57 protein-coding genes and 1 tRNA gene (2 of these 58 cut by a window edge) are annotated in these 54,127 nt (G+C 67.1%); 9 read left to right on the top strand and 49 right to left on the bottom strand.

Features of this window, described 5'->3' with window-relative positions:
* The 5 genes from lpdA to G481_RS0100545 form a co-directional block, all read right to left on the bottom strand.
* A protein-coding gene (lpdA, locus tag G481_RS0100565; RefSeq protein ID WP_028028267.1) for a dihydrolipoyl dehydrogenase crosses the window boundary here: on the bottom strand, positions 1 to 1,322 show its 5' portion. The gene continues 76 nt to the left of window position 1, outside the view; only the first 1,322 of its 1,398 coding nucleotides appear in the window; its start codon is at positions 1,320 to 1,322; its stop codon lies off the left edge, out of view.
* Between the two features lie 95 nt (positions 1,323 to 1,417).
* On the bottom strand, positions 1,418 to 1,993 hold the full coding sequence (locus G481_RS0100560; RefSeq protein ID WP_028028266.1) for a DUF924 family protein: 576 nt from the start codon (positions 1,991 to 1,993) through the stop codon (positions 1,418 to 1,420).
* A 54-nt stretch (positions 1,994 to 2,047) separates the two neighbouring features.
* Positions 2,048 to 3,271, bottom strand: a complete 1,224-nt coding sequence (locus tag G481_RS0100555) for an MFS transporter (protein WP_028028265.1) — start codon at positions 3,269 to 3,271, stop codon at positions 2,048 to 2,050.
* Between the two features lie 228 nt (positions 3,272 to 3,499).
* Positions 3,500 to 4,552: a tRNA preQ1(34) S-adenosylmethionine ribosyltransferase-isomerase QueA gene (gene queA / locus G481_RS0100550; protein WP_028028264.1), complete on the bottom strand. Its 1,053-nt coding sequence runs from the start codon at positions 4,550 to 4,552 to the stop codon at positions 3,500 to 3,502.
* Positions 4,549 to 7,941 (bottom strand): YhdP family protein, encoded by a 3,393-nt coding sequence (locus tag G481_RS0100545; protein ID WP_051294214.1) that lies wholly within the window; start codon positions 7,939 to 7,941, stop codon positions 4,549 to 4,551. The genes queA and G481_RS0100545 overlap by 4 nt, the downstream gene beginning before the upstream one ends.
* A 90-nt stretch (positions 7,942 to 8,031) precedes the next feature.
* Here G481_RS0100545 and bcp point away from each other — a divergent pair, with 90 nt between their 5' ends.
* On the top strand, positions 8,032 to 8,493 hold the full coding sequence (bcp, locus tag G481_RS0100540) for a thioredoxin-dependent thiol peroxidase (protein ID WP_028028262.1): 462 nt from the start codon (positions 8,032 to 8,034) through the stop codon (positions 8,491 to 8,493).
* Positions 8,494 to 8,709: 216 nt separating this feature from the next.
* Here the strand turns inward: bcp and G481_RS0100535 are convergent, their stop codons facing one another.
* The 10 genes from G481_RS0100535 to G481_RS0100490 form a co-directional block, all read right to left on the bottom strand.
* On the bottom strand, positions 8,710 to 9,552 hold the full coding sequence (locus tag G481_RS0100535; protein ID WP_028028261.1) for an ATP-binding protein: 843 nt from the start codon (positions 9,550 to 9,552) through the stop codon (positions 8,710 to 8,712).
* A gap of 5 nt (positions 9,553 to 9,557) precedes the next feature.
* Positions 9,558 to 10,385, bottom strand: a complete 828-nt coding sequence (gene tatC / locus G481_RS0100530; protein ID WP_028028260.1) for a twin-arginine translocase subunit TatC — start codon at positions 10,383 to 10,385, stop codon at positions 9,558 to 9,560.
* Positions 10,382 to 10,786, bottom strand: coding sequence for a Sec-independent protein translocase protein TatB (tatB, locus tag G481_RS22450; RefSeq protein WP_035024716.1), 405 nt, complete (start codon positions 10,784 to 10,786; stop codon positions 10,382 to 10,384). The genes tatC and tatB overlap by 4 nt, the downstream gene beginning before the upstream one ends.
* A gap of 25 nt (positions 10,787 to 10,811) precedes the next feature.
* Positions 10,812 to 11,021, bottom strand: coding sequence for a twin-arginine translocase TatA/TatE family subunit (locus tag G481_RS0100520; RefSeq protein WP_028028259.1), 210 nt, complete (start codon positions 11,019 to 11,021; stop codon positions 10,812 to 10,814).
* Positions 11,022 to 11,170: 149 nt separating this feature from the next.
* On the bottom strand, positions 11,171 to 12,397 hold the full coding sequence (locus tag G481_RS0100515) for a type III PLP-dependent enzyme domain-containing protein (protein WP_028028258.1): 1,227 nt from the start codon (positions 12,395 to 12,397) through the stop codon (positions 11,171 to 11,173).
* Entirely contained in the window at positions 12,378 to 12,620 is a 243-nt protein-coding gene (locus tag G481_RS0100510; protein WP_028028257.1) for a phosphopantetheine-binding protein, read from the bottom strand. Before G481_RS0100510 ends, G481_RS0100515 begins: the two co-directional genes overlap by 20 nt.
* 15 nt (positions 12,621 to 12,635) lie before the next feature.
* Positions 12,636 to 14,225, bottom strand: coding sequence for an AMP-binding protein (locus tag G481_RS0100505; protein ID WP_245594899.1), 1,590 nt, complete (start codon positions 14,223 to 14,225; stop codon positions 12,636 to 12,638).
* Positions 14,222 to 14,758, bottom strand: a complete 537-nt coding sequence (locus G481_RS22445) for a serine O-acetyltransferase (RefSeq protein WP_035024715.1) — start codon at positions 14,756 to 14,758, stop codon at positions 14,222 to 14,224. The genes G481_RS0100505 and G481_RS22445 overlap by 4 nt, the downstream gene beginning before the upstream one ends.
* Before the next feature lie 93 nt (positions 14,759 to 14,851).
* Positions 14,852 to 15,892 carry a glycosyltransferase 61 family protein gene (locus tag G481_RS0100495; RefSeq protein ID WP_028028255.1) on the bottom strand — a complete coding sequence of 347 codons (1,041 nt, stop codon included), beginning with the start codon at positions 15,890 to 15,892 and terminating at the stop codon, positions 14,852 to 14,854.
* A complete protein-coding gene (locus G481_RS0100490) occupies positions 15,889 to 17,103 on the bottom strand; it encodes an SGNH/GDSL hydrolase family protein (RefSeq protein WP_154664485.1) in 1,215 nt (404 codons plus the stop codon). Before G481_RS0100490 ends, G481_RS0100495 begins: the two co-directional genes overlap by 4 nt.
* A 286-nt stretch (positions 17,104 to 17,389) precedes the next feature.
* Between G481_RS0100490 and alr the strand changes: the two genes are divergently transcribed.
* The 3 genes from alr to G481_RS0100475 are packed head-to-tail and all read left to right on the top strand — an operon-like array spanning position 17,390 to position 19,976.
* A complete protein-coding gene (alr, locus tag G481_RS0100485; protein WP_028028253.1) occupies positions 17,390 to 18,442 on the top strand; it encodes an alanine racemase in 1,053 nt (350 codons plus the stop codon).
* Positions 18,439 to 19,233, top strand: coding sequence for an MlaE family ABC transporter permease (locus tag G481_RS0100480; protein WP_028028252.1), 795 nt, complete (start codon positions 18,439 to 18,441; stop codon positions 19,231 to 19,233). The genes alr and G481_RS0100480 overlap by 4 nt, the downstream gene beginning before the upstream one ends.
* Positions 19,230 to 19,976, top strand: a complete 747-nt coding sequence (locus G481_RS0100475) for an ABC transporter ATP-binding protein (protein ID WP_028028251.1) — start codon at positions 19,230 to 19,232, stop codon at positions 19,974 to 19,976. The genes G481_RS0100480 and G481_RS0100475 overlap by 4 nt, the downstream gene beginning before the upstream one ends.
* A gap of 111 nt (positions 19,977 to 20,087) precedes the next feature.
* Here G481_RS0100475 and G481_RS26560 read toward each other — a convergent pair whose 3' ends face one another.
* From G481_RS26560 to G481_RS0100405, 13 genes are all read right to left on the bottom strand, one after another.
* On the bottom strand, positions 20,088 to 21,563 hold the full coding sequence (locus G481_RS26560; protein ID WP_245594898.1) for an extensin-like domain-containing protein: 1,476 nt from the start codon (positions 21,561 to 21,563) through the stop codon (positions 20,088 to 20,090).
* Positions 21,564 to 21,623: 60 nt separating this feature from the next.
* Entirely contained in the window at positions 21,624 to 22,553 is a 930-nt protein-coding gene (locus tag G481_RS0100465) for a prephenate/arogenate dehydrogenase family protein (protein ID WP_028028250.1), read from the bottom strand.
* Entirely contained in the window at positions 22,550 to 23,638 is a 1,089-nt protein-coding gene (gene hisC / locus G481_RS0100460) for a histidinol-phosphate transaminase (protein ID WP_028028249.1), read from the bottom strand. The genes G481_RS0100465 and hisC overlap by 4 nt, the downstream gene beginning before the upstream one ends.
* A gap of 68 nt (positions 23,639 to 23,706) precedes the next feature.
* Positions 23,707 to 24,237: a TIGR00645 family protein gene (locus G481_RS0100455; protein ID WP_028028248.1), complete on the bottom strand. Its 531-nt coding sequence runs from the start codon at positions 24,235 to 24,237 to the stop codon at positions 23,707 to 23,709.
* 50 nt (positions 24,238 to 24,287) lie between these two features.
* Entirely contained in the window at positions 24,288 to 24,635 is a 348-nt protein-coding gene (locus tag G481_RS22435) for a hypothetical protein (protein WP_051294211.1), read from the bottom strand.
* 63 nt (positions 24,636 to 24,698) lie between these two features.
* Complete coding sequence (locus G481_RS0100445; protein WP_028028247.1) at positions 24,699 to 24,914, bottom strand: hypothetical protein; 216 nt, start codon at positions 24,912 to 24,914, stop codon at positions 24,699 to 24,701.
* A 248-nt stretch (positions 24,915 to 25,162) separates the two neighbouring features.
* Positions 25,163 to 25,783 (bottom strand): 30S ribosomal protein S4, encoded by a 621-nt coding sequence (gene rpsD, locus G481_RS0100440; protein WP_028028246.1) that lies wholly within the window; start codon positions 25,781 to 25,783, stop codon positions 25,163 to 25,165.
* Between the two features lie 348 nt (positions 25,784 to 26,131).
* The gene (locus G481_RS0100430) at positions 26,132 to 26,452 is read right to left on the bottom strand and encodes a DnaJ family domain-containing protein (RefSeq protein WP_028028245.1); all 321 of its coding nucleotides are present in this window, start codon (positions 26,450 to 26,452) and stop codon (positions 26,132 to 26,134) included.
* Positions 26,453 to 26,631: 179 nt separating this feature from the next.
* Complete coding sequence (locus G481_RS0100425; RefSeq protein ID WP_028028244.1) at positions 26,632 to 27,150, bottom strand: gamma carbonic anhydrase family protein; 519 nt, start codon at positions 27,148 to 27,150, stop codon at positions 26,632 to 26,634.
* Between the two features lie 10 nt (positions 27,151 to 27,160).
* Entirely contained in the window at positions 27,161 to 27,799 is a 639-nt protein-coding gene (gmk, locus tag G481_RS0100420; protein WP_028028243.1) for a guanylate kinase, read from the bottom strand.
* A 3-nt stretch (positions 27,800 to 27,802) separates the two neighbouring features.
* A complete protein-coding gene (locus tag G481_RS0100415; protein WP_035024711.1) occupies positions 27,803 to 28,711 on the bottom strand; it encodes a YicC/YloC family endoribonuclease in 909 nt (302 codons plus the stop codon).
* Positions 28,712 to 28,799: 88 nt separating this feature from the next.
* Positions 28,800 to 29,330: an RSP_2648 family PIN domain-containing protein gene (locus G481_RS0100410; RefSeq protein ID WP_035024841.1), complete on the bottom strand. Its 531-nt coding sequence runs from the start codon at positions 29,328 to 29,330 to the stop codon at positions 28,800 to 28,802.
* A gap of 21 nt (positions 29,331 to 29,351) precedes the next feature.
* Positions 29,352 to 31,001, bottom strand: coding sequence for a L,D-transpeptidase family protein (locus tag G481_RS0100405; RefSeq protein ID WP_084450602.1), 1,650 nt, complete (start codon positions 30,999 to 31,001; stop codon positions 29,352 to 29,354).
* A gap of 361 nt (positions 31,002 to 31,362) precedes the next feature.
* Between G481_RS0100405 and mepK the strand changes: the two genes are divergently transcribed.
* Positions 31,363 to 31,932: a peptidoglycan L,D-endopeptidase MepK gene (gene mepK, locus G481_RS0100400; protein WP_028028239.1), complete on the top strand. Its 570-nt coding sequence runs from the start codon at positions 31,363 to 31,365 to the stop codon at positions 31,930 to 31,932.
* Positions 31,933 to 32,090: 158 nt separating this feature from the next.
* On the opposite strand, the gene G481_RS0100395 is transcribed toward mepK, so the two are convergent.
* The 8 genes from G481_RS0100395 to rpsF form a co-directional block, all read right to left on the bottom strand.
* Positions 32,091 to 33,317, bottom strand: a complete 1,227-nt coding sequence (locus G481_RS0100395) for a UbiH/UbiF/VisC/COQ6 family ubiquinone biosynthesis hydroxylase (protein WP_028028238.1) — start codon at positions 33,315 to 33,317, stop codon at positions 32,091 to 32,093.
* A gap of 52 nt (positions 33,318 to 33,369) precedes the next feature.
* Positions 33,370 to 33,897 (bottom strand): holin family protein, encoded by a 528-nt coding sequence (locus G481_RS0100390; protein ID WP_028028237.1) that lies wholly within the window; start codon positions 33,895 to 33,897, stop codon positions 33,370 to 33,372.
* The gene (locus tag G481_RS0100385) at positions 33,888 to 34,499 is read right to left on the bottom strand and encodes a holin-associated N-acetylmuramidase (RefSeq protein ID WP_028028236.1); all 612 of its coding nucleotides are present in this window, start codon (positions 34,497 to 34,499) and stop codon (positions 33,888 to 33,890) included. The genes G481_RS0100390 and G481_RS0100385 overlap by 10 nt, the downstream gene beginning before the upstream one ends.
* A gap of 77 nt (positions 34,500 to 34,576) precedes the next feature.
* On the bottom strand, positions 34,577 to 35,020 hold the full coding sequence (ccmE, locus tag G481_RS0100380; protein WP_028028235.1) for a cytochrome c maturation protein CcmE: 444 nt from the start codon (positions 35,018 to 35,020) through the stop codon (positions 34,577 to 34,579).
* Between the two features lie 4 nt (positions 35,021 to 35,024).
* Positions 35,025 to 36,053 (bottom strand): N-acetyl-gamma-glutamyl-phosphate reductase, encoded by a 1,029-nt coding sequence (gene argC, locus G481_RS0100375; protein WP_028028234.1) that lies wholly within the window; start codon positions 36,051 to 36,053, stop codon positions 35,025 to 35,027.
* Positions 36,054 to 36,354: 301 nt separating this feature from the next.
* Complete coding sequence (rplI, locus tag G481_RS0100370) at positions 36,355 to 36,924, bottom strand: 50S ribosomal protein L9 (protein ID WP_028028233.1); 570 nt, start codon at positions 36,922 to 36,924, stop codon at positions 36,355 to 36,357.
* 12 nt (positions 36,925 to 36,936) lie between these two features.
* Entirely contained in the window at positions 36,937 to 37,164 is a 228-nt protein-coding gene (rpsR, locus tag G481_RS0100365; protein ID WP_028028232.1) for a 30S ribosomal protein S18, read from the bottom strand.
* 16 nt (positions 37,165 to 37,180) lie between these two features.
* Entirely contained in the window at positions 37,181 to 37,591 is a 411-nt protein-coding gene (gene rpsF, locus G481_RS0100360; protein ID WP_028028231.1) for a 30S ribosomal protein S6, read from the bottom strand.
* A 256-nt stretch (positions 37,592 to 37,847) separates the two neighbouring features.
* Between rpsF and G481_RS0100355 the strand changes: the two genes are divergently transcribed.
* On the top strand, positions 37,848 to 38,423 hold the full coding sequence (locus G481_RS0100355) for a YceI family protein (RefSeq protein ID WP_028028230.1): 576 nt from the start codon (positions 37,848 to 37,850) through the stop codon (positions 38,421 to 38,423).
* 309 nt (positions 38,424 to 38,732) lie between these two features.
* Here the strand turns inward: G481_RS0100355 and G481_RS0100350 are convergent, their stop codons facing one another.
* The 3 genes from G481_RS0100350 to G481_RS22430 form a co-directional block, all read right to left on the bottom strand.
* Positions 38,733 to 39,911 (bottom strand): cytochrome b/b6 domain-containing protein, encoded by a 1,179-nt coding sequence (locus G481_RS0100350; protein ID WP_028028229.1) that lies wholly within the window; start codon positions 39,909 to 39,911, stop codon positions 38,733 to 38,735.
* Between the two features lie 160 nt (positions 39,912 to 40,071).
* A complete protein-coding gene (locus G481_RS0100345) occupies positions 40,072 to 41,001 on the bottom strand; it encodes a class I fructose-bisphosphate aldolase (RefSeq protein ID WP_028028228.1) in 930 nt (309 codons plus the stop codon).
* Positions 41,002 to 41,142: 141 nt separating this feature from the next.
* Complete coding sequence (locus tag G481_RS22430) at positions 41,143 to 41,592, bottom strand: Hint domain-containing protein (RefSeq protein ID WP_035024707.1); 450 nt, start codon at positions 41,590 to 41,592, stop codon at positions 41,143 to 41,145.
* A gap of 211 nt (positions 41,593 to 41,803) precedes the next feature.
* Here G481_RS22430 and G481_RS0100335 point away from each other — a divergent pair.
* Both G481_RS0100335 and tig read left to right on the top strand, forming a co-directional pair.
* A tRNA-Leu gene (locus tag G481_RS0100335) sits at positions 41,804 to 41,888 on the top strand.
* Positions 41,889 to 41,907: 19 nt separating this feature from the next.
* Complete coding sequence (gene tig / locus G481_RS0100330; RefSeq protein WP_028028227.1) at positions 41,908 to 43,242, top strand: trigger factor; 1,335 nt, start codon at positions 41,908 to 41,910, stop codon at positions 43,240 to 43,242.
* Between the two features lie 51 nt (positions 43,243 to 43,293).
* Here the strand turns inward: tig and G481_RS22425 are convergent, their stop codons facing one another.
* From G481_RS22425 to recA, 5 genes are all read right to left on the bottom strand, one after another.
* A complete protein-coding gene (locus G481_RS22425) occupies positions 43,294 to 44,712 on the bottom strand; it encodes a calcium-binding protein (protein ID WP_028028226.1) in 1,419 nt (472 codons plus the stop codon).
* 93 nt (positions 44,713 to 44,805) lie between these two features.
* A complete protein-coding gene (fabD, locus tag G481_RS0100320) occupies positions 44,806 to 45,732 on the bottom strand; it encodes an ACP S-malonyltransferase (RefSeq protein WP_028028225.1) in 927 nt (308 codons plus the stop codon).
* A gap of 4 nt (positions 45,733 to 45,736) precedes the next feature.
* Positions 45,737 to 46,027 (bottom strand): DUF1330 domain-containing protein, encoded by a 291-nt coding sequence (locus tag G481_RS0100315; RefSeq protein WP_028028224.1) that lies wholly within the window; start codon positions 46,025 to 46,027, stop codon positions 45,737 to 45,739.
* A gap of 2 nt (positions 46,028 to 46,029) precedes the next feature.
* A complete protein-coding gene (gene alaS / locus G481_RS0100310) occupies positions 46,030 to 48,684 on the bottom strand; it encodes an alanine--tRNA ligase (protein WP_028028223.1) in 2,655 nt (884 codons plus the stop codon).
* A 90-nt stretch (positions 48,685 to 48,774) separates the two neighbouring features.
* The gene (recA, locus tag G481_RS0100305) at positions 48,775 to 49,839 is read right to left on the bottom strand and encodes a recombinase RecA (RefSeq protein ID WP_028028222.1); all 1,065 of its coding nucleotides are present in this window, start codon (positions 49,837 to 49,839) and stop codon (positions 48,775 to 48,777) included.
* Between the two features lie 198 nt (positions 49,840 to 50,037).
* On the opposite strand from recA, the gene G481_RS0100300 reads away from it, so the two are divergent.
* Positions 50,038 to 50,634, top strand: coding sequence for a sulfotransferase family protein (locus G481_RS0100300; protein ID WP_028028221.1), 597 nt, complete (start codon positions 50,038 to 50,040; stop codon positions 50,632 to 50,634).
* A gap of 206 nt (positions 50,635 to 50,840) precedes the next feature.
* Here the strand turns inward: G481_RS0100300 and G481_RS0100295 are convergent, their stop codons facing one another.
* The 5 genes in view from G481_RS0100295 to G481_RS0100275 are tightly spaced (at most 18 nt apart) and all read right to left on the bottom strand, a layout consistent with a single transcriptional unit that may run on beyond the window.
* Positions 50,841 to 51,665: a sugar phosphate isomerase/epimerase family protein gene (locus G481_RS0100295; protein WP_028028220.1), complete on the bottom strand. Its 825-nt coding sequence runs from the start codon at positions 51,663 to 51,665 to the stop codon at positions 50,841 to 50,843.
* A gap of 13 nt (positions 51,666 to 51,678) precedes the next feature.
* Positions 51,679 to 52,353 carry an HAD family hydrolase gene (locus G481_RS0100290; protein WP_028028219.1) on the bottom strand — a complete coding sequence of 225 codons (675 nt, stop codon included), beginning with the start codon at positions 52,351 to 52,353 and terminating at the stop codon, positions 51,679 to 51,681.
* A complete protein-coding gene (locus G481_RS0100285) occupies positions 52,350 to 53,102 on the bottom strand; it encodes a glycerophosphodiester phosphodiesterase family protein (RefSeq protein WP_028028218.1) in 753 nt (250 codons plus the stop codon). The genes G481_RS0100290 and G481_RS0100285 overlap by 4 nt, the downstream gene beginning before the upstream one ends.
* Before the next feature lie 18 nt (positions 53,103 to 53,120).
* Positions 53,121 to 53,984, bottom strand: a complete 864-nt coding sequence (locus G481_RS0100280; RefSeq protein WP_028028217.1) for an ABC transporter permease — start codon at positions 53,982 to 53,984, stop codon at positions 53,121 to 53,123.
* A gap of 10 nt (positions 53,985 to 53,994) precedes the next feature.
* Positions 53,995 to 54,127, bottom strand: the 3' portion of a protein-coding gene (locus G481_RS0100275; RefSeq protein WP_028028216.1) for an ABC transporter permease. 797 nt of this gene lie beyond the right edge of the window; 133 of the gene's 930 nt are visible here — the last part of the coding sequence; its start codon lies off the right edge, out of view — the gene reads right to left on this strand; its stop codon occupies positions 53,995 to 53,997.

Here is a 54,127-nt window from a genome sequence, read left to right as displayed (position 1 = left end):
ACGGTTTCCATCAGTTCGGCCTCGGTGGTTTCCAGCGTGCGTCCGACCACATAGCCCTGGATCAGTTCCGTCACCTCGGCCCCGACCATATGCGCGCCCAGCAGCTCGCCGGTTTTCGCGTCGAACACCGTCTTGACCAGGCCCTCCGGCTCGCCAAGCGCGATGGCCTTGCCGTTGCCGACAAAGGGGAAGCGGCCCACCTTGACCGAATAGCCCGCCGCCTTGGCCTTTTCCTCGGTCAGGCCAACGCTGGCCACCTGCGGATGGCAATAGGTGCAGCCGGCAATCGAGTTCGGCTTGATCGGATGCGGATGCTGCCCGGCGATCAGTTCGGCCACCATCACGCCCTCATGGCTGGCCTTGTGCGCCAGCCACGGCGCCCCGGCAATATCGCCGATGGCATAAAGCCCCTTGACCCCGGTGCGGCAATAGTCGTCCGTCACCACATGGGTGCGATCGATCTTGACGCCCAGATCCTCGAGGCCCAGCTTTTCGACATTGCCGACGATCCCGACGGCGGAAATCACCGTATCGAACTCGGCCGTCTGGGTCTTGCCGGCGCTTTCCAGATGCGCGGTCACGCCCACACCCGGCTTGCGGTCCAGCTTCTTGACGGTCGTCTTTTCAAGGATCTTCATCCCCTGCTTGACGAACTGCTTTTTCGCAAAGGCGCTGATCTCGGCGTCTTCCACCGGCAGCACGCGGTCCATCACCTCGCAGACGGTGACATCAGCGCCCAGCGTGTTGAAGAAGCTGGCGAATTCGATGCCGATGGCCCCCGACCCGATCACCAGAAGCTTCTTCGGCATCCGCCTCGGTTGCAGCGCATGGCGATAGGTCCAGACCAGATCGCCATCGGCCTCCAGCCCCGGCAATTCGCGCGCCCGGGCGCCGGTGGCCAGAACGATGGCAGGGGCGGTCAGATCCTCGACCCCCTTGTCGGTCTTGACAGACACGACCCCTTGCGCGGGCAGCTTGGCCTCGCCCATCACCACGGTGACCTTGTTCTTCTTCATCAGATGGCCGATGCCGCCCGACAGCTGCTTGGCCACCCCGCGCGAGCGGGCGACGACCGCATCCAGATCATAGCCGATCCCGTCCGCCTTCAGGCCGAAATCCTTGGCGCGCTGCATCAGGTGAAACACCTCGGCGCTGCGCAGAAGGGCCTTGGTCGGGATGCAGCCCCAGTTCAGGCAGATGCCCCCCAGATGCTCGCGTTCGACAATGGCGACGTTCAGGCCAAGCTGCGCGCCCCGGATCGCGGCCACATAGCCGCCCGGACCCGCACCGATGACGATCATGTCGAACTTTCTGGCGGCCATTTTCCCCTCCCTCAAGAAAGTGGTTTACCGTTAAACTATTTTTGGCGCCCGGGCAATTCCCTTGCCGTCTGGCCGCCATGCCCCCTGCGCATGGCCTAGCCGGCCTTGAGCGTCTCGACAATCGCCGCATAGCCGCCATTGTCCAGAAACTCCCGCTCCTCGGGCGTCGTTTCCCGGCCAAAGGCATCGTTCCGATAGGGAAAGCGGCCAAACCGGCGAATGATCTCGGCATGGGCGCGGGCGTGCAGCTGGTTCGAGGCGCCGGTTTCCGGCATTCGTTCATCCATTAAACGAATGCACTCTTCCTGCACCGCAAGAGCTTCGGAATGCATGAAGGGCAGATAGAAGAACTGCCGTTCCGGTTCAGGCACATCCATGTCCCAGCCTGCGGCAATCGCCTTGCGCGCGGCAGCAAGCGCCATCGCATCGGTGGAAAACGCCTTGGCGCTGCCGCGCCACATGTTGCGCGGGAACTGATCGGTGACGACCAGAAACGCCAGTGATCCGGCCGGCCCCTCGACCCAGTGGTCCAGCCCGCCATCGGCCGCAGCCTGCCACAGATCGCCAAAGCGGTCGCGAATCTCGGCGTCCAGATCCTCGCCCCCGGCATACCAGCCCTCGGGCCCCAGATCGCCAAGCCAATAGTCCAGCACCTCGACCGGATCGCTCATGCGCAAACCCTCCCGTTTCGGGCACCCTGACAGCTTTGCGCCAGCCGTGCAATGTCAGCTGTCGGACCGCTCCATCACCGCCTCGACAGCGATGGCCGAGGCGGTTGGCGCGATCGGGTGATAGCCGGGCGCACCGGGCGGCGTGTCGCGCCGGGTCATGCGCCACAGGACGTAAACCGCCAGCCCCCCCAGCAGCCCGGCGATGAAGACAAAAAAGCCCGAAGGCCCCAGCCGTTCCATCATCCAGCCGGTTGCCAGCGGCCCGGCCACGGCCCCAAGACCATTGAGGAACAAAAGACCCGCCGAAGCCCCCGCCATTTCCTCATTGGGCAGGAAATCGTTGGTATGGGCGATCAGCAGCGCATAGAGCGGGTTGACGATCCCGCCCAGCACAAAGGCCAGCGCGACCAGCAGGCCAAAGGCCGGAGGCGCCACGCTGGCCAACGCCATCACCCCCGCCCCCGCCAGCGCGAGCAGCAAGATCAGCCGCCGTCGGTCCATCCGGTCGGATATCCAGCCGACGGGGAATTGCAACACCAGCCCGCCCGCATACATCGCCCCCACAAAGACCGAGATCTGCGGCACCGTCAGCCCGACCGACATGCCCCAGACCCCGGCCATGCCCATCATCGCCGCATAGACCCCGCCGGTCAGCAGCATTCCCGCACAGCCAAGGGGCGAGATCTGGAACAGCCGCGCAAACCCCATGCGCTGCGTCGTGTCAAACACCGGCGCCGGGGTCGCCGACAGAAGGATCGGCAAGAACGCCAGGCTGACCAGCACCGAGGGCAGGATGAACGGCACGAACCCCGACGGGTCCCCCACATTCAGCAGGATCTGGCTGGCGATGATGCCGATCATCTGGACGATCATATAGGCCGACAGCGCCTGCCCGCGCGTCTCGTTGCTGGAGGCATTGTTAAGCCAGCTTTCCGCCGTGACATAAACGCCCGAAAAGCAGAACCCGATCAGCACGCGCATCACGCTCCAGGCCCAGACATCGGTCACGACCGGATACAGCACCAGCACCGCCGAGATCAGCGAGCCAAGCGCGGCAAACACCCGCACATGCCCGACGCGGCGGATCATCAGTGGCGCAAGGCGCGATCCGCCCAGAAAGCCCAGGAAATACCCGGCCATGACGAACGACATCTGAAAGGTCGAAAACCCCTCCAGCGCGCCGCGGATCCCCAGAAGCGAGCCCTGAATGCCGTTCCCGACCATCAGCAACATCACCCCCGCCAGCAGCGGCCAGGATGTTCCAAGAACCTTCAGCATGACCGCCTCCCTTGAATCGCCGCTGCCTTACCGCCCCAGCGTAACAGACAAAAGCGTCGCCGACCTCACGTCTGCGCCAGCAATCAGCGCGCAACTTCAATCATCCATTTCGCGGCATGGCGCCGATCCCCGCCGCGCGCCTGACTGACAGGCCTGCCCCCCTGAAACGCCGCCCCATCATCTTGCCCCAAATACCCCGGGGGTGCGGGGGCTGCCCCCGCTTTGCGCTCATCCCTGCGGCAACAGCAAGGACGCATCGCCATAGGAAAAGAACCGATAGCCCTGCGCCACCGCATGATCATAGATCCGGTCGATCCGGTCCTTGCCCATCAGCGCCGAGACCAGCATGAGCAGCGTCGATTTCGGCAGGTGAAAGTTGGTCATCAGCCCATCCGCAATGCGGAAGCGATAGCCGGGATAGATGAAGATATCCGTCTCGCCCCGCCAGGGCGCGATGCCGCTGTCACCCGCCGCACTTTCGATCAGCCGCAGCGCGGTGGTGCCGACCGGGATGATCCGCCCGCCCGCCGCGCGGGTTGCGTTGATTTCGGCAGCCGCAGCCTCGGTCACTTCGCCCCATTCGGCATGCATCCGGTGGGTGGTCACATCCTCGACCTTGACCGGCAGAAAGGTCCCCGCGCCCACATGCAGCGTGACTTCGGTAAAGCCCACGCCCATCGCGGCCAGCGCGGCCAGCAGGGGTTCGTCGAAATGCAGGCTGGCGGTCGGGGCGGCAACGGCACCGGAATGGCGGGCAAAGACCGGCTGATAGTCCTGATCATCCTGGGCATCGGGCGCGCGCAGGGCAGCGATATACGGCGGCAGCGGCATGGTGCCGGCCTCGGCCAGGGCGGCATCGAAATCGGCGCCGGTCAGGTCGAACGCCAGGACGACATCCTCGGCCCCGCGTTCCGTCACCACGGCCGACAGCCGGTCGGAAAACTCGATGCGCTCGCCCGCCTTCAGCTTGCGCAAGGGACGGGCCATGGCGCGCCAGCCACCGCTGGCCATGGGTTCCATCAAGGTGATCTCGACCTTGGCCTCGACCGGCCCCTGCGCACTGTCGCGCCGGCGCCGGCCGGTCAGGCGGGCGGGAATCACCTTGGTGTTGTTCAGCACCAGCCGATCGCCGGGCCGCAGGAACCCTGGCAGATCGCGCACATGCGCATCGGTGATCCCATCGCCCCGCGCCACCAGCAGCCGCGCCGCGCTGCGCGGTTTCGCCGGGCGGGTGGCAATCAGGTCTTCGGGCAGATGATAGTCGAAATCGTCAAGTTTCATTCGGAAATCCGGGCCGCCGGGCGGCGCAGCAGGTCACGGAAGAAGCCGGGCGCCAGCACCGACAGCGGGTTCACGGTCACTTGCGGATCGTTGGCACTGCCGCGGATCCGGTAGGTCACGCCGACCAGCCCTTCGCCAGGGCGCGTCAGCAGCGATCCGATACCGTTGATCAGGTAGAAAGGCGAGATCACCCCGCGCAAATCCAGCTGATCGCGGTCCATCGCATAGACCCCTTCGAGCGAGACCCCGAACGAGGCGCCGACGGCGCGCCCCTGGCTCAGCTCGATCGCCGCGGGGGTGATGCGGAAATTGCCCTTGGCCTCGGCAAAGACAAGGCCCGAGGTGGCCAGCTGGTCGATCAGGCCGACAATCGACACCGCGTTCAGCAGCTCGGCCAGCGCGGGCATGTCGCGCACCCGAAAGCCGGTCATCGCAATGGTGCCGGTATAGTTGCCCGGCGCCCCGGTCGGGGTCATCGCCAGATCCAGCGCCCCGCCCGAGGCCTTGGAAAACAGCCCCGCCGCCGCCAGCGCCGCCCCGCCATCGGCCGCGCGCACCCGGATCGCAGTGCCCTTGGGCCCTGGTGCCAGCTGGCCCGAGATCGGCGCCTTGCCGTTCAGCCGCCCGGCAAAGGGACCATCAAGCCCCTGCGCGGTGGACCGCAATTCGGCCCGAACGTCGGTCAACGCCATGCTGCCCGATATCAGCACCCGGTCCAGCGCCACCTCGACGGGCGCGCCCTTGGCGCCGGTCCCCCCCGGCACGCTGCTGTCAGCCCCCGAGGTCAGCCGCCGCAGATCGGCGCTGCCCCCGGTCACGCGGGCAAGCGGGGCGCGGGCTTTACCCTGCCCGATCAGCTCGGCCCTGGCATCCAGCCAGCTGCCCAGACGCAGCTGCGACAGCGCCAGCTTGTCCAGCCCGCCATCGGCCGTCAGTTGCAGATCGCCCTCGGCCGCCAGTCCCGGCCCTTGCAGCACCACCTTGGTCAGCCGCACTGGCGCGCGCAACGTGCCCTGCAGCTCCAGCGTGCCGCGCGCGGCGGTGCCCATCGACCAGCCCAGTTCCGCGATCCGCACCCCGACCCCAGCCAGATCCGAGCGCAGGTTCAGCACCGGCGCCTCACCGCGTGGCAGATCGACCGAGAAATCGGCCTTGCCCAATCCGCTCAGCACATCGCCAAGCCCGGCCAGAAACTCGGCCGCCAGCCCCTTGTCCAGCGTCACCTTGCCCTGAACCCGGCTGGTGCCGTTGGTGCCCGGCCCCAGGGGCAAGGTCCATTCGGCATCATAGGCCGCCTGCCCCAGCATCCCGGGGCCCCGGATCACCACCGCCGAAGGATCGGCCGTCAGCGACAGCCGCCCGGCGGTCAGCACCCGGCCGGGCACCAGCTTGTCCGAGCGCAGATCCTCCAGCGTGCCTTCCACCGAAAAGACCACATCCCCCGGCATCAGCCTGGGCGCTAGCGGCAGGCGCAGTTCCGTTGTCAGCCGCGCCCGTCCCTCGCCCAGATCCGGGGAAAGCCCGGCCTTGGTCAGAAAGCCGAACGGCGGCTGGTCCAGCAGCGACAGGGCAGCCGTGACGCTGCTGTCGGTCTGCAAGGTGATCTCGGCCGGTGCAGGCTTGACCGTGATGTCGGGCACCCGGAAGACCGAGCGCGACACATTGATCTCGCCCCCCAGCGGCGGGGTGACGTGGCCATCCTCGACCACCGTGGTGTAGGTCTGCCCCTCGATGGTGGCATAGCCGCGACCCCGCTGGATCGGCGGCAGGGTGGGCATGAACCGGACATCGGCATCCTCGAATTCATAGCCCAGCGACAGGCGCGGCTCCTGGCCCGGACGCAGGCGCAGCCCGGCCTTGACGTCGAACAGCAGGCCCTGCTGCACATTGGCCATCAGCCAGCTGCGGGTGTTCGGCACCAGCCCGACCGGCCACAGGGCCAGCAGCCGGTCATGCCGGATCGCATCAAGGTCCAGGTCAACCGCCACCGTCCAGCCCTGTGGCCCTGCGGCCACCCCGCCGCGCGCCAGCAGGTGGCGCCCGTCCTCGACCAGCGACAGCTGCCCCAGCTCGATCGAAAAGGGATCAAGCTTGAGGCGCATGTCGATGGCGCCTTCGGAAAACCGCACCGGCTCGGCAAAGACGCCTTCGGGGTTGAAGACCACATCGCCCACCCGGATCTGCGCGACAAAGGCCTCGGGCGCGGTGGGCGCCGGGCCGACCACATCGGCATGGGCGCTGGCGCTCATGCGCAGGGCGGGGCTGTCCACCGTCAGGCGGCTGGCGGTAAAGCGGGCGCGCGCCGGATCATAGCCAAAGGCAATCTCGGCCGAGCGGATCGGCAAGGGCCGCGCCCCCGGCACCGGGCTTAGCGCGCCCTGCCCGATGGAGAGCGACCCCTCGAGCGCCGAAATCGCCCCGTCGCCGCCCAGTTCTGCCCGCAGATCGCCCGAGATCGGCGCATCCAGCACCCCCAGCCAGCCCAGCAGCGGGGTCTGGGCGGCAATGTCGGCGGCCGCCACCCCATCGACCCGCGCCGACAGCCGCGCCCCCTGCCCGCCATGGCGAATGCCAAAGCGCAGCTGCGCCGTGGCCGGCGCCGCCCCGCCCCCCACAAGGCCCATGCCGACATCCAGCACGGTTTCCTCGGCGGTCTGCACCAGCGCGATGCGGCCATCGCCCACGGTCCAGACCCGGCCCGCCCGCCGGTCATCGAGCGAAAAGGTCACCGCCTCGGCCTCGATCCGCTCCAGCGTCTCAAGGGCCGGCAGGGCAAGGAAGGCGTCGATCCTTTGCAGCACCTCGGCCAGACTGCCCGGCGCCTCGCCCCCTTCGGCAAGTGCCAGATCGAACCGCCCGTCCGGCGCCCGGCGCAAGGCGATCTGCGGCCCGCTCAGCCGCACGGCCACCGGCTCGACCCGCCCGCGCATCAGGGCGGCGGCATCGAAACGCGCCTGCGCCTCGGGCAGCATCAGGAACCCGCCGCCAGCGGGTCGGCTGATGCGCAGATCCTCCATCCGCAACTCGGGCAGGCGCGAGGGGCTGAGCACCACCTCCAGCCCGCCGATGGATACCAGGGCCTGCCCTTCAAGCGCCCGGTTCAGCCGTGCCTCGGTTTCGGCCACCGCCCAGACCGGCAAGACGATGGGGCGGCCGGAAAACACCGCAGCCCCCAGCCCCATGAGGCTGACAACCGCGACAAAGGCAAAAGCGGCCCAGATCACCGCCCGCAGCAGCCGCCGTTGCCAGGGCATCCGCAGGCGCGGGCGCCGCCGGAACCGCAGGCGCGGGGCAAGCAGCGCACGCCGGCCAGCCACCGGCGCCTCGGCGGCTGGCGGCACGCCCGCCTCTTGCTCGCCCTGCGCCCCCTTGCCGTCCGCTGCGTTCATGCCGATCCGTCACCTTTCTTTGCCGTCCGGCTTTATATTCCCCGATCAGAGGCTAAAACACAAAAGATCGTCAAACCTCAGGAGAGCGCGATGCTGAACGCCGGTGACATGGCCCCCGACTTCACCCTGCCCCGCGATGGCGGCGGCACCATCACCCTGTCCGCCCTGCGGCCCGGAAAGGTCGTCGTCTATTTCTACCCCAAGGATGACACGCCCGGCTGCACCACCGAGGCGCTGGACTTCACCGCGAAACGCGCCGACTTCGAGGCAGCCGGCGTCACCGTGATCGGCGTGTCCAAGGACAGCGCGGCCAGCCACGACAAGTTCTGCCGCAAGCACGGGCTGGGGATCGTCCTTGCCTCGGACGAGGCCGGATCGACCTGCGAGGATTTCGGCGTCTGGGGCGAGAAATCCATGTATGGCAAGAAGTTCCTTGGCATCACCCGCGCGACCTTTCTGATCGACGCCGAAGGGCGCATCGCCAAGGTCTGGCCCAAGGTCAAGGTCGCAGGCCATGCCAACGAGGTGCTGGAGGCCGCCCGCGCGTTGTGATCACGCCTTGCCCCCGGTGACTGCTGTTGCAGGGGTATTTGGGGCAAGATGATGCAGCACGGGTGCGCCACCACAGGCCGCGCGCCTGTGGTGGGCGTTGCATGGGTATTTGGAAAAAGGCAAAGGGGGCAAGCGCGGCGCCTGCCCCCTTTCGCCTTGATACAAATATCCCCGCCGGAGGCATCCGCCAGACGCCAGAGGCGCAAGGCCGGGGGATCAGCCCACCGCCACCCCGTGACGGCCTGCCAGATCGCAGAAGAACTGCCAGGCCACGCGGCCCGAGCGGCTGCCGCGCGTGGCCTGCCATTCGATGGCTTCGGCCCGCAAGACCTCGGGCGCGATGCTCAGGCCATGGGCGGCGCAATAGCCCTCGATCATTTCCAGATAGGCATCCTGATCGCAGGGATGAAAGCCCAGCCACAGCCCGAAACGGTCCGACAGCGAGACCTTTTCCTCGACCGCCTCGGACGGGTTGATCGCGCTGGAGCGTTCGTTCTCGATCATGTCGCGCGGCATCAGGTGGCGTCGGTTCGAGGTGGCATAGAACAGCACATTGGCCGGGCGCCCCTCGATCCCGCCATCCAGCACGGCCTTGAGCGCCTTGTAATGCTGATCGTCATGGCTGAACGACAGATCGTCGCAAAACAGCACGAAGCGGGTGTCGGGCGCCGCGCGCAGCAAGGACAGCAGACGGCCGATGCTGGCCAGATCCTCGCGACCGATCTCGACGAGTTTGAGATCCGGGCCTTCGGCGCGCACCGCCGCGTGGACGGCCTTGACCAGCGAGGATTTGCCCATCCCGCGCGCGCCCCACAAGAGGGCGTTGTTCGCGGCAAAGCCGCGCGCGAACTGGCGGGTGTTGTCCAGCAGCGTATCGCGCGCCCGGTTGACGCCGACCAGAAGGCCGATATCCACCCGCGACACCCGCGGCACGGGTTCGAGCCGGTCGGGGGATGCGTGCCACAAAAAGGCATCGGCGGCGGCGAAATCAGGGGCGGGGACGGGCGCGGGCGCAAGGCGTTCCAGCGCCTCGGCGATGCGCACAAGCGGATCGGTCACGGTGTTCAGTCCTCGTCTTCGTCCACCCACAGACCTTCGGCCCGCAGCTGTGCTTCGCGCTTTTTCTCGATGCGGCGGATCAGCCAGATCGAAATCTCGTAAAGCGGGTAGATGGCGCCGAACAGGATGAGCTGGCTCATCATGTCAGGGGGGGTCACAAGCGCTGCGACCAGCAGGATCACCACGATGGCATATTTGCGCACCGAGCCCAGCCCGCGCGAGGAGACCAGCCCCGCCTTGCCCAGCAAGGTCAGCAGAACCGGCAGCTGGAAACACAGGCCGAAGGCCATGATGAACTTGGTGGTCAGGGCCAGATATTCCTCGACCGAGCCCTGAAAGCCGATGGCCGCCAGTTCATTCGTGCCATCCGCCCCGGTCAGCCCGCCTTGCTGGAAGTTCAGGAAGAAGGCGAAGGCGATCGGCAGCACGACATAATAGGCAAAGGCCGCGCCCAGAAAGAACATCACGGGCGAGGCGATCAGGAAGGGCAGCAGCGCGCCCTTTTCCGACTTGTAGAGCCCCGGCGCCACGAACCGCCACAGCTGATAGCCGATCACCGGGAAGGACAGCGCAAAGCCGCCCAGCACCGAGATGCGGATCGCGACGAAAAAGCCCTCTTGCAGCTTGATCAGCACAAGGCCGCAATCCTGCCCGCGTTCGGCAAGCGCATGGCAGATCGGCTGGGTCAGGAAGTTGAAGATCGGGTTCCAGACGGTGAAACAGGCGATCATCGCGACCAGAAAGGCCGCGACCGACCAGATCAGCCGGTTGCGCAGTTCCGCCAGATGCTCGATCAGCGGGGCGGCGGTATCGTCGATCTGATCGGCGCTCATGATTGGGCCTTGGGCTCTTCCGGGGTGGCAGGCGCGGGGGCCGCGTCAGGGGGGGCGGCCGCGGCTGCCGGGGCGGCTGTCGCGGCCGAGACGGCGGCCTTGGCGGCAGAGCTGACCGGGCGGCGCGGATCCCATTTCTCGAACTTGTCGGCAGCGTCCTTGAGGGCGTTGATCCCGGCCGAGGCCTGCGAGGTCGAGGATTTCAGATCGTTCGCCACATCCTTGATGCCCGAGTCGTTGGCGGCCTGATCCATGGCGCGCTGAAATTCGCGCGCCATGCCCCGCGCGCGGGCGGTGAAACGGCCAAGGGTCTTGAACATCACGGGCAGATCCTTCGGACCCACCACGATCAGCGCGACAACCCCGATGACCAGCAGTTCGGACCAGCCGATGTCCAGCATCCTGACGTCTCCGGTTCAGCCAGCGTCAGGCCTTGTCTTTTTCAGCGGTGGGCGTGACGTCCTTGGCGGCGTCGGCCTTGTTCAGCTCGGCGGTTTCCTCGCTCACGCCTTTCTTGAAGGCGGTGATGCCCTTGCCGACCTCGCCCATCAGCGCGCTGACCTTGCCGCGCCCGAACAGCACCAGCACGATGACGGCGATGAGCAGAAGCCCCGGCAGCCCGATATTGTTCAGCATGGGATAGCTCCTTGCGTGTCCCCTTGGGGGAGAATGTCCTGCAAGATGACTTACGCGCTGTCGGCGCCGACCGAAAGCCCTCAGACGCCCGGCGCGCAGATACCTGACAGCTATGTGTCAGTTGCCCTGCCCGTCAGGCGGTGCGGTTTTCAGGCGCCGGGCGTCACATCCTGCATCTGCCCGCCTTCGACCAGCACCTCGCGCGGGTGGGGGTGGCTGATGAAGCCTTGCGGGCTGGCGGTCGGCCCATAGGCGCCAGAGGGATAGATCGCGATCAGATCGCCCGGCGCCAGCGGTGGCAGGTCGACCCCCGCCGCCAGCCGGTCGATCGAGGTGCACAGCGGGCCATGCAGGTCGACCTTTTCCGCCCCCTCGCCGCCGCCGACGCGGTGCATCAGATAGTTGCGGCGCAGGACCATGCCGAATTGCCCGGTCGCGGCCAGATGCGCGTTCATCCCGCCATCGCACAGCACCACCCGCGCCCCGCGCGAGGGTTTGACCCGCAGCACGCGGGTCAGGAACACGCCCGCCTCGCCCACCAGATGGCGGCCCAGTTCCAGCACCAGATCGGTGCGGGCAAAGGCAGGCTCGGCCCGCAACGCGTCCAGATCGGGGGCGATGGCGGCGGCGATGGCCGCAGTGTCCAGCGGCTGATCCCCGGCATGATGGGGGATCCCAAGGCCCGATCCGAACACCAGCCGCTCGGGCGCCAACCCGATCAGCGTGCAGAACTGCCGGAACTGGGCCAGGAAGATGCGCCAGTTTTCCAAGATCGCCTCGGGCTTCAGCGACTGGGTGCCAGAATAGATGTGCAGCCCTGCCAGATGCAGATGGGGCAGCGCGGCGATCTGTGGCAAGACCGCCTCTGCCTCTTCGACGTCGATGCCAAAGGGGCTGGGCCGGCCGGCCATGTGATCGCCAAAGCCCTTGGGCACCCGGTCGGGCGACAGGTGCACGAGCACGCGCGCGACCTGACCCGCGGCGCTTGCCAGATCGTTCAGCGCCAAAGCCTCGTCAAGGCTTTCCAGCACGATATCGCCCACGCCCACCGCCAGCGCCTCGGCCAGTTCCGCCGGACGCTTGGCCGGGCCGGTGAAGCTGAGATCCCCGGCAGGCCAGCCGGCCGCCAGCGCGCGGCGCACCTCGCCGATGGACGACACATCCAGCAGCGGCACCCGCCCGCGCAGCCAGCCCAGCAGCGCCGGGTTGGGATTGGCCTTGACCGCATAGCTCAGCCGGAACCAGCGGCCGAAATCTTGCGCCAGCCGGTCGGCCCGCTGCTCGATCCGGTCGGTCAGATAGACATAGGCCGGGGTTCCGAAGCGTTCGGCCGCGGCCGCCAGCAGCGGATCGGCGTCAGACCAGGGTGGCAGCATAGGCGGCGATCCGGTCCAGCGTGTCGAAATTGTCCAGCGTCACATCGGACGGGCGCACATCGCCGCCGGTCTGTTCCTCAAGAAAGGCGATCAGCGCCATCATGGCCACCGAATCCAGCACACCTGCGGAAAACAGCTCTTCGTCATCGGCAACCGGGTCGTCGATGGCCAGATCGCTTTTCAGAAAGGCGCGCAGCGTGTCGGTGGTGACTTGGGCAGGCATCAAGAACTCCGGGTGTCAGGTCAGAACGGGGATGCGGCCATCGCGGCAGGCGGCGATGATCGCGGGGCGGTCCAGCTTGCCGCTGGCGGTGCGCGGCATGGCGCCGGGCCAGATGTGGAAGGCATGGGGGACCATATAGGGCGCCATCACCTTGCGGCAGGCCGCGCGCAGGGCGGCCAGATCGGCGGCGCCCACGGGCACCAGCGCCAGATGCACCGCCTGCCCCATCTCGGGGTGGTCGGTCGCAAAGGCGACGGCTTCGGTCACAAGGCCGGTGCGGGCGGCGGCATCCTCGACCTCGGTGGGGCTCAGACGAAAGCCCATGGTCTTGATCATGTCGTCGCGGCGCCCGACGAACCACAGATCGCCATCGTCATCGACGCGCACCAGATCGCCCGACCACACCACCGGCTGATCCCCGATCAGAGGCGCCAGCGCAGGGCACGGGCGGATGCGCTCGGCCGTCGCCTCGGGCCGTTCCCAATAGCCCAGCGAGACCAGCGGGCCGGCATGGACCAGTTCGCCCTGTTCGCCCGGACCGGCCAGCCCGCCATCGGCGCGGATCACATGGATCTGCGCATGGGGCACGGCGCGGCCGATGGATCCCTTCTTGGCGGCGAATTTTTCGGGCGACAGATAGGTGGACCGAAACGCCTCGGTCAGACCATACATCAGGAAAATCCGGGCGCCCGGAAAGACCTGCGGCATCAGGTCCAGGATGTCGGGGGTGATCTTGCCGCCGGTATTCGTCACCCGGCGCAGCGCGGGCAGCGCCACCGGCGCATCGGCCAGATAGCGCACCACCATCGACCACAGCGGCGGCACCCCGGCGATGCCGGTCACGGCGTGTTCCGCCGCCATGCGCACCACCTCGGCCGGCAGGGTGACGGGCTGATGCACCACGCTGCCGCCAACCAGCAGCATGGTGGTCAGCTGGTTCAGCCCGGCATCGAAACTGTAGGGCAGCACCGACAGCAGCCGGTCGCTGGCCGTCAGGCCCAGGTAGTCTGTGACCGAGATCGCACCGATGCGGATGTTGCGATGGGTCAGCATCACCCCCTTGGGTGTGCCGGTCGAGCCCGAGGTATAGATGATCGCGCACAGCGCGCCGGGGTCAGGGGTTGCGGGTGCAAACCCCTCGGGCGCCGGGCTATCGGCCCAGAGGGCGAAGCCCGGGGGCGCGCTGGTCCCTCGCACCAGCACATGCGCCAGCGCGGGCGGCAGATCGCGCGCGGCCAGCCCCTTGGCGACCGGGGCCGGCACGATGGCCGCCACCGCCCGGCAATCGCCGGCGACGAACAGCAGCTGATCCACCGTCCACTGGTGGTTGACGTTGACGACCACCGCCCCCAGCCGCCAGACGGCGAACATCGCCGCCACCTCGTCGATGCCTTTGCGCAGATGGACGATCACGCGGTCCCCGGCCTGCACGCCAAGCCCGCGCAGCTGGGCGGCCAGACCGTCGGCCGCCGCCGCGAGGTCGCCATAGGTGGCCTGCCGGTTCGCGTCGATCAGGCAGATGCGGTCGGCCGCCGCAGGCAGATTGGCCCAGAGCAGATCCCACATCGGCGCCTCGGCCCCCGGAATGTGGCCCGTGTCCTTCATGTGTCAGCCGCCTTCTTCTTCGCGGCCCCAAGCGCAGGCAGGCGGGGGTAGATCTTGGCCGGAGAGCCGACGGCCACCGAATCGGGCGGGACATTGGTGGTCACGGCCGTGTTGGCCGCGATGCGCACCCGATCACCGATGCGGATCCGGCCCAGCACGGTGGAATTCACGCCGATGAACACATCGTCCCCGATCACCGGGGCGCCAGGGCCCATGTTGGTGCCGATGGTCACATTGTGCATCACCCCCACCCGGTCGCCGATGATCGCATCGGGATGGATCGAGAGCGAGCCTTCGGCATGGATGATGTGGAAATCCTTGCCGATCTGCACCTGCGGCGGGATCCACACCTTGGTGACGTTCAGGATCAGCGTCTTGAGCAGCCCGTAGAACAGGTTCGCCACCCGCCGCGCCAGCGGGTTGCGGCGCTGGATCGCCCAGCGGCCATACCGATAGATCGCCAGCGAGACAAAGGCCGGCTCGGTCAACGAGCGACCATGACGTTCGTAATCGCCGCGCAGTTCCTCGAACATCCGCTTGTTCCTATACGTCGGCCGGCCACGGGGCCGGTGAATGCTGTGGCCGACCATGCCCATGGATGCGGGCATCCAGATGGCAAAAACATGTCATGGCAGCAATTCCATCGTGCGTTCAACCTCTTCCGGGTCGATGTGAAAGCCGTTGACCCCGCCGGTGCCGATCACAAGGGCAAAACGCAGATCCAGCCGGTCGGTCATCAGCTTCATCGCGGCCGTCACCCGGTCGGGCGGGAACAGCGCCAGCATGGTGCCGCCGGGGGGCATGACGGTCAGGGCATGGGTCAGCTGGCTGCCCTCGACCCCGATCAAGAGCCGCGCCCCGGCGCAGGCCGCGATCAGCTCATCGACGCTGTGATCCTCGGCCTGCAGCGGCGTGATGCCATGGCGGCGGGCCAGATGATCGGCCAGCGCGGCCTCGTTGGCCAGAAGCCGCGGATCGCCCGTGCCGCCGCGCAACAGGAACACGCCGGGATGCGGGGCTACCCGGCGCCCGGACAGCAGCCGCACCCGCCGATCCGCCGCCCGCGCCATCTTGCCGGCATTGTTCGGCAGGTCCTGGAACAGGATCAGCTCGTCGAAATGCACATCGCCCGCGATGCGCTGCGGCGCCATGGCAAGGCGCGCCTCGTAATCCGCCCGGTGGCCAGCGCTGCCGGTGCGCGTTGTCACCGGCTGGCCGGCAGCCTCGGCCAGGCGGTAGGTTTCGGTATCGTCCATCAGCCAGTTGCCGAAATAGCGCAGGCCGATCCAGCTGTCATAGACCGCGCCCGACACCGCCTGCGCGGGCCGCCCCGCCAGCGGCAGGCGCCGGCTGCGCGGCCGCAGGTGAAATTCCGCGCCGCCCTTGTAAAGCACCCCGTCCACCAGATCGACATCACGGAACCGGGCGGCCACGGTTGCCCCGACCGCGCGCGGCGCGTCGCTGGTCAGCGCCTCGATGGTGCCGGCCAGATCGCCAAAGACCGTATCGGCAATCCGGTCCAGCTGCCCCGGCAGGGCGATTGCCGGGGGAAAGGCCCGCACCTCGGCGGGCGCGGGGTGCCAGACCTCGTCGGCCAGCGACCAGAAATCGGCGGCCTGCCCGGCCAGGCGGCGCAAGCGATTGGTCAGGGGGCGAAACAGGTTCATGGGGCCTCCAGCCGGCCATCGGCGATCATCGCAGCGACAGTCCGGATCAGGGCATCCCCCATCAGGACATGATCCGCCAACGAGGGATGCCAGTCACAGGCCAGCCTGTCCAGCCTGGGCAACGAGACCAGCCAGACCGGCGCCCCTTCGGCCGCCAGTTTCGCGGCAACCTCCTCCAGCCGGCCATGCAGCGGCTTTCCGGCATCGTGATAGGCGACGATCAGGATGGGATGGCCCGGCGCGCGGGCCAGCAGATCGCGGATCATCCGCTCCAGCGTCACTGTGAAATCGGCCATCAGCGCGGGCAGATCGGGCCAGGCCTCGCCCGCCGTCAGCTCGGGGGAGACATCGTTGTCCCCCAGCGCGATCAGCGTCAGCCAGGGCGCGGGCAGATCGGCCGGCGCCGGGTCCGAGGGCAGCAGCCGGTCGCGCAGCGTGGCCATCGCCCGGCCCGGCGCCGCCCCGCCATAGTTGCGCACCAGTCCGATGCCCGAGCGTGACACCAGCGACAGCCCGGCCCCGAACTGCCGCGCCAGCCGCATCGGCCAGGTTTGCGTGGCATCGGTGGTCAGGAATATCGTCTCGCCAGGGCAGGTTCGGCCCTTGTGCGCGATGCCGTAACCCAGACTGTCGGAATCGCCATAGACGTCGATCCTGCGGGCGGGCGGTGGTGGCGGGTCCAGAGCCGCGCCGCCTGCCGGAACGGCCAGCCCGGCGATGCGGGCGGGGGCCCAGGCCTCGGACAACCGCTCCAGCCGCAAATCGTGCGGGCCATCGCCAAAGCCGCTCAGGCGCACAACCGCCTGCCCCGGCCGGGTGATCTGCGCGGCCTCGGTGCCATCGACCGTCAGGCGATAGCGGTTCAGAGGATCGTCAAAGGCCAGCAGCACCCCGTCGCCTGCAAACCGCGCGTCCAGCACAAGGCCGGGCCATTCATGGTCCAGCCCGGCGCCTGCCGCGCGCCAGCGTCCGGCCGCAGTCCATGACAGCGGCTGGCTGCCCGGCGCGAAATCGACGCCATGGCTTAGCGCGCCTGCAAGACCCGGCTGCACGATCTGCAACGCAGGCGGCATGACCATGGGCGCGGGCCTTCCCCGCCCCAGATGCTTTGGCAAAAGGGCGGCCCCTGCCCCGGCCATCACCAGCACGGCCAGCACCAACAGCCAGCCTGCGCCGCCAAGGCGCCGTTCCACAGGGGGTCTTGCCGCCATCTCACCCTCATCTGCCACGCCCGACCGGCGCCGCTTGCGCGATTTGATCGCCCAACTGTGTTCAGCACAAGGCGCAGTTCGGATGCTTCGGGGGCGTTTTGGCCATGCAAGGCGGGAAATCCCGCCATGCGGGCGGCCCCTGACGGGTCGGCCCTGCGGGGCCAGTGAACCGCCAGGGCCACTTGGGCGCAGGTTCCCTGCCAGCGCGCAGGGGAATGCGGCCACCAAGCGCGTGCCGGCCCCTGTTTCCCCTTGACGCCGCGCGCCTGCCTGTCAAAACCCTGCCATGGCTACCGGAACCCTTACCATCGACCTCGATGCGATCTGCGCCAACTGGCGTGCGATGGATCGCGCATCTGCCGCCTCGGTCCAGACCGCCGCCGTGGTCAAGGCCGATGCCTATGGACTTGGCGCCGCGCGCGTCGCCAAGGCGCTGGCCCAGGCCGGCGCCCGCCGCTTTTTCGTGGCCGCCGCCGAAGAAGGCGCGATGCTGCGCCAGATCCTTGGCCCCGGCCCTGAAATCAACGTGCTGTCCGGCCATATGGCGGGCGACACCGACATGATCGGCGATCTTGATCTGGTGCCCATGCTGAATTCGCTGGACCAGATCACCCGCCATCTGGAAGCCTTGCCCGGCAAGCCCTTCGGCATCCAGCTGGACACCGGCATGAACCGCCTCGGGATGGAGCCTGACGACTGGGCCGCCGTGGCGGGGATCGTGCTGGACGCGCGCCCGCAACTTCTGATGAGCCATCTGGCCTGCGCCGACATGCCCGAGGCCGATCTGAACCTTCAGCAGCTGGAAACCTTTCGCGCGCTGACCGACGGGCTGGGGATCCCCCGCTCGCTGTCGGCGACGGGCGGGATCTTGCTGGGCCCCGACTATCATTTCGACCTGACGCGGCCGGGCATCGGCATGTATGGCGGCCTGCCCTATGCCCAGGCGCGGCCCGCCGTCACCCTGTCGCTGCCGGTGATCCAGACCCGCATCGTCGAGGCCGGCGAATATGTCGGCTATGCGATGGGCTGGCAGGCCAGCGCGCCGACCCATGTCGCGACCGTCGCCGCCGGCTATGCCGACGGGCTGTTCCGCGCCTTTGGCGGCAAGGCCATGCTGTGGGCCGGCGATCAGGCCGTGCCGGTACTGGGGCGGATCTCGATGGATCTGATCACCGCCGACATCAGCGCCCTGGCCGAGGTGCCCGCCGCGCTGGACATCCTTGGCCCGCATCAGGGGGTTGACGATCTGGCCGCCGTTGCCGGCACCATCGGTTATGAGGTGCTGACCAACCTTGGCCCCCGCTATGCCCGCCGCTATGTGACCGGGGGCAAGGCATGAGCCTTGCGGCCTTGCCGGTGACGGGGCTGGCCCGGCTGGGCCGGGCGGTCATCGCGGCGCTGGCAGAGCTCGGCCGGGTCACGATCTTTGCGGCCAGCATCGTCTCGCATATCCTGCGACCGCCGTTCTACCTGCGCGAGCTGCTGCAACAGCTGCTCAGCATCGGCTGGCTGTCGTTGCCGGTGGTAGGCATGACGGCGCTGTTCACCGGGGGCGCGCTGGCGCTGCAAATCTATTCCGGCGGCGCGCGGTTCCAGGCAGAATTCGCGGTGCCCTCGATCGTCGCCATCGGCATGGTGCGCGAACTTGGCCCGGTGCTGGGCGGGCTGATGGTGGCGGCGCGCGTCGCCAGCTCCATCGCGGCCGAACTTGGCACCATGAAGGTCACCGAACAGATCGACGCGCTTGTCACGCTGTCGACCAACCCGCTGAAATACCTGGCCGTTCCCCGCGTGGTCGCCGCCACCCTGGCCGTGCCCGCCCTGGTCGGGATCGGCGATGTGATCGGCATCATGGGGGGCTGGCTGGTCGGCGTGAACCGGCTGGATTTCAACTCGGGCACCTATCTGCACAACACCTGGCAATATCTGGAAACCTCGGACGTGGTGTCGGGGTTGTTCAAGGGCGCGGCCTTTGGCTTCATCGTGGCGCTGATGGGGTGCTATTACGGGATGACCTCGGGGCGCGGCGCGCAAGGCGTGGGCCGGGCGACCAAGGGGGCGGTGGTCGCAGCCTCGGTCCTGATCCTTGCTGCCAACTATGTGCTGACCGAAGTGTTCTTTTCCGCATGATCCGGCTTGAAGATGTCCACAAGGCCTTTGGGGCCAACCGCGTGCTGAAGGGCGTCACGCTGGAGGTGCCGCGCGGCCAGTCGCTGGTGGTGATCGGCGGGTCGGGCACTGGCAAATCGGTGCTGCTCAAATGCGTTCTGGGCCTTGTGACCCCGGACAGCGGGCTGATCGAGGTGGATGGCACCGATGTGACGCTGGGCGACCGCGATGCTTTCCTGGCCCGGTTCGGCATGCTGTTCCAGGGCGGCGCGCTGTTCGATTCGATGCGGGTGTGGGAAAACGTCGCCTTTCGCCTGATGCGCGGCCCCCATCAACGGCCCAAGGCCGAGGCCCGCGCCATCGCTGTCGACAAGCTGCGCCGCGTAGGTCTGGGCGATCGGGTCGCGGACCTTTACCCGGCCGAGCTGTCGGGCGGGATGCAAAAGCGCGTCAGCCTGGCCCGCGCCATCGCGGCCGACCCCGAGATCATCTTTTTCGACGAGCCGACGGCGGGCCTTGATCCGATCATGTCGGGCGTCATCAACGCGCTGATCCGCGATCTGGTGACGGAAATGGGCGCAACGGCGATCACCATCACCCACGACATGACCTCGGTCCGGGCGATTGCCGACAGCGTGGCCATGCTGCATGGCGGGGTGGTGCGCTGGCACGGGCCGGTCAGCGCGCTGGACAGCAGCGGCGATCCCTATGTCGATCAGTTCATCCACGGCCGCGCCGAAGGGCCTATCGAGACGGTGCGGTAGCGGGGGGCCAGCCCCCCGTCGCCATTGGTTCTTGAACCAATGGCTCCCCCCGCCAAAGGGGCTGTCTGCCCCTTTGGAAACCCCGAGGATATTTTCGGACAGATGAAGCCGTCAGCGGCAATAGGGGCCGTTGCGATAGCTGGCAGTGTCGAAATGCAGGTGGTCTTCGTGCATCCCGTCTGATCCGGGGCCAAGGGTGGTGCCAAAGATGCCGCAGGCCGCCTTGTGCGCCGCCTTGATCGGCTTGCCGTTGCGGCCCCTGTAGTCGCGCAGGATCGACAGTTTCTGGCCATTCGCAAGGATGATCGCCGAGATGTCGATCGCCTTGCCCTTGGAATGTTCCGAAAGCCGCGCGCCCTTCTTGTGGTTGCGGGTGCGGCAGACATAGTGCCCGGCGATCTGCAGCCCCGTCACGCCCCCGCCCGTGGCCCCGAAAGATGGCTTGAGCGCCCGGTCCACCCAGGCATGCAGCGCGCGCGCCGTATCGCAATCGACGATCGAGGGTTGCGACAGCGCGACCCCGGCGACGCTGGTGATGCGCACCGGATTGGCCACACCGCAGCCCCCCGCGCGCCCGATGATCGGCGAGAGGGTTTCGCCCCGGATGGTCGGGATGCCGCAAACCGAGCTGCGCTTGCCCACCACGGGGCCCGTGCCAGGCGCAGGACGGATGATGGCGGCGACGGGTTCAAGGGTCTCTGGCTGCACATTCGGACGGGCCTTGCGCAGCAGCCCGGGCGGGCGCGGCTCGGGCCGCAGGGCGGCCACGAAACGGGCGGCCAGATCGGGCGCGGGTCGGGCGGGGGCCACCAGCGGCCGCGCCATGGGACGCAGGTCCGGGCCCGCCCCTGCCTGCCAGCCGTCGCCCGCCTCGGCGGCCTGCCGCGCGGGTGGGGGCGCCAGACGTTCAAAGGCCTCGGCCGGCTGGTCGGGCACGGCGGCCGGGGCGGCCGTCTTGCGCGGATGCGGGCGCAGCGATGGTGCGGCGGCCTCTTGCCATTCGGGCGCCGGAACCTGTTCGGGCGCAGGCGTCACGACGGCGGGTGCGGCCGGGGTCAAGGGCGATGGCGCCGCGATCTGCCCGGGCTGCGGCGCGGCGGGTGTCCGCAGCGCAGGCGGCGGGGCCGAAGACAAGGCCAGCTGGCCCGGACGGGGCAGCACGATCTGCGCAGGCGCCAGCGCGGGCGGCGGGGCCACGGCGCGCAAGGCGGGCGGCGGGGCCGAGGGCAGAACCAGCTGGCCGGCCTTGGGCATGTCACTTGGCGCCGGCACCGACACGGGGACCGATCCGGGCGCGGCGGCTTGCGGGGCGCTTGCCGCGGGCAAAGCCGCGACTGTCGCCTCGGATGTCGTGGTCAGATCCGGCGCCGGGCCGGTCCGTGGTGCCGCGATAGCTGGCGCAGAAGCAGGGGCATCCACCCCAGCCGGCATGGGCGGAGCGAGGGCGGCATGGGCCGGACGCGCCTCGGGCGAGGGGCTTGTCACGGGGGCGGCCAGCACAGGCCGCGCCATGGGCTGCGGGGCCTCGATCACCGGGCGGGCCTGCGGGCGACGCGAGCGGTCCGGCGCCTCGGCATGAACGGGCATGGCCAGAACCGCCAGCCACAGAACCCCCGCACCCCCGAACCTGCACCCGTGACGCACCTGTCAGCCCTTTCGCAGCGAATCCCCTGCCCGGCCGAAATCCGGGGCCGCAGTATCCTGCCCCGCCTCGATGATGCCACGCCGGATTGCGCGCGTGCGGGTGAAATAGGCGTGAAGCTGCTCACCATCGCCCATGCGGATCGCGCGTTGCAGCATGAACAGTTCCTCGGTGAAGCGGCCGAGGATGTCCAGCACGGCATCCTTGTTGGTCAGGAACACATCGCGCCACATGGTCGGATCGCTGGCGGCAATGCGGGTAAAGTCGCGAAAACCCGCTGCCGAATACTTGATGATTTCCGATTGCGAGACGCGGCGCATGTGGTCGGCCACGCCCACCATCGTATAGGCGATCAGATGCGGCGCATGGCTGACGACGGCAACCACCAGATCATGGTGCGCGACCTCCATCTCGTCGGTCCGGGCGCCAAGCCCCGTCAGCAGGGCGCGCAGCCGGTCCAGCGCGGCGCGATCAGTGCCGGCCAGCGGCGTAAGCAGCCACCAGCGGTTCTGGAACAGCGTCGCAAAGCCCGAACGGGGGCCAGAATATTCCGTCCCGGCCATCGGATGGCCGGGGATGAAATGGACGCCTTCGGGCAGATGGGGCGCCACCGCCTCGACCACCGCGCCCTTGACAGAGCCGACATCCGTCACCGTGCAACCGGGCGCCAGATGCGGCGCGATCTGGGCCGCGATCTCGCCCATGGCGCCGACGGGCACCGCCAGAACGACCAGATCGGCGCCCGCCACGGCCTCAGCCGCCGTGGCATGAACGCTGTCGCAAAAGCCAAGCTCGGCCGCGATCTGCCGCGTCTCATCGGATTTGGCATGGCCGGCGATATGACCGGCCAGACCGGCCGCCTTCATCGCATGAGCCATGGACGAGGCGATCAGCCCCAGCCCGATCAGCGCGACCCGATCATAGACCGGGCTCACTCGCGCGCCCCCTTGAACTGACCGATGGCATGGGCGACGCGGCGGCAGCTGGCCTCGTCGCCGACGGTGATGCGCAGGCAATGCGGCAGACCATAGCCCGCCACCTGCCGCACGATCAGCCCGCGTTCCTTGAGGAATTCGTCACAGGCCAGTGCCTCGGTCTCGTTCTGAAAGCGCGCAAGGATGAAGTTCGCCGTGGATGTATCTGACGGAACACCGAATTCTGCCAGAGCCTCGGCCAGCCAGGCGCGCATCCGGGTGTTTTCCGACCGGCATTTGTTGACCCATTCCTGATCGCGCACCGCAGCCTCGGCGGTGTCCAGCGCGGCGGTGGACAGGTTGAACGGGCCGCGCACGCGGTTCAGCACATCAATCACATGCTGCGGGCCATAGCCCCAGCCGATCCGCAGCCCGCCAAGGCCGAAGATCTTCGAAAAGGTGCGGGTCATCACCACGTTGTCGCGGCTGTCGACCAGCACCGCGCCGCCATCATAGCCGGCGACATATTCGGCATAGGCCCCGTCCAGCACCAGCAGCACCTGCGGCGGCAGCCCGGCGGCCAGCCGCGCGATTTCGCCCTGACCGATCATGGTGCCGGTCGGGTTGTTCGGATTGGCCAGGAACACCAGCCGCGTGCGGTCCGTGCAGGCGGCCAGGATGGCATCCACATCGGTCGTGCGCTCGCGCTCGGGCACCGAAACGGGGGTGGCCCCGACCGCGCGCGCCGAAATGGCATACATCAGAAAGCCATGTTCGGTGTGGATCACCTCATCCCCCGGCCCGGCATAGGCCTGGCACAGGAAGGTGATGATCTCGTCCGAGCCGGCCCCGCAGATGATGCGATCAGCCGCCAGCCCGTAGACATCGGCAATCGCCTGGCGCAGCCCCGCATGATCGGTCGAGGGATAGCGGTGCAGCGTATGCACCGAGCGCTGGAACACCTCCTTGGCCTTGTCCGAGGCTCCGAACGGGTTTTCGTTCGACGACAGTTTCACCACATTGGACACACCCGTCACATGGGACTGCCCGCCCTGATAGAGCGCAATGTCCAGAATGCCCGGTTGCGGCCTGATGGTCGGATGCATGGCTGTGGAACTCCCTTGCGGTGCAGGGGGGTTCTAGCCGTGCCGCCGCCCTCTGACCAGAGCCAAAGTCAGTGCTTTGTGGTGCGCGAGGTCAGCCAGTCCATCGCCGCCAGCAGAACGCCCGACAGCACGAAGGTCAGATGGATGAGGACCATCCATTTCAGCTTGTCCGGGTCGGTGGCGGCCGCGCCCTTGCCGATCTCCATGAACACTTTCAGCAGGTGGATCCCCGAGATGGCCACGATCGAGGCGATCAGTTTCAGCTTGAGCCCGGAAAAGTCCACCTTGCCCATCCAGCTGGGCCGGTCGCGCTGATTGCCCAGGTCCAGCTTGGAGACGAAATTCTCATAGCCCGAGAACAGCACGATCAGCAGAAGATTCGCCGCCAGCGACAGGTCGATCAGCGTCAGGATCGCCAGAATCGCCTGATCGGCGGTCATGGTGAATGTCTTGGCGGCGTAATAGCCCAGTTCCTTGACGAAGACGATGGTCAGCATCCCCAGGCTGACCACCAGCCCCAGATACATCGGTGCCATCAGCCAGCGGCTGGCGAACAGTCCTTGCTCGAAACGTCCCTCGATACTGGTCTTCTCGGCCATCTGGCATCTCCCCGGTTGCATTCTGCGGCTGCGAGATAGGCGCGCGCAGGTCAAAAGGAAAGATGCTGCTGTCTGTCCTGATTGGCGGTCAGCAGAACCTCGTCCACGAACACGCCCCGCCAGGTGCCGCGCCCCACGACGGTCAGCCGGTCGCCGGGGGACAGACGGCTACGCTTTTCCTCGGACATGCCGCAGATGTGGCCAAACATGCCCAAGCCTTCCAGACGGACCTTATAGCCGCATTCCATCGTGCGATAGCTTGCCACCTCGCGAACCGTGACCTCCATCTCGGTCCAGGTGCCCGCGACCATGGCAATCACCATCGGCACACCCGAGGAGACAGATTCGCCGCCGAGACCTGCGCCCACCAGCAGGCCGCAAAGCAGATGCAGGCGCACGGATGTCGGGCTCCGTGTCTCACCTTTCGCGATGTCTTGAGCCCGAATCCCCACCAGCACACATCACGCAGAAAGCGGTGCCAGCACAGCGGCTGCGATCCATGACCACATAAAACTGCGGTCAAACCAGTCGCTCGATGACAAGAATCTGAAACCGGACATGTCACCGGCGGTCTGCAAGATACCGACAAGCATCCAGATGATGATTGGCAGCATGATCAGCCGCTGTTTCACAGGGGCCCGGTAGGTCGGGCGCGGCACCAATTTGTCGTCCGACACTTGTCCCCTCACACCCGGCGTTGCCTCGCAGGCTACCCACCGCCTGCCCGCCCTGCAACAGCCGCCCCTTTCAGCTTGCCAAGTATCGCGGGGGCGCCGGTTGGGGCGCCATTGGTTCAAGACCCAGACGGCGCACTGCAAGCCCGTGGGGGGGCCGGGCCCCCTGCCCCGGCGCCCCATGGCGCCGCGCCAAAGTAAAAGGGCCCGCCAAAGCGAGCCCTTTCCAAAAGCACAAGACCTGCGAAGGATCAGTTCTTCGCGTAGTATTCGACGACCAGGTTCGGTTCCATCTGCACCGGATAGGGCACGTCGCCCAGGGCCGGAGTGCGCACGAAGGTCGCGGTCATCTTCGAATGGTCGACTTCCAGATAGTCCGGAACGTCACGCTCGGTCAGCGCCACGGCTTCCAACACGATTGCCAGTTGCTTGGACCGGTCGCGAACGGCGATGACATCGCCTTCCTTGACGCGGTAGGACGCAATGTTCACGCGCTGACCGTTGACGGTCACGTGGCCATGGTTGACGAACTGACGGGCAGCAAAGACGGTCGGGACGAATTTCGCGCGGTAGACCACGGCATCCAGACGACGCTCCAGCAGGCCGATCAGGTTTTCACCCGTGTCGCCCTTGACGCGTTCGGCTTCGCCATAGATCTTGCGGAACTGCTTTTCGGTCAGGTCGCCATAGTAGCCTTTCAGCTTCTGCTTGGCGCGCAGCTGGGTGCCGAAGTCCGACAGCTTGTTCTTGCGGCGCTGGCCGTGCTGGCCGGGGCCGTATTCCCGCTTGTTCAGGGGCGACTTGGCGCGGCCCCAGATGTTTTCGCCCATGCGGCGGTCGATCTTGTACTTGGCAGCGGTCCGTTTGGTCACGCTGATCTCCTTCGAGCGTTTGAAGGGCGTTGTCCTTTGCCGCGGGAGAAGCCCCTTGGCCGACAGGTTTCCCCTTGCGGGGTCCACCAACACCAATGAAAACCCCGGGCGAACCCGGGGATGGCGGCTGATAGCGCCGGGCGGCTGGCAAGTCAAGCGGCCGAGGCCTGATCGTCCGTCAGCAGCGCGGGGGCGCGGATGGCGCTGCCCCCTGCCTTCGCGCTTTCACCTTGCCGAAAATACCCCATGGGGAGGCGCCGGCATGTCGCGCCACGGGTTCAAGACCCAACCGGCGCCGAGGGGTGTGCCCCCCGCCAGCGGCCAGCCGCAGGCCCGCGCGATCCGGCCCTAGCTGCGCTGAAAGCGGCGTCGCGCCTCGGCCTCGATCTCGAGGCGCAATTGCAGATCGGCCAGCCGGGCCATTTCGCGCTTGCGGGCCTCGGGGTCGGTGGTCTGCTGCAAGATAGCCTGCTGCGCCTGAACCTGGCGGCGCAGGTCCACCTCGCGCGGGACGGCGCCGGCCTCGGCCATGATGCGAAAGCCGATCGCCTCGGTGCTGCCGGCAGCTTCGGACAGATCCAGCGGCTTGCCCGCGCCCTTGAGGTTTTCGAGTTGCCCTTCGGCCTGGGCCTTGCGGATCTGGCGTTCTGCGAGTTGCGAGAATTTCATGCCGGCCTCGCGTCAGTGTGCACGAGTGGCAGAGTGCCACGGATCGCCTGGCAAGAGAAGTCCCGGCCGGGCGCAGGCGGCGGGGTCGAAAGGGGGCCTTCTGCCCCCCTTGGCCCTGAAGGGCCAATTCCCCCCGAGGATATTTTCGGACAGATGAAAGGGATGGGGCGCGCGCCGGGTCAGAGCGGTTTCAGACCGGCCCGGAAGCGGCGCGCATTGGCCTGATAACCCTCGGCCGATCTGATCAGCCTTGCCTGCGCTTCGGCATCGAGCACGCGGACGACCTTGCCGGGGGCGCCCATCACCAGCGCGCCATCGGGGATCTCTTTCCCTTCGGTGATCAGGGCACCCGCGCCGATCAGGCAGCCCTTGCCGATCCTGGCGCCATTGAGGATCGTCGCCCCCATGCCCACCAGCGAGCCATCGCCGATGGTGCAGCCGTGCAGCATGGCCTTGTGGCCGATCGTGCAATTGGTGCCGATGGTCAGCGGATAGCCCATGTCGGTGTGGAACACGCAGTTTTCCTGCACGTTCGAGCCGCGGCCGATGCGGATTTCCTCGTTGTCGCCGCGCAGGACCGCGCCGAACCAGATGCTGGCAGCTTCCTCCAGCACGATCTTGCCCATGACATGGGCGCCGGGGGCGACCCAGGCCTCGGGGTGGATCTGCGGCGCGTGGCCGTCGAGTGCGTAGATCATCGGGGGCTCCTTAGGTGCGCTGCCGGAATTCGACATCGAGATCGCGCACGAAGCCGACCAGATCCGGCTGGCGCGCGCGGCGCAGGCGTTCGGCGCGGATGATGGTGATCAGCTCTTCGGCCGCCGCGTCGATGTCGCGGTTGACCAGGACGTAATCGTATTCCGCCCAATGGCTGATTTCGGCCTGGCTTTTCGCCATACGGCCGGCGATCACCTCGTCGCTGTCCTGCGCGCGGCCACGCAGGCGCTGTTCCAGCTCGGCAATCGAGGGCGGCAGGATGAAGACCGACACGACCTCGGACCCAAGGGCCGAATTGCGGATCTGCTGGCCGCCCTGCCAATCAACGTCAAACAGCGTGTCACGCCCTTCGCGCATCGCCTGTTCGACGGGGGCGCGGGGGCTGCCGTAGAAATTGCCGAACACCTCGGCATGTTCCAGCATATGCCCGCTGTCCACCAGCGCGCGAAAGCTGTCGTGGCTGTGAAAGTGGTAATGCACCCCGTGTTCTTCGCCGCTGCGCGGTTTGCGCGTGGTGGCCGAGACGGAAAACCGGATCGTCGGATCCCAGTCCATCAGGCGACGGGCGAGGGTGGATTTGCCAGCGCCCGAGGGCGAGGAAAGGATCAGCAGAAGGCCGCGCCGGGCCATGGCTCACTCCAGATTCTGGACCTGTTCGCGCATCTGGTCGATCAGGTGTTTGAGGTCGAGCCCGATCCGGGTCAGCGCGATGTCGCCGGCCTTCGAGCACAGGGTATTGGCCTCTCGGTTGAATTCCTGGGCCAGGAAATCGAACTTGCGCCCGACCGGCCCGCCCTGGGCCAGCAGCGCGCGGGCGGCGGCGATATGGGCATCCAGCCGGTCAAGTTCTTCGGTGACATCGGCCTTGACCGCCAGCAGCGCGAGTTCCTGCGCAATGCGGGCGGGATCGGCATCGACGGCCTCGGTGACACGGGCCAGCGCCTCGCGCAGCGATTCGGCCGCCTTGGGCCGGCGGGCCTCGGCAACGGCGCGGGCGTCGGTGGCAAAGCCGGCGATGCGGTCGATCTGGTCGGTCAGCACGGTGGCCAACGCCTTGCCCTCGGCGCGGCGCATTGTCTCGAATGCGGTCATCGCGGCGGCGAAATCGGCCATCAGCGCAGCCAGCAGGGCCGAGCTGTCGGTGTCATCCGTGCTGGCCGTCTCGCTGACGCCGCGAATGGCCAGCACATCGGCGGCGGTCGGGCGCGCGAGCATGACGCCGGCAAGACCGGCTGCGGTTTCCACCTCGGCCAGAGCGGCCAGCGCGGTCGCCAGCATCACCGGGTTCAGCCGCAGCCCCTCGCCCCCCGAGGCGCGCGTCAGGCGCAGGCCGACGGTCACATTGCCCCGGGTCAGGCGGCGGGTCAGCTCGGCCCGGACCGCCGCCTCGAGCCCCTCGACACCATCGGGCAGGCGCAGGCGCAGATCGAGGCCCTTGCCATTGACGGACCGCACCTCCCACACCCAGGAACAATGGCCAAGCGCACCATCGCCCTGCCCGCGCGTCGTGGCGAATGCGGTCATCGAAACGGGGGCGGGCATGGGCATCTCCGGCAGGTTCGCAAGGGTTGTAACGGCTGACCGCCGCAGGGGAAAGGCCGCTGTTGCAACCGGGTCGGGCAGGACGGACCTAGGCCAACAGCCGCGCCAGACGGTTCAGCCTTGCGCGTTTCAGCAGCGGTTTCAGCGGCTGCGGCTGGCCCGAAAGGGCCTCGGCCTTGGCGCGAACCGTCTCGAGCACCGCCGTCATCGCCTGCGGGGCGCGCGAGGCGAAGTCCCACAGCAGGCCATCGGGGTCGCGCCGGTCCAGACCTTCGGCCGCCAGCGTGCCGCGCGGGAAATCCGCCGCGTTCACCGTGACGATCGCATCGGCGCCGCAGGCGATGGCCGCCGCCAGAACATGCAGGTCGTTTTCATCCGGCAGATAGAGGCGCTGTTCGACATGGGGCGCCTCGGGCACTTCGGCGCCCGGAAAGGCCGCGCGCAACAGCGCGATCTCGCCCCGCGCCACATCTTCGGCCCCCGGTCCCAGCTTGCGCACGGCGCGCGCCCATTCCTCGAGGATGCGCGCGGTCCAGACCGGGCGAAAGAACCCCGCCTGCGCCGCGCCGATCAGCACCTCGCGCTGAACGGTCGGGAACAGCACGCAGGCATCGAGCATCAGACGCGGCGGCGCGGTCACTCAGCCATCCACCCCTGCCTTGACCAGCGCGTCATGGATCTCGGCATCGCGCCCGTAGATATCGGGGCGGAACTGCAACCGGCCACGCGCATCGGTAAAGGCGGTGCGGTAATCCAGATGCACCGGCACCGGCTGCTTGAGGAAAATCCGCTCTTGCCGCCCGGTATCCAGCACCTTGTGGAAGGCCGATTTCGGATCGGCCTCTTGCCGGGCCAGCAGGGCATAGGCAAAGTCGAAGGGATCGTTCAGCCGCACGCAGCCCGAGGAATAGGCCCGGGTATCACGCGCGAACAGGTGCTTGTCGGGCGTGTCGTGCAGATAGATCGAATACGGGTTCGGGAACATGAACTTCACCCGCCCCAGCGCATTCGACGCCCCCGGCGGCTGGCGCAGGTTGAAGGGAAAGTTCTTCGCCGAATAGGCCGCGAAGTTGACCGACCCACGCGGCACCACGCGGCCGCGCGAATCCACCACCTGAAGATGGGCCAGCGCCCCCGGATTGGCCTGCAGCTTGGGCAGGTAATCGCGACGGATGATCCCCGGCGGCACCGTCCAGTCGGGGTTCAACTCCATATAGGTCATCAGGTGGCTGAACTCGGGCGTGCGCTTGTCGGGGATGGTCGAGCCGACGACCGCGCGGGTCGAAAAGGTCACCTTGCCATCGTCGATGATCTTGGCGGTGAAATCGGTCAGGTTGACCCAGATATGGCGCGTGCCGCGGTCGATGTTCGACCACCGCTCGCGCTCCATCGCCACGGTGACGGCGGCCAGGCGGTCCTGGGGATCGGTATTGATCGCGCTGATCGTGCCTTCACCGGCCACGCCATCGGCGGTCAGGCCATGATCGAACTGAAAGGCGCGCACGGCCGACTGGATCTCGGGGCCATAGGCCATGGTGGCACTGCGGCCCAGATACCCCATCGCGGCCAGCCGATCGCGCAGCGCAACGACAGCCGCGCCGGTCGCGCCGGGTTTCAGCGCCTTGGCCGGCACCTTGTCGCCCCAGCCGCCCGCCGCGATCTGGTCCATCAGCCGGTGGCGCGCCTTGGCAAGGCGGGCATATTCTGGGTTCTGCGGCGGCAGGCCATGCAAAAAGCCCGCCGGATCGGCGACGAATCCCTGAAGAATGCTCTCGGGCGTGCGGCGCGGCACCTCGCGCACGATCCCGGCGTCGACCTTTTTCGGATCGACCACCCCGGTTTGCAGATCGCGCGCGAAATCCAGCAGCGCGCGGGTCAGCCGCACCTCCAGCCGTCCGCGATCCCCCTCCGAGCGCAGCCCGCGAAAGGCGCGGCGCAGCTCGGCCGCATCATAGCGCGCGACCGGAAGGGCATGGGCCTGCGCGGTATCGAGCGCCGTCAGCAGCGCCGCACGGCGCGATTCGGCGGCCGCATCCGATGCGGTCCAGAACGCCTCATAGCCCCGCGCGCGGTAGAAATCCGCAACCGGCGCATCATCGGCCGCGGCAGCCGCCAGCGCCTGACGAAAGCCGTTCAGATGCGGCAAGGCCGCCTTGACCAGCAGCGCCCCGCCGCCCGAGGCGATCCCGCCCGCAGGCTGCGCCATGGCCGCCCCCGCCAGCAAAAGCCCGGCTACCCCCGTCGCCACAAACAGGCTGCGGCGCAGGCAGGTCGGAAGGGTCACTGGCATGGTCATCCCCAAAGTCGGCACGGATCAATCTGTAGCGGCACCCCAAGTGCCACCCCCGCCGGGTAAATTGCGCGGAATGGCCGCCAAAGTCCATGACCGCCGCGCGCCCCGCCCATGCCCTTCAAGAAGGCTTGTTGCCGCAGTGCCACGACGATGGGCAGGAAACCCGACCTTGACGGATCCAATTCAGCAATAATTTGCCGATAGGTTCCAGATTGAGGAACCGGGGCCGCCAGAAGGGTTGGTTGCCGAATCGAACCGTGTCATACAGTCCGGGCATTTGGGGATGCATGACAAGACGAACGAAGGATTTGCCGCGGCTCTGCCACGCGGCAGGTCTTCTGGGGACAGGCGAGCAAGAATGACTCAAACGGGTTCGACCGATCTCTCGCGGCGCAAGCTGCTCGGGATTTTCGCGGCTGGTATCGTTGCAGCGGCACCCACCTACAGCAACGCCTTCGGTTTCCTTCGCGGTGCAGGCGACATTCGCCGGGTCCGCATGTATTCGGGACGCACCGGCGAAAGCCTCGATACGATCTACTGGATCGACGGGAAGTACATTCCCGAGGCGCTGAAAGAGGTTAACCACTTCATGCGCGATGTCCGCACCGGCACGATCCACAAGATCGACGCCCGCACGCTGGACATCATGGCGGCCGCCCACAAGATGATGGACGTCTCGGAACCCTACATGCTGCTGTCGGGCTACCGCTCGCCCAAGACCAACGCGGCCCTGCGCGCCACCACGCGCGGCGTTGCCCGCAATTCGCTGCACATGCAGGGTCAGGCCGCCGACCTGCGGCTGAAATCTCGCTCGGTCAGCCAGATGGCCCGCGCGGCCGAGGCTTGCGCCTCGGGCGGTGTCGGCCGCTATTCGCGCTCGAACTTCGTCCATATGGATTGCGGCCCGGTCCGCCACTGGGGCGGCTGACCCCGACCGGACCGATCCGAACCCGATGGGCCCGCCTTGCGCGGGCCTTTGGTTTTTTCGCGCGGCGCCCTGTTTCGCCTTGATACAAATATCCCGGGGGCTGCGCTGCGCGTGCCACAGGCGCGCCGCCCGCCATGGGGCAGCGCCCCCTCGCGCCCCTATAGACGCTGGCCGGTCAACAGCCTGGGCAGATCGCCCGACAGCCCCGCCGCCTCACGGATGAAGCTGCGGCGCGGCCCGGCCAAGGCGCCAACCGCCCGCATTCCCAGCCCGCGTGCGGCCCTGAGCAGGGGATTGGTGTTGGAAAACAGCCGGTTCACCGCATCCATCCCCAGCGCCAACACCGTCGAATCGAACCGCCGCCAACGCTGATACCGCTCCAGCACATCCAGCGCGCCGATATCCTCGCCCCGCGCGCGCGCCTCGGCCAGCACTTCGGCCAGCGCCGCCACGTCGCGCAAGCCAAGGTTCAGCCCCTGCCCCGCAATCGGATGCACACCATGCGCCGCGTCCCCGACCAGCGCGACTCGCGGCGCGACATAGTGCTCGGCCAGCGTCAGGTTCAGCGGATAGGAAAACCGCGGCCCCGCCAGTTCCACCCGCCCGGTCAGATGCCCGATCCGCGCCTCCAGCAGCGCGCAATAGTCCTCATCCGGCAGGGCCGAGATGGTGCGGGCATTCGCCTCGGTCTCGGACCACACGATCGAGGCGAGCCCGTCCCTCAGCGGCAGAATCGCCAGCGGCCCTTCGGGCAGGAACACCTGATGCGCCAGCCCCTGATGCGGGCGTTCGGGGCGAATCGCGCCGACCAGCGCAGTCTGGCCATAGCCCCAGCCGGTGCGCCGGATCCCTGCGCGCTGCGCAACGCCGCTGGCCCGCCCGTCACAGCCGACCAGCAACGCCGCGCGCAGAACCTCGCCCGTGTCCAGCGTGACGGCGACCAACGCCCCATCGACAGCCTGCCCGGTCACGCTCGCCCCGCTGCGCAGGGTGACACCGGGCGCTGCCTCCAGCGTCGCCAGAAAGGCCGCGTAAAGATGGCGATCCTCGACCATGAAGCCCATGGCGCCTTCGTCCAGCTCGCCATGGTCAAAGCCCAGCAAGAAGGGCGCCGCCCCTTCGGGCGGCACCCCGTCCGAGGTGCGGATCCCCAGAATCGGCTGCGCCCGGGCGGCAACGGCCGGCCAGACCCCCAGCGCCGACAGCAGCCGCTGCGAGGCCAGCGCCAGCGCATAGGCGCGCCCGTCGAACCCGACGGATGCCCGGGCCGAGGCCGGCCGCGCATCCACCACCAGAACGCGCAGGCCGCCCTGGGCCAGCGCAAGCGCCAGCGCCGGGCCATTGAGCCCGCCGCCTGCGATGATCACGTCAAAATCCCGGTCCATGGCCCAGATATGGCGCCACCGGCGGGCAAAGTCCATGCGGCCGAAACGCGCCCTAGCGATCACCCGGCTGATAGGCCCATTCGCTCAAGGCCGGGTTGCGCCCCTCGGCCGCGACCGCCTCCGCGCCCGCTGCGGCCGAACTGCCGCCGCCTGCTGCCTCGGCAGCCGGCACCGCGACACCCCCGCGCGCGCGCCGGTAATAGGTCTCGCGCGCGCCGAAATAAAAGGCGACAATGGCCCCCAGCAGCCACCACAGCGGCTCGGGCACCAGCGCAAGGCCCTGCATCCGCAGGCCAAACCCCTCGGGCTCGGCCATGGCATAGACGAACAGACCCAGCGTTCCCAAAGCCAGCATCGGGCGCGGCAAGCGGTTCAGACCATTCACGAAACGGTCGAACCAGCCGCCCGGCGCATGGGAAAATTCGGCCCCATATTGCGCCAGCGTTGCCTGCCCCGTCTCGTGCACCAGTTCCATGGCGCGGGTGGCATTCGGGGTGAATACCTCGGCCACCTCGCGCGCCGCCTGCCCCAGCGTCGCCACCGCCTGCGGGGATCCCACGATTCGACCGATCAGCCCCATGCTGCAACCCTCCGGCGATGTTCCGCCTCGGTCAGATGAAACCGGGCCGAAATGAATTCCTCGGCGCGCAGGATCCAGCCGCCCTTGCCCCCATTCTGCCGCCGCGCATATTTGCGGCTGGCCGGGCGCTGATCGGCCAGACGGTAGTAATAGTTCCGCCGCTCGATCCCGTAGGCATCGGCCAGCAAGGCCGGGTCGCGCGCCGCCGCATGATGGGCATGTTTCGCGGTCTGGGGGCCAAGAACGCCGTCCACCACCGTCTCATAGCCCATCTGCGCCAGCATCTGTTGCAACAGGCGAATGGCATTCGCCCCGGCATTGACGAACATGTCGAACACCGAAGGCTGAAGGCACTCGGGCAGACGCCCCAGCCCCGGTGCCTCGAAATAATGCCGGATATAGATGTCGACCGCCTGGGCGCGCGTCAGCGCCCGCACATCGGCCACATCGACCCGCCCGTCCCCGGTCAGATCCAGCCCCAGCCGCCGCATCGTGTGAATGGTCACGCCATGGTTGGTCGCCCCGCCCGGATCGTCGGGATCATTCACGAACCCGCCTTCCCGCGCGACGATTTCCTCGGCGATCTGCCGCACCGTCTTCATGCCCGCCCTCATGGTTGATGAGCGGTCAAGGATGCTCCAGCCGGGTTAACGGCGCCCTGCGGCACCGTGCGCCGGGGTCAGTTGACGGGTTCCTTGTAGACGCCCTGTTCCTTGAGCGCGTCCACCACCTCTTTGGGCATGTAGGTCTCGTCGTGCTTGGCAAGGATCTCGGTCGCGACAAAGGTGCCGTCGATCAGCTTGCCGGTGCCGATCATGCCCTGCTTTTCGCCGAACAGATCGGGCAGCACGCCGGTAAAGGCCACCGGGATCGTCGCCCCGCCATCGGTGACGCGAAAGGTCACCGTCTCGCCTTGACCGCGCACAAGGCTGCCTTCCTCGACCAGCCCGCCGATGCGGAAGGTCTCGGTCGGGGGGGGCGGGGCCTCGCTGACCTGGCTGGGCGAGCGGAAGAAGTTAATCCCGTCGCGCATCGCATAGCCGACCAGCCCGGTCGCCAGGGCCAAGGCAACAGCCGCAACGGCAAGGATCTGGATACGGCGCTGTTTCTTGAGCGACTTCATGGCGTTACGGGAAGACCGGGGCCAGCGTCAGGCCGGCCGTCTCTTCGACCCCCAGCATGAGGTTGGCGTTCTGGATCGCCTGCCCGCTCGACCCCTTGCACAGGTTGTCCAGCGTCGCGATCACCATGGCGCGGCCCGGCACCCGATCGCCGATCACCCCGATATGGCAGAAATTCGAGCCGCGGATATCGCGCGTCGAAGGCAGCTGGCCAAAGGGCAGCACCTGAAGGAACGGCTCGGCGGCATAGGCTTCGGCCAGCGTCGCATGAATCCGCGCCGCATCGCCATCGACATAGACATTGGCCAGGATGCCGCGGTTCATCGGGGTCAGATGGGGCGTGAACTGCACCCGCACCGGGCGGCCAGCCAAGGCACTGAATTCCTGATCGAACTCGCCAAGGTGACGGTGCTTGCCCCCGGCTGAATAGCTGTGCGTGCCCTCGGACAATTCGGCATGCAGCAGGTTTTCCTTGAGACTGCGCCCCGCCCCCGACACCCCGGCCTTGAGGTCGATCAGGATGCGGTCAAGGTCGATCACCCCGGCCGCAATCAGCGGGCGCAGTGCATATTGCCCGGTCGCAGCATTGCAGCCCGTGCCGGCCACCAGCCGCGCGCCGCGGATTTCATCCCGGTAGAATTCGGTCAGGCCATAGACCGCCTCTTTCTGCAGCTCGGGCGCCGCATGGGGCTGACCATACCATTTTTCGTATTCCGCCACATCGCGCAGCCGGAAATCGGCCGACAGATCGACGATCTTCAGATCGCGCGGCAGCCCGGCAATCACCAGCTGCGTCGTGGCATGGGGCAGCGCGCAAAAGCACAGATCGACGTTGGAAAAGTCGATCTCGTCGATCTTCTGCAGCTTCGGCAGGTCAAGATGGCGCAAAAAGGGGAACACATCCGCCATGGCCTGCCCCGCCTTGCGGTCGGCCGACAGCGCCACGATTCGCATCGCCGGATGGGTGGCGATCAGGCGGACAAGCTCGGCCCCCGTGTAGCCAGAGGCTCCGAGGATGGCGATGCGATGGGTCATGGCGGTCTCCCTTGGCTCGGTGGGCAGTCATGCCGCCAACCGCCCCGTCACGCAAGAGGAAACACTGCCGCAGGGGGGCCAGGCGCCGCCGCCGCGCATCACAGAACCGGGATCACGGGATGGCGGCCGGGGATGCCTCCGGCGGGGATATTTGTATCAAGGCGAAATCAGGCGCCGCGCCTGCCTCTTTGCCTTTTTCCAAATACCCATGCGACGCAGGCCATCCCACCGAGGCGCCGGGCAATGAAAAACCCCCGCGCCGGGCTGCGGCGCGGGGGCGGGGCGATCCGATCGGATGCGCTTATTCTTCCGAGGCAGCGCCGCCGAGATCGTCGAACAGCTGCTGGATGTCCATCTCGGCCGCGGCTTCGGCTTCGGCCGCCAGTTCCTGGATCGACTTGCCCGACGCCTGCAGCTCGGCCTCTTCGGGTGAGCGGGCGACGTTCAAGCTGATCTTCACCGAGACTTCCGGGTGCAGCGTGATCGTCACGCCGTGCAGACCCAGTTCCTTGATCGGCTTGTCCAGCACGATCTGGCTGCGCGCGACGGTGAAGCCGGCGGCGGTGGCCGCATCGGCCGCATCACGCGCGGTGACCGAGCCGTAAAGCGCGCCGGCTTCCGAAGCCGAGCGGATCACGACAAAGGCCTGGCCGTCCAGCTTGGCGCCGACAGCTTCGGCCTCCTTGCGGGTTTCCAGGTTTTCGGCCTGCAGCTGGGCCTTGCGGGCCTCGAAGCTCTTGATGTTGGCGTCCGACGCGCGCAGGGCCTTGCCTTGCGGCAGCAGGTAGTTGCGGGCGTAGCCTTGCTTGACGTTCACGACGTCGCCCATCTGGCCCAGTTTGGCCACGCGCTCAAGGAGAATGACTTGCATGGGTCTTGCTCCTCACTTCACGGCGTAGGGCAGCAGGGCGAGGAAACGCGCGCGCTTGATGGCACGGGCGAGTTCACGCTGCTTCTTGGCCGAAACGGCGGTGATGCGGGCGGGAACGATCTTGCCGCGCTCGGAGATGTAGCGCTGCAGGAGTTTCACGTCCTTGTAGTCGATGGCGGGCGCATTCTCGCCCGAGAACGGGCAGACCTTGCGGCGGCGGAAAAACGGTTTGCTGGCCATGTCTCAAGCTCCCCTGTCAGCGACGCTCACGACGGTCGGGACCGCCGCGATCACCACGGTCGCCCCGCGGGGCACCATCGCGCGAATCGCGGTCGCCGCGCTCGTCACGCTTCTGCATCTGGACCGACGGGCCGTCTTCGTGCGCGTCGACCTTGATCGACAGCACGCGCATCACGTCGTCATGCAGACGGGCCAGACGCTCCATCTCCAGCACGGCGGCCGAGGGCGCATCGGTGCGGAAGAAGGCGTAGTGCCCCTTGCGGTTCTTGTTGATCTTGTAGGCCATCGTCTTGACGCCCCAGTATTCCGTGCCGACGACCTTGCCGCCGTTGTCGGAAAGCACTGCGGAGAAATGTTCGATGAGGCCTTCGGCCTGCGCGTTGGACAAATCCTGACGCGCGATGAGGACATGCTCGTAAAGGGGCATGTAGGCTCCGATGTCAGGGCGCATTTCGTAGGACGGGCTTTCCTTCCGCCCCCGTCCATGAGGGGATGCGCCGGTGAGAAGGGTCCGGCGGAAGGATGGGGCCTTATACACGCCCCCGCGCCCGATGCAAGCGACGCGGGCTGGCAGCATCGTGATTGTTCGGTTTTGCACGAGTGCTGTTCGGCCATGCCGGATTGGCGCCGATGCCGCACTGCGGCACCTAGGGGTGGCAGACAAGACATCTCAGGAGTTTCCGATGATCCGCCTTGCCCCCCTGTCGCTGATCGCCGCCCTGGCGGCAGCCCCCGCCATTGCCGCCCCCGAGGCCTATGTGCTGGATCCCAGCCATAGCCAGATCGTGTTCACCTACAATCACCTTGGTTTCTCGACCACCACCGGGATGTTCTCGGGGTTTGAAGGCGCGATCTCGTTCGATCAGGCCGAGCCTGCGAAATCCTCGGTGACGGTCGAGTTCCCGGTCACCACCATGCTGACCGGCTGGCAAGAGCGGTTCGATCACTTCATGACGGCCGATTTCTTCAATGCAGCGGCGAATGGCACGGTGAAGTTCGTCTCGACCGCAATCGAGGTGACGGGCGAGACCACCGCGAAGATCACCGGCGATCTGACGATGAACGGCGTGACCAAGCCGGTCGTTCTGGACGCGAAGCTGAACCAGAAGGGCGATCACCCGATGGCCAACAAGCCCTGGGCGGGCTTTGATGCGACCACCACGGTGCTGCGGTCGGACTTCAACCTTGGCATGTTCGCGCCCTACATCTCGGACGAGGTGAAGATCGACATCTCGATCGAGGCGATGAAGGCCGAGTGATCGGCTCGGAACGATCGGAAGGGGCCGCCGGGAAACCGGCGGCCCCTTTGTCATGGTCCCTGGCTGCCCTGGCCGCATCGGACCAGGGACCGCGCTTGCGTCCCGGCAAAGCAGGAAGGGGGGCCTTCTGCCCCCCTCGGCTCGTTCCGAGCCTCACCCCCCGAGGGTATTTCCGGAAGGTGATGGGACGGTGGGGCAGCATGCCTTTGCGGATGATCCCATCGGATTGCGCCGCGCCGGGGCGGTCGGCCACCTGTTTTCGGGGCGGCGATCTTGGCTTGATCCGACCAATGCTAGGCGCATCCCCGATCAGGAACGGACGGCACGCAGGGCAACCGCGATGTCAACCGTGAAACCGACGGCCTTCTCGTCGGGATACTTCGCGCCGATGCCGAAGTCGCGGCGATCCAGCGTCAGGGCGCCTTGCATCCCGGCGGTGTCACCATCGAGGGTGAGCGTGAACGGAAGGCTGATCGGCACCGTGGCGCCGGCGAGATCCAGCGTGCCCTCGGCCAGCCATCCATCGCCCTCGGGCCGGATATCGGCGGTGAACCGCGCCTGCGGATGCGCGGCGGCATTGAGGAAGTCCGGCCCGGTCGCCTGAGCCGAGACCGAGCCCAGTTTCAGGCTGGCCAGATCCACCGTCACCTCGACACGGTTGCCGGTTTCGGCCTTGGGATCGAAGGTGATCGCGGCCGACCAGTTGGCAAAGCTGCCCTGCACGGTTGCACCCATCTGGCGCACGGCAATGCCCAGCGTGCCCTCTTGCACCGCCCAGCCGCTGGCCGGGGCCGGGGTGATCTGTGCGGTGGGTTCGATCGCCGGGGCGGATTGCGGCACCCCCAGCACGGCCCCGATGGCGATGGCCCAGACCGCCAGCCCCGCCAGCGCGGCGCCGCGCGCCGGCGGCGCCGCCTCGCCGGCCGCGCGGCCGGTCAGCATCCGCATCAAGGTGCCGTCCCGGTCCAGCACCAGATGCTTGAGCGCCCCGGCCACATGCAGGGCCACCGTCACCAGCAGCACCTTGGTGAAGATCGCATGCCCAAGGCCGCTGACCATGGCCACCGTTTCGGATTTCGGCACCAGCGGCAGCCCTTGGCCAAAGGGCCACAGGATGGGCGCGAAACCCTCGGTCGCGGCATGGTGCACCCAGCCCGACAGGGGCACCAGCACCAGCGCCGCATAGAGCGCCCAATGCACCAGCGCGGCCAGCCAGACCTCGGCCCGGCGCCCGGCATGGGCGGGCACGGGATGCACCTGGCTGATGGCCCAGCCGATCCGCACAAGGCCGACGAAGAAGGCCGCGATCCCCAGCGTCTTGTGGATCGAGAACATCTGCGCCTTGAAGGCCAGCGCCTCGCCACTGTCATAGGGCAGGCTTTGGGCCCATTGCCCCAGCGGCCAGGACACAAGGATCAGCCCTGCGGTCAGCCAGTGCAGACTGCGGGCCACGCTGCCATAGGAATAGGGGGTATTGCGCGCCGACATGGGGCCTCCGGTGTTTGCGGGTCTGGGCAGACCTAGCGCAAACCCGGCCACAGCGCATTTGCTGCACCCGCACAGCGGATGTGCAAAGGGGCAGAGCCTTGCCCTGCCCCTTCATCAGGATGTGATTTTGGCCTGACAGGGCGCGCGGGCGCCCGCGGCCTCAGGCCTTGCCCTTGTAGATGTCGACCAGTTTGGCCAGCATCGCCAGCGCATCCTCGCGCGAACGCTGGAAGCTGTTGCGCCCGATGATCGAGCCATTGCCGCCGCCGGCCAGGATGGCGCGCGCATCGTCATAGACCGCATCCGCGCCCTTGGCCGCACCGCCTGAGAACACGATGATCCGGCGGCCGTTGAAGGACGACTGAACGCAGTGCTTGACCCGGTCGGCCAGCGTCGCGATCTCGATCTGCTTGTCCTCGTAGACCTTCTTGGCCTCGGGCAGCATCAGATGATCGGTCGACAGCTTGATCTTGATGATATGCGCGCCCAGCAGCGCCGCGATATGGGCGGCATAAGCGGCCACGTCGATCGCCAGCTCGCCGTCCTTGGTGACGGCTTCGCCGCGCGGATAGGACCAGATGACGGTGGCAATGCCTTTCGAGGCCGCCTCGCGCCGCATCTCGACGATCTCTTCATACATGTCGAGCTGGCAATCCGAGCCCGGATAGATCGTGAAGCCGATGGCCGAGCAGCCAAGGCGCAGCGCATCATCCACGCTGGCGGTCACGGCCTGGTTCTTGCCCGCAGTCGGCGACATCAGCGAGTTGGCCGAGTTCACCTTGAGGATCGTCGGGATCTGGCCCGCAAAGGTGTCGGCGCCAGCTTCCAGCGAGCCAAGCGGCGCGGCATAGGCCGACAGGCCCGCGTCGATCGCCAGCTGGTAATGGTAGTGGGGGTCATAGCCCGCCGGGTTCGGCGCAAAGCTGCGGGCCGGGCCATGTTCAAAGCCCTGATCGACCGGCAGGATGATCATCTTGCCAGTGCCGCCCAGCTTGCCCTCCATCAGCATGCGGCACAGGTTTGCCTTCACGCCGGGGGTTTCGCCTTCGTAGTTTGCAAGGATTTTCTGGACGGTTCTCGTCGCGCGCATGGGTCTTCCCTGTTTGCGGATGTTCGATTGCTGCACGGTTTAGGCGGGGGGGCGGCCGGTGTCCATGACGTTTGCGTTAACAACGGGCCCCGCAAGCAGAAAGGCGCGCGAAATCGCGCGCCTTCGCAAAATCGCGCCCGATCAGGCGGCGACGGGCTCGGGCAGGCAGGCGATTTCGACGCCATCGGCAAAGATCGTCTCGGGCGTGTCGAACGCAAGGCGGAACAGCCGCAGTTCCGCCGCGCGGCCTGCGCGCAGGAATTCGCCATCGACAAGGCGCGACACCGGCACCGCCGCCTCGCGCGCGCCATACAGCGCCTGCGCCCGCCAGTCGCGCAGCAACACCGCCTGGCCGGCGGGCAGGCACATCTGGCCTTCGGGCCGGTCGTGGCCCAGGGCACCGGGCGCCACCCGAACCACGGCGACATCTTGCACGACCGTCACCGTGATGGCGCGCAGAACCCGCGCCCCGGACCGGGTGATCACCCGATCGCCCACCGACAGGAATTCGACCGGCAGCGCGCCTTGCAGCGTCATCACCCGCGTGCCCATGGCAAGTCCGGTCGCAGCATCAAGGATCTGGGCGGTCATGGCGGGCTCCGGTTACGGTCGCGGCTATGCCCATCTTTCGCCCGAATGCGGCAGCAATGCGGCAGGCGCGCGAAAAATCCGCGATCCGGCCCCGATACACATGCCCGGGGCAGGCCGCTTTTTCCTCTCGCATCCCCTTCGGGCCTTTGCTAGAAGGGCGCGGAATGCGGGGCGGCCCTCGGAACGGGGCGGCCCCGCACTTGTAGAATGTGCGGGCGTGGCGGAATTGGCAGACGCACCGGATTTAGGTTCCGGCGCCTTACGGCGTGGGGGTTCAAGTCCCTTCGCCCGCACCATGAAAGGATGAAGGACACCATGCAGGTCACCGAGACCCTGAACGAAGGCCTGAAGCGCGGCTATACCATCACGGTCAGCGCTGCCGAACTCGACGCCAAGGTCGAAGCCAAACTGCTCGAGGCGCAGCCGGAAGTCGAGATCAAGGGCTTCCGCAAGGGCAAGGTGCCGATGGCGATCCTGCGCAAGCAGTTCGGCCAGCGCCTGATGGGCGATGCCATGCAGGACGCGATCGACGGTGCCATGAACGAGCACTTCGAAAAGTCGGGCGACCGCCCCGCCCTGCAGCCCAAGGTCGAAATGGCCGATGGCGAGAACTGGAAGGAAGGCGATGATCTCGTGGTGTCGATGACCTACGAGAAACTGCCGGAAATCCCCGAGGCCGACCTGTCGACCATCACGCTGGAGCGTCTGGTCGTGAAGGCCGACGAGGCATCGGTCGCCGAGGCGCTGGAGAACCTGGCCAAGGCCGGCCAGACCTTCGAGGATCGCAAGAAGGGCTCCAAGGCCAAGGACGGCGATCAGGTCGTGATCGACTTTGTCGGCTCGGTCGACGGCGTGGAATTCGAAGGCGGCAAGGGCGAGGATTACCCGCTTGTGCTGGGCTCGGGCAGCTTCATCCCCGGCTTCGAGGATCAGCTGGTCGGCGCCAAGGCCGGTGACGAGGTTTCGGTCAACGTGACCTTCCCGGAAAACTACGGCGCCGCCCATCTGGCCGGCAAGGCCGCTGTCTTTGCCTGCACCGTCAAGGAAGTCAAAGCGCCGAAAGCCGCCGAGATTGACGACGAGCTGGCCAAGAAGTTCGGCGCCGAATCGCTGGAGGCCCTCAAGGGCCAGGTGACCGAGCGTCTGGAAGCCGAATACACCGGCGCCTCGCGCGCAGTGCTCAAGCGCGCGCTGCTGGATCAGCTGGATGCGCTGGTCAAGTTCGACCTGCCGCCCTCGCTGGTCGAGGCCGAGGCGAACCAGATCGCCCACCAGCTGTGGCACGAGGAAAACCCCGGCGTGCACGACCACAACCACGGCAACATCGAGCCGACGGACGAGCACAAGACCCTGGCCGAGCGCCGCGTGCGTCTGGGCCTGCTGCTGGCGGAAATCGGCCGCAAGGCTGACGTGCAGGTCACCGATGCCGAACTGACCCAAGCCGTTCTGGCCCAGGCCCGCCAGTATCCGGGCCAGGAACGCCAGTTCTTCGAGTTCATCCAGAAGAACCCGCAGGCCCAGCAGCAGCTGCGCGCCCCGATCTTCGAGGACAAGGTTGTCGACCACATCGTCGCCGGCGCCAATGTCACCGACAAGGAAGTCGGCAAGGACGACCTGACCAAGGCCGTCGACGCGCTGGACGAGCTGTAATCCTCGCCCCCGGAACAGCAAAGGGCCGCCCCTCGGGGCGGCCCTTTTCGTTCATAGCAGCGTGATGTCGGAATGGCTGATGTCAAGGCCGGTGCCGTCGAAGCGCACAAGTGCCACCATCAGACCCGCCCCGGCAGAGCCGTCCACATCCCACCACAGGATGGTCTCGTCCAGGCCGGCATCTTCGGTCAGCACCAGCTGCCCGCCGGCCCGGTCAGCCGCCCCGAACGCCAGATCGCCCGCGCCAAGCGTGCCGGTGATGCCCGCGAACCCGGACAGGCGGCCGGTTGCAATGACAAGCACGTCCTCGCCGCTGGTGAAATCGCCGATCAGATCGGCCGGGGTCTCGGCACCTTTCAGCACAAACCGGTCACGTCCTGCCCCCCCGAACAGCACGGCGGCATCCACGCCGTCCAGCAGCCGGTCGTTCCCGTCCCCGCCATAGACCGTGTCCGCCCCATAGCCTGCGATCAGCAGATCGTCGCCAGATCCGCCCTCGATGACATCAGAGCCGCCCCCGCCCTTGAGCGTATCGTCGCCATCGCCACCATAGAGCATGTCGCCGCCGGCGCCGCCGCTGAGCAGATCGTTGCCACCCTTGCCAAAGATCGTGTCTTCGCCCGCATAGCCCGCGCCGGTATCATCCCCGTCGCCAAGCGAGATGAAATCGTCAGCCCGGCCCTGACCGAAGACAAGATACCGCTCGAACCCCCGGATGTCAGACTGCATCCTGTCATCGACCGATCCGTCATCCTGGACAACGAAGTGCAGCGAGATCCGCCCCAGGCCTTCCAGCACCAGCGTATCGATGCCATCGCCGCCGTCGAGCACATGGTGGCCGTAATAGCGGTAGCCGACCGTATCGTCCCCTGCCCCGGCCTGCACAGTGTCATCCCCGGCGCCGACGTAGATCTGATCGTCCAGATCGCCCCCGGTCACATGCTGGACGCCATAGTCGGCAAAAAACTGCAACCGCTCCATGCTGTCATAGGTGCCCGACAGCCCATCCGAGGTGGTAAACCCGGCAAGCGACATTGTCATGCTGGCGGACTTCGTCGAATAGCCGACATAGCGCGCCGTATCCGTGCCGGTCCCGCCGAACAGATCGGCATTCATCCCGACCATGAACTGCAAGATGTCATTGCCGCTGCCGCCATAGGCCTGCTGGCTGTAGATCGGATCGCCGCCATACCACCAATCGTGGAAGCGCAGCGCCAGCACGTCATCGCCAGCCCCGCCCAGCAGGGTCTGGTTGCCCCGGCCGCCCTGGATCGTATCGTTGCCACCCCCGCCCGCGGCAATCACGTCGCCTTCGGCGGCACGGATCAGGTCGTTCCCGGCGCCGCCATAGATCCGGTCAGCGCCGCCGCCGCCGTCCAGCGTGTCATCTCCGTCATATCCCAGGATGCGGTCTGCCAGATACCCGCCTTCCAGCAGGTCCGCCCCTGCCGTACCCTCAATCCGTGCCATGAAACGCTCCACCAATGAAATGATGCGCCGTGACCCTGGGTCGCGGCGCATCGTTCAAGGCTAGCACAAATTTCGGGCAATTCGCCGGGTTTCTCAGGCGCTCAAGGCCTGCACATCCTCGGGCAGACCGAAGTTGCGGGTCGCGGCCTCGCGCGAGATGCGCTTGACCATCCCCGACAGGGCCTTGCCGGCGCCGATTTCCCAGAATTCGGAAACCCCCTGACCGGCCATCCACAGCACCGATTCGCGCCAGCGAACCGACCCCGTGACCTGCTCGATCAGCAGCGCGCGCAGGGTTTCGGGATCGCTCACCGCCTCGGCCCGCACATTGGCGACGACCGGCACCGCCGGGGCGCGGAAGGTGACCTCGGCCAGCGCCTTGGCCATCGCCTCGGCGGCCGGCTGCATCAGGGCGCAATGGAAGGGGGCGGACACCGGCAGCAACATGGCCCGCTTGCCACCGCGTTCCTTGGCCAGCGCAACGGCGCGTTCCACCGCCGCCTTGTGCCCCGAGATCACCACCTGCGAGGGGTCGTTGTCATTCGCCGCCTGGCACACCTCGCCCTGGGCCGCATCGGCCGCGACCTGCGCCGCCGTCGCGAAATCCATGCCCAGCAGCGCAGCCATTGCGCCCATGCCGACCGGCACCGCCTCTTGCATGGCGCGGCCCCGAATGCGCAGAAGGCGCGCGGTATCGGCAATGCTCAGCGAACCCACGGCTGCCAGCGCGGAATATTCGCCCAGGCTATGCCCCGCGACAAAGGCCGCATCGGTGATCTTGACCCCTTGCGATTCCAGCGCGCGCAGGGCCGCCAGAGAGGTTGCCATCAGCGCGGGCTGGGCATTGGCGGTCAGGGTCAGATCCTCGATCGGGCCGTTCCAGATCAGGTCCGACAGCTTTTCGCCAAGCGCCTCGTCCACCTCGTCAAAGACGGCGCGGGCGGCAGGATAGGCCTCGGCCAGCGCCTTGCCCATGCCGACGGTCTGCGCGCCCTGGCCGGGGAAAATGAATGCTTTCATCGGCTCACTCCACCGCCTCGACCACGACCAGATCGCGCACCGAGGCGCCGCGCGCATGGCTCAGCGCCTCCTGGTATTCGGGCGAGTTGTAGCAGGCGACCGCCGCCTCGACCGAGGGGAAATGCGCCAGCACGTTGCGGGCGCGATCATTCCCTTCCAGCTGGACATAGCGCCCGGCGCGGGCGAGGAACTTGCCCCCATGCGCCGCGATGGGCGCCCCGGCAAGCGCGGCATATTTGCCATAGGCTTCCGCGTCGGTCACGGTCACATGGGCAATCCAGTAAGCACCCGGCATGGTCATTCCCCCTTGATGACAGCCGTTGCCGCAGCAATCGCGGCCTCGGCATTTTCCGCGCTGGCACCGCCAGCCTGCGCCATATCGGGGCGGCCACCGCCGCCCTTGCCGCCCAGGGCACCTGCCGCCGCCTTGACCAGATCGACCGCCGACAGCCGGCCCGTCAGGTCAGCCGTCACGCCAGCCGCCACCGCCGCCTTGCCGCCCGCATCCGCGATCAGCAGCACGGCGCCCGAACCCAGGCGCGACTTCGCCTCGTCGATCAGGCCGGGCAGGTCCTTGCCGGACACGCCTTGCAGCACTTGCGCCAGGAACTTGACGCCATTGATCTCTTGCGCCTCGGGGCCGGTGCCCGACCCGCCGCCCATGGCGAGTTCACGCCGCAGCTGGGCGACCTCGTTCTGCAGCGCCTTGCGCTCATCGACCAGCGCGCGCAGGCGGTCGGTCACATCGGCCACCGGCGCCTTGAGCACCGCCGCCGCCTCGGCCAGGCGCGCGGCCTGGGCCTTGAGGTGATCCAGCGCCGCCTGCCCGGTCAGCGCCTCGAACCGGCGCACACCGGCCGAGGATGCCGAATCCCCCAGCGCGACAAAGGCGCCAATGTCGCCCGTGCGCGCAACATGGGTGCCGCCGCACAGCTCGAGGCTATAGGTCTTGCCATCGGCGCCCTTGCCGGACCCCGGCAGGCTGCCCATCGACACGACGCGCACTTCGTCGCCGTATTTCTCGCCGAACAGCGCCTGGGCGCCAATGGCGCGGGCATCGTCGGGCGTCATGATGCGGGTCTCCACCGGGGTGTTCTGGCGGATGAATTCGTTCACCTCGGCCTCGACCGTCGCCAGTTCCTCGGCGGTCAGCGCCTTGGCATGGCTGAAGTCAAAGCGCAGACGATCCTCGGCGTTCAGGCTGCCCTTCTGCGCGACATGATCGCCAAGCGCGCGGCGCAGAGCCTCGTGCAGCAGGTGGGTGGCCGAATGGTTCGCGCGGATCGCGCTGCGGCGGTGGTGCGAGACCTCCAGCTTGACCGGCTGGCCGCGTTCCATATGCCCTTCGGTGACTTCGGCGATATGGATGAAGACCCCAGCGGCCTTCTTGGTATCCTTGATCTCGGCGGTGCCGGTTTCGGACCGGATGAAGCCGGTATCCCCGACCTGACCACCGGATTCGCCGTAAAACGGGGTCTGGTTGACGACGATCTGCACGGTTCCGCTCGCCTTGTCGGTCAGGCCGCCATCTTGCACCAGCGCAAGGACCTGCCCCTCGGCGGTTTCGGTCTCATAGCCCAGGAATTCGGTCGTGCCGTGCTTTTCGGCCAGCTCGAACCAGATGGTGGCGTCCTTGGCCTCGCCCGAACCGGCCCAGCTGGCGCGGGCCTTGGCCTTCTGCTCGGCCATGGCGGCGTCAAAGCCGGCGATTTCCACCTCGCGGCCCTTCTCGCGCAGGGCGTCCTGGGTCAGGTCCAGCGGGAAGCCGAAGGTATCATAAAGCTTGAAGGCCGCCGCGCCCGGCAGCGGGGCGCCCTCGTCCAGCCCCTCCAGCTCGGCATCCAGCAGCTTGAGGCCACGATCCAGCGTCTGCTTGAAGCGGGTTTCCTCCAGCTTCAGCGTCTCCTCGATCAGCGCCTGGGCGCGGTTCAGTTCGGGATAGGCCGCGCCCATCTGGCGCACCAGCGCCGGGACCAGCCGATACATCACCGGATCCTGCGCGCCCAGCATATGCGCATGGCGCATCGCGCGGCGCATGATGCGGCGCAGCACATAGCCGCGGCCATCGTTCGAAGGCGTCACGCCATCGGCGATCAGGAAGCTGGTCGAGCGCAGGTGGTCGGCAATGACGCGGTGGTGGATCTTGCCCTTGCCGTCCGGGTCGGTGCTGGTCGCATGGGCGCTGGCCTCGATCAGGCTGCGCATCAGGTCGGTGTCGTAGTTGTCGTGCTTGCCCTGAAGCAGCGCACCGATGCGTTCCAGCCCCATGCCGGTGTCGATCGACTGCATGTCCAGCGGGACCAGGCGGCCGTCTTCAAACTGCTCGTTCTGCATGAAGACGTTGTTCCAGATCTCGATGAAGCGGTCGCCATCCTCATCGGCGCTGCCCGGCGGGCCGCCCCAGATATGGTCGCCGTGATCATAGAAGATCTCGGTGCACGGCCCGCAAGGCCCCGTCGGCCCCATGCGCCAGAAGTTGTCGTCGCTGGCGATGCGGATGATCTTGTGATCGGCAAAGCCGGTGACCTTCTTCCAGATGGCCGCCGCCTCGTCATCGGTGTGATAGACGGTGACGCACAGCTTGTCCGGATCCAGCGCGAAATCGCGGGTCAGCAGCTCCCACGCGAAGGTGATGGCCTGTTCCTTGAAGTAGTCGCCAAAGCTGAAGTTGCCCAGCATCTCAAAGAACGTATGGTGCCGCGCGGTATAGCCGACATTGTCCAGATCGTTGTGCTTGCCCCCGGCGCGCACGCATTTCTGCGCGGTGGTGGCGCGCACATAATCGCGCCGTTCCGCCCCGGTGAAGCAGTTCTTGAACTGCACCATCCCCGAGTTGGTGAACATCAGCGTCGGGTCGTTGCGGGGAACCAACGGGCTGGAAGGCACCACCTGATGCCCGTTACGGGCGAAGAAATCCAGAAAGGTGCTGCGAATATCGTTCAGCGAGGGCATAGCGGGCGGGCCTCCGGGCGTTCTGTCGCCCCACCCTTTAGCGGGCGGCGCAGAACCTGTCCACCATGACAGTCCTGCGCCGCCCCCGGCTTATTCGGTCAGATCTTCGTCCGTCGGCGGAACCGAAAAGTCGAGACCGTTCGCCCCGCGGATCTTCGCCTCGATCTCGGCGGCAACCGACGGGTTGGCCTTGAGGAAGCCCTTGGCATTTTCACGCCCCTGGCCGATGCGTTCATCGCCCCAGGAATACCAGCTGCCCGATTTCTCGATCACCCCGGCCTTGACGCCCAGATCCAGCAATTCGCCGGTCTTGGAGATGCCTTCGCCATACATGATGTCGAATTCCACCTCGCGGAAGGGCGGGGCGACCTTGTTCTTGACCACCTTGACGCGGGTCGAGTTGCCGACCACCTCGTCGCGGTCCTTGATGGATCCGGTGCGGCGGATGTCCAGACGGACCGAGGCATAGAACTTCAGCGCATTGCCGCCCGTGGTGGTTTCGGGGCTGCCGAACATCACGCCGATCTTCATGCGGATCTGGTTGATGAAGATCACCATGCAGTTGCTGCGCCCGATGCTGGCGGTCAGCTTGCGCATCGCCTGGCTCATCAGGCGGGCCTGGCTGCCCATCTGCATGTCGCCCATGTCGCCCTCGATCTCGGATTTCGGCGTCAGCGCCGCCACCGAATCGACCACCACAAGGCTGACCGCGCCCGAACGCACCAGCGTATCGACGATTTCCAGCGCCTGTTCCCCGGTATCGGGCTGCGAGATCAGCAGCTCGTCCAGGTTGACGCCCAGCTTTTTCGCATAGCCCGGATCCAGCGCATGTTCGGCGTCGACAAAGGCGCAGACGCCGCCCTTCTTCTGTTCCTCGGCCACCACATGCAGCGTCAGCGTGGTCTTCCCCGAGCTTTCCGGCCCGTAGATTTCGATGATGCGGCCCTTGGGCAGGCCGCCGATCCCCAGCGCGATGTCGAGGCCCAGCGAGCCGGTCGAGGTTGCCTCGATCTCTGCCACCGGGTTGTTCGCGCCAAGGCGCATGATCGAGCCCTTGCCGAATTGCCGTTCGATCTGCGCCAGCGCGCTTTCCAGCGCCTTGTTCTTGTCCATGTCCCGCTTTCCGCCGAAGTCCAGAAGGGTCGAGCCCGCCATTCCTGCCTCTCCTTATCCCATAGCCGCGTGGGCGCGGCAATCGCCGGTTCGTTCACGGCCTGTTCGCATCTTTATGCGATCAAAACGGGAACATTTCAATCTAGTTTTACGCAATCCCATGGTTTTCAGAAATTGCTTAAGGGAAGGTTTACGGCCAATGCTGCGCCCGCTACATGTGGCGCATTCAAGGAGGGGCCCATGCTTGTATTCTGGGATCAGCGTCTGGTGTTTCTGGCAACGCCCAAGACCGGCTCGACCGCCATTGCTGCCGCGCTCGAATCCCTGGCGGCCGTGTCCATCCAGCGCCCGCCGGTGCTCAAACACACCACCGTCCAGCGGTTCCACCGCTTTCTTGGCCCCTATCTCAAGGTCGCCTCGGGCGAGGATTTCACCACCGTCGCCCTGATGCGCGAGCCGCTGGACTGGCTGGGCAGCTGGTATCGCTTTCGCCGGCGCGAGGATTTGCTCGACGACAACTCGACGCGCAACATGACCTTTGACGATTTCGCCAATGCCTATTGCGAAAAGCCGCAGCCCGGCTTTGCCAATGTCGGATCGCAGGCGCGGTTCCTGACCCCGCCCGGCCGCCAGCCGGTTGACCGAATCTTCCGCTATGAGGATATCGGCGCCTTTGTCGATTTCCTTGAAGAGCGGCTGAACTGCGAGATCACCCTGCCGCGCGTCAATGTCTCGCCCGAGGCCGATCTTGCGCTGCGCCCCGAGACGCGCGCCCGGCTGCACGAGACGATGGCCGAGGATCTGGCCCTGTATGGCCAGCTGTGCAAGGCCGGCTGACGGCCCCCTTGCACGCCAGGGCGCCAAGACCGTCGCCGGCACCAGGGCGCCGGGTCTGATGACTGATCGGCAGGCACCCGGCGCCATCTGCGCCGGGCTCAGGTCAGGCTGACACGGCGCGGACCAAGGCGACAGGCCTGACACGGCGCGGCAATCACCGGCCCCCAGGGGGCGGGCAAGGCGTGACCGCCCTGCCCGCGCCGGTTCTAGCAGGCCAGGCCGCGTGCCTCGAGCCAGGCAACTGACGGCAGGATACCCGCCTTGTCGCGCAGCTCGAGGATCAGGCGCGGGTTCGAGGTCAGCTCGCGCAGCGCCCGGAACACGGCGTGCCACGAGATGTTGCCCTCGCCGATATTCCAGTGACGGTCGGCATAGCCGTCGGCATCCTGCAGATGGATATGTTGCAAGCTGTTGCCCGCACGGCGCACGAAGTAATCCACCGGCGGCGCGCCGGTCGAGCCATGGGCATATTGCGCATGGCCCGTGTCGATTGACACGGCCAGCGCGTGCGAGCCAAAGCTTTCGGCCAGCGTGCGGCGGATGTCGGGATCCTTGTCCATGATGTTCTCGACCACCATGGTCACGCCGATATCCTCGGCGCGCTTGACGGCCTCGGCCAGCGTCTGGTGGGTGTAGTCCACCATGTTGCGATAGGCCACGCCATAGGCGAAGTTGTCGAGGTTGTTGTAATCCCAGTTGCCATAGGGCGAATGGATCACCATCTGCGTGGCGCCCAGGTATTCGCACACCTCCAGCCCCTGCAGCATCCGGCGCGAGACGACCTTGCGGATTTCGTCATCGGCGCTGGCGATCGACAGGCCCCAGAACGGGCCGTGAATGCCAAGACGGCCCTGATAGCCATCCAGCAGCTCCTTGGCCCGGTCGGCCACCGGGCGCCAGTCGCCATCCAGCGCGCCAAGCATGCAGAAGTCCTGCAATTCCAGATCGCGGTTCCGCGACAGGATGAAATCCTGCAGCTTTTCCAGGTCGGCAACGGTCATGGCAGCGCCAAGAATCGGTAGATCGGTCATGTTTTCTCGCATTTCAAGCGGCTTGGGACAGGGAAAGTCGGGTCAGCAGGGCGTGGAACTCGGCCATGCCATGCACAACATGCGCAGCCCCGGCGGCGCGCAGCACATCGGCATGGCCGGGGCGGTGATCGGAGGGGCCGATGAAGCCCACGGCCAGACAGCCGGCCGCAACAGCGCAGCGGATGCCATGGGTGTTGTCATCGACAAAGACGGCATGGGCCGGGGCCACGCCCAGCCGGGCAGCCGCGAACAGCGCCATGTCGGGGGCGGGTTTGGGCGCGGCCACATCGTCGGCAGAATAGATGTGCGCGCCGAACCGCGCCGCCAGCGGCGTGCGCCGGATCGACAGATCCAGCCGCCGTGCCGAGGAGTTCGAACAGACCGCCATTGGCACGGCAAAGCCGTCCAGCACCGCCTCGATGCCGGGAACATGGGGGATCGCCTGATCGAACATCTGAAACAGCAGCCGGTCGCTTTCGGCAAAGACCGCCGCCGCATCCAGCCCCAGCCGCGCCATATGCGCCCGGCTGTCGGCGGCAGCATGGCCGGAAAAGGCCGCGGTCGCCTGCGCCCGCGTCATCGGGTGGCCGGCGGCGGTGACAGCTTGCGCCAAAGCCTCGCAGCCCATCGGCTCGCTGTCGATCAGCACGCCGTCGCAGTCGAACAGGATCGCGCCAGGCCGTCTCATGCCTCGGCCATCAGCTGCTGAACCAGCACCGGATCGTCCGACACGATGAACCCCGGCGCGCGGGCGATCCAGTCGCGGATCAGCGCAGGATCATTCACCGTCCAGACCGAACACCCCGCCAGCGGGCGCAGGGCGGTGATGGTGTCGAACTCGGCCGCGAACAGATCGTGGTGAATGCCGACGATATCGACCAGACCCTCGACCTCGGCCAGCAAGGCTGCAATGCCGCCCTGCCGCGCCGCCCAGTCGGCGTTGACGGAAATCAGCCGCTTCAGCGCCGGTGCCTGATCGCGGATTTCCCGCACGACGGAAATATCGAAGCTGTGCAGCGCCGAACGCCCGGTCAGGCCGTGCCGGTCCAGCGCCTCGGCCGCCCTGGCGACCAGACCGGGATAGGGCCGGCCTTCGGCATCGGATTTCAGCTCGACCCACAGCTCGATGGTCGGGTCGGTGGCCAGCAGGGCCAGCACCTCGTCCAGCGTGGGGATATGTTCGTCGGTCAACGCCCCATCCGGGCCGCGCAGGCGGGCGGCCCGCCGTGCCTCGGGCGTCAGGGCACGGACGGGGCCGGTCAGGTCCGTGGTGCGGTCCAGCGTGGCATCGTGGATCACCACCAGCTCGCCGGCATCGGTCAGGTGCACGTCAAATTCGACGGCGGCAAAGCCGTGCGGCAGGATCTGGCGAAACCCCAGCAACGAGTTTTCGGCCCACAGGTTGCGCGCACCGCGATGCGCCATGATACGGGTCATTGGTCTTGTCCTTGAAGGTCAGCGAATGGTCGGGTCCAGCCGGTCGCGTAGCCAGTCCCCCAGAAGCGAGATGGACAGCGTGGTCAGCACGATCACCACCGAAGGCGCCAGCATGATCCAGGGCGCGCGGGTCAGATATTCACGCCCGAACCCCACCATGTTGCCCAGCGAGGTTTCCGGCGGCTGCACCCCCAGGCCCAGAAAGCTGAGGCCCGATTCCATCAGGATGATTTCGGGAAAGGTCAGCGTCATCGAAACGATCAGCGTGGATGCCACATTGGGCAGGATGTGGCGCAGATAGACCCAGGACGGTTTGGCGCCCAGTTGCACCACCGCCCCGGCATAGCCCTGCGCGGACGCGGCGATCGCCAGCCCCCGCGCGATGCGGGCATAGCGTTCCCAGCCATAGAACCCCATCAGACCCACCAGCAGCATCATGGACGACCCAAAGAACGCCAGCACCGCCAGCGACATGATCATGAAGGGCAGCGCGGCCTGAAAATCGGCCAGCGCCATGACGAAATGTTCCACCCAGCCGCGGAACTGCGCGGCCAGAAAGCCCAGCGTGGTGCCGAACACCGCCGACAGCAGCGTTGCGCCAAAGGCGATCACCAGCGACACCCGCACCGACTGTATCAGCCGCGACAGCACATCGCGACCCAGCTCGTCGGTGCCCAGCGGAAAGCCGGGGGTGCCCATGGGAACCAGCCGGGCCGACAGGTTCATCTGGGTGATCGGATAGGGCCGGATCACATCGGCAAGGGCTGCGGTCAGGATCACCAGCGCGATCCAGATGGCAGACAGCAGCACCAGCAGCGGCACGGCACGGCGCAGGCGCGTCAGTCGGCCCGGCGCGGCAAGGGGGGCGGTCAGGTCGGTCATGTCTTGGTCCTCAATGCGCGGCGCTTTTCGCCCGAAGGCGGGGGTCAAGCAGGCCATAGGCCACATCGACCAGAAGGTTCGCGATCACCATGGAACTGGCGATCACCAGCAGCAGGCACTGCACCACCGCCAGATCGCGGTTG

Origin of the sequence: Gemmobacter nectariphilus DSM 15620, assembly GCF_000429765.1 — a bacterium.
GTDB classification, from domain to species: domain Bacteria; phylum Pseudomonadota; class Alphaproteobacteria; order Rhodobacterales; family Rhodobacteraceae; genus Wagnerdoeblera; species Wagnerdoeblera nectariphila.
This window is presented reverse-complemented; position numbering and strand designations above follow the sequence as displayed.

Excerpts from the sequence above, each read along its gene's own strand:
- G481_RS0100520 (WP_028028259.1), bottom strand. The coding sequence starts at position 11,021 with ATGCTGAACAATATCGGGCTGCCGGGGCTTCTGCTCATCGCCGTCATC.
- G481_RS0100545 (WP_051294214.1), bottom strand. The coding sequence starts at position 7,941 with ATGAACGCAGCGGACGGCAAGGGGGCGCAGGGCGAGCAAGAGGCGGGC.
- rplI (WP_028028233.1), bottom strand. The coding sequence starts at position 36,924 with ATGCAAGTCATTCTCCTTGAGCGCGTGGCCAAACTGGGCCAGATGGGC.
- G481_RS0100395 (WP_028028238.1), bottom strand. The coding sequence starts at position 33,317 with ATGGACCGGGATTTTGACGTGATCATCGCAGGCGGCGGGCTCAATGGC.
- G481_RS0100315 (WP_028028224.1), bottom strand. The coding sequence starts at position 46,027 with ATGCCGGGTGCTTACTGGATTGCCCATGTGACCGTGACCGACGCGGAA.
- G481_RS0100490 (WP_154664485.1), bottom strand. The coding sequence starts at position 17,103 with ATGGCGGCAAGACCCCCTGTGGAACGGCGCCTTGGCGGCGCAGGCTGG.
- G481_RS22425 (WP_028028226.1), bottom strand. The coding sequence starts at position 44,712 with ATGGCACGGATTGAGGGTACGGCAGGGGCGGACCTGCTGGAAGGCGGG.
- rpsF (WP_028028231.1), bottom strand. The coding sequence starts at position 37,591 with ATGCCCCTTTACGAGCATGTCCTCATCGCGCGTCAGGATTTGTCCAAC.
- alaS (WP_028028223.1), bottom strand. The coding sequence starts at position 48,684 with ATGCCCTCGCTGAACGATATTCGCAGCACCTTTCTGGATTTCTTCGCC.
- G481_RS0100350 (WP_028028229.1), bottom strand. The coding sequence starts at position 39,911 with ATGTCGGCGCGCAATACCCCCTATTCCTATGGCAGCGTGGCCCGCAGT.
- G481_RS0100495 (WP_028028255.1), bottom strand. The coding sequence starts at position 15,892 with ATGAACCTGTTTCGCCCCCTGACCAATCGCTTGCGCCGCCTGGCCGGG.
- G481_RS0100555 (WP_028028265.1), bottom strand. The coding sequence starts at position 3,271 with ATGCTGAAGGTTCTTGGAACATCCTGGCCGCTGCTGGCGGGGGTGATG.
- queA (WP_028028264.1), bottom strand. The coding sequence starts at position 4,552 with ATGAAACTTGACGATTTCGACTATCATCTGCCCGAAGACCTGATTGCC.
- alr (WP_028028253.1), top strand. The coding sequence starts at position 17,390 with ATGGCTACCGGAACCCTTACCATCGACCTCGATGCGATCTGCGCCAAC.
- G481_RS0100390 (WP_028028237.1), bottom strand. The coding sequence starts at position 33,897 with ATGGGGCTGATCGGTCGAATCGTGGGATCCCCGCAGGCGGTGGCGACG.
- G481_RS0100515 (WP_028028258.1), bottom strand. The coding sequence starts at position 12,397 with ATGCTGCCACCCTGGTCTGACGCCGATCCGCTGCTGGCGGCCGCGGCC.
- rpsR (WP_028028232.1), bottom strand. The coding sequence starts at position 37,164 with ATGGCCAGCAAACCGTTTTTCCGCCGCCGCAAGGTCTGCCCGTTCTCG.
- hisC (WP_028028249.1), bottom strand. The coding sequence starts at position 23,638 with ATGCATCCGACCATCAGGCCGCAACCGGGCATTCTGGACATTGCGCTC.
- G481_RS0100505 (WP_245594899.1), bottom strand. The coding sequence starts at position 14,225 with ATGAAGGACACGGGCCACATTCCGGGGGCCGAGGCGCCGATGTGGGAT.
- G481_RS0100285 (WP_028028218.1), bottom strand. The coding sequence starts at position 53,102 with ATGACCCGTATCATGGCGCATCGCGGTGCGCGCAACCTGTGGGCCGAA.
- G481_RS0100425 (WP_028028244.1), bottom strand. The coding sequence starts at position 27,150 with ATGATCTACGCACTCGACGGCCACGCGCCGCAGATCCACCCCGAGGCC.
- G481_RS0100430 (WP_028028245.1), bottom strand. The coding sequence starts at position 26,452 with ATGAAATTCTCGCAACTCGCAGAACGCCAGATCCGCAAGGCCCAGGCC.
- gmk (WP_028028243.1), bottom strand. The coding sequence starts at position 27,799 with ATGGCCCGGCGCGGCCTTCTGCTGATCCTTTCCTCGCCCTCGGGCGCT.
- G481_RS0100405 (WP_084450602.1), bottom strand. The coding sequence starts at position 31,001 with ATGCCAGTGACCCTTCCGACCTGCCTGCGCCGCAGCCTGTTTGTGGCG.
- G481_RS0100290 (WP_028028219.1), bottom strand. The coding sequence starts at position 52,353 with ATGAGACGGCCTGGCGCGATCCTGTTCGACTGCGACGGCGTGCTGATC.
- G481_RS0100510 (WP_028028257.1), bottom strand. The coding sequence starts at position 12,620 with ATGCCTGCCCAAGTCACCACCGACACGCTGCGCGCCTTTCTGAAAAGC.
- G481_RS0100280 (WP_028028217.1), bottom strand. The coding sequence starts at position 53,984 with ATGACCGACCTGACCGCCCCCCTTGCCGCGCCGGGCCGACTGACGCGC.
- fabD (WP_028028225.1), bottom strand. The coding sequence starts at position 45,732 with ATGAAAGCATTCATTTTCCCCGGCCAGGGCGCGCAGACCGTCGGCATG.
- tatC (WP_028028260.1), bottom strand. The coding sequence starts at position 10,385 with ATGAGCGCCGATCAGATCGACGATACCGCCGCCCCGCTGATCGAGCAT.
- recA (WP_028028222.1), bottom strand. The coding sequence starts at position 49,839 with ATGGCGGGCTCGACCCTTCTGGACTTCGGCGGAAAGCGGGACATGGAC.
- G481_RS26560 (WP_245594898.1), bottom strand. The coding sequence starts at position 21,563 with ATGCCCGTTCATGCCGAGGCGCCGGACCGCTCGCGTCGCCCGCAGGCC.
- ccmE (WP_028028235.1), bottom strand. The coding sequence starts at position 35,020 with ATGAAGTCGCTCAAGAAACAGCGCCGTATCCAGATCCTTGCCGTTGCG.
- G481_RS0100345 (WP_028028228.1), bottom strand. The coding sequence starts at position 41,001 with ATGCGCGCGACGAGAACCGTCCAGAAAATCCTTGCAAACTACGAAGGC.
- G481_RS0100410 (WP_035024841.1), bottom strand. The coding sequence starts at position 29,330 with ATGCTCGATGCCTGCGTGCTGTTCCCGACCGTTCAGCGCGAGGTGCTG.
- G481_RS22445 (WP_035024715.1), bottom strand. The coding sequence starts at position 14,758 with ATGTTCGAGGAACTGCGCGGCGATTACGAACGTCATGGTCGCTCGTTG.
- G481_RS0100475 (WP_028028251.1), top strand. The coding sequence starts at position 19,230 with ATGATCCGGCTTGAAGATGTCCACAAGGCCTTTGGGGCCAACCGCGTG.
- G481_RS0100295 (WP_028028220.1), bottom strand. The coding sequence starts at position 51,665 with ATGACCGATCTACCGATTCTTGGCGCTGCCATGACCGTTGCCGACCTG.
- G481_RS0100300 (WP_028028221.1), top strand. The coding sequence starts at position 50,038 with ATGCTTGTATTCTGGGATCAGCGTCTGGTGTTTCTGGCAACGCCCAAG.
- argC (WP_028028234.1), bottom strand. The coding sequence starts at position 36,053 with ATGACCCATCGCATCGCCATCCTCGGAGCCTCTGGCTACACGGGGGCC.
- G481_RS0100455 (WP_028028248.1), bottom strand. The coding sequence starts at position 24,237 with ATGGCCGAGAAGACCAGTATCGAGGGACGTTTCGAGCAAGGACTGTTC.
- G481_RS0100415 (WP_035024711.1), bottom strand. The coding sequence starts at position 28,711 with ATGCCCGCCCCCGTTTCGATGACCGCATTCGCCACGACGCGCGGGCAG.
- mepK (WP_028028239.1), top strand. The coding sequence starts at position 31,363 with ATGACTCAAACGGGTTCGACCGATCTCTCGCGGCGCAAGCTGCTCGGG.
- bcp (WP_028028262.1), top strand. The coding sequence starts at position 8,032 with ATGCTGAACGCCGGTGACATGGCCCCCGACTTCACCCTGCCCCGCGAT.
- tatB (WP_035024716.1), bottom strand. The coding sequence starts at position 10,786 with ATGCTGGACATCGGCTGGTCCGAACTGCTGGTCATCGGGGTTGTCGCG.
- G481_RS0100385 (WP_028028236.1), bottom strand. The coding sequence starts at position 34,499 with ATGAAGACGGTGCGGCAGATCGCCGAGGAAATCGTCGCGCGGGAAGGC.
- G481_RS22430 (WP_035024707.1), bottom strand. The coding sequence starts at position 41,592 with ATGACCGCCCAGATCCTTGATGCTGCGACCGGACTTGCCATGGGCACG.
- G481_RS0100560 (WP_028028266.1), bottom strand. The coding sequence starts at position 1,993 with ATGAGCGATCCGGTCGAGGTGCTGGACTATTGGCTTGGCGATCTGGGG.
- G481_RS0100355 (WP_028028230.1), top strand. The coding sequence starts at position 37,848 with ATGATCCGCCTTGCCCCCCTGTCGCTGATCGCCGCCCTGGCGGCAGCC.
- tig (WP_028028227.1), top strand. The coding sequence starts at position 41,908 with ATGCAGGTCACCGAGACCCTGAACGAAGGCCTGAAGCGCGGCTATACC.
- G481_RS0100480 (WP_028028252.1), top strand. The coding sequence starts at position 18,439 with ATGAGCCTTGCGGCCTTGCCGGTGACGGGGCTGGCCCGGCTGGGCCGG.